This window comes from Apilactobacillus waqarii (genome assembly GCF_019061205.1).
In the GTDB taxonomy this organism is placed as follows: Bacteria; Bacillota; Bacilli; order Lactobacillales; family Lactobacillaceae; genus Apilactobacillus; species Apilactobacillus waqarii.
On record NZ_JAHQYH010000001.1, the window covers coordinates 115343 to 173013 of the forward strand.

At 35.4% G+C, this 57671-nt stretch carries 62 protein-coding genes, 1 tRNA gene and 1 other annotated feature (1 of these 64 cut by a window edge); of the genes, 55 read left to right on the forward strand and 8 right to left on the reverse strand.

Annotated elements, in window-relative coordinates:
• From KTJ72_RS00520 to KTJ72_RS00530, 3 genes are read left to right on the forward strand one after another with little or no spacing between them, the layout of a single operon-like run.
• A complete protein-coding gene (locus KTJ72_RS00520) occupies positions 1-198 on the forward strand; it encodes a YqgQ family protein (protein ID WP_034530853.1) in 198 nt (65 codons plus the stop codon).
• A 24-nt stretch (positions 199-222) separates the two neighbouring features.
• Complete coding sequence (locus KTJ72_RS00525) at positions 223-1191, forward strand: ROK family glucokinase (RefSeq protein ID WP_034530854.1); 969 nt, start codon at positions 223-225, stop codon at positions 1189-1191.
• Between the two features lie 20 nt (positions 1192-1211).
• Positions 1212-1592, forward strand: coding sequence for a rhodanese-like domain-containing protein (locus tag KTJ72_RS00530; protein ID WP_217303879.1), 381 nt, complete (start codon positions 1212-1214; stop codon positions 1590-1592).
• A 50-nt stretch (positions 1593-1642) separates the two neighbouring features.
• Here KTJ72_RS00530 and KTJ72_RS00535 read toward each other — a convergent pair whose 3' ends face one another.
• Positions 1643-1819: a DUF3042 family protein gene (locus KTJ72_RS00535; RefSeq protein WP_034531052.1), complete on the reverse strand. Its 177-nt coding sequence runs from the start codon at positions 1817-1819 to the stop codon at positions 1643-1645.
• 135 nt (positions 1820-1954) lie between these two features.
• Between KTJ72_RS00535 and miaA the strand changes: the two genes are divergently transcribed.
• The 28 genes from miaA (at position 1955) to KTJ72_RS00675 (ending at position 26007) form a co-directional block, all read left to right on the forward strand.
• Complete coding sequence (gene miaA, locus KTJ72_RS00540) at positions 1955-2884, forward strand: tRNA (adenosine(37)-N6)-dimethylallyltransferase MiaA (RefSeq protein ID WP_034535286.1); 930 nt, start codon at positions 1955-1957, stop codon at positions 2882-2884.
• 77 nt (positions 2885-2961) lie between these two features.
• A complete protein-coding gene (locus tag KTJ72_RS00545; RefSeq protein WP_034531054.1) occupies positions 2962-3330 on the forward strand; it encodes a MerR family transcriptional regulator in 369 nt (122 codons plus the stop codon).
• A gap of 36 nt (positions 3331-3366) precedes the next feature.
• Positions 3367-4710, forward strand: a complete 1344-nt coding sequence (glnA, locus tag KTJ72_RS00550; RefSeq protein ID WP_034535287.1) for a type I glutamate--ammonia ligase — start codon at positions 3367-3369, stop codon at positions 4708-4710.
• Between the two features lie 92 nt (positions 4711-4802).
• Complete coding sequence (locus tag KTJ72_RS00555) at positions 4803-5315, forward strand: hypothetical protein (protein WP_034533498.1); 513 nt, start codon at positions 4803-4805, stop codon at positions 5313-5315.
• Positions 5316-5390: 75 nt separating this feature from the next.
• Positions 5391-5464 (forward strand) — tRNA-Arg (locus KTJ72_RS00560).
• 98 nt (positions 5465-5562) lie between these two features.
• Positions 5563-5639: a sequence feature (ribosomal protein L21 leader region), on the forward strand.
• Positions 5640-5657: 18 nt separating this feature from the next.
• A complete protein-coding gene (gene rplU, locus KTJ72_RS00565; protein ID WP_034531057.1) occupies positions 5658-5966 on the forward strand; it encodes a 50S ribosomal protein L21 in 309 nt (102 codons plus the stop codon).
• A 14-nt stretch (positions 5967-5980) separates the two neighbouring features.
• Positions 5981-6325, forward strand: a complete 345-nt coding sequence (locus tag KTJ72_RS00570) for a ribosomal-processing cysteine protease Prp (RefSeq protein WP_034533500.1) — start codon at positions 5981-5983, stop codon at positions 6323-6325.
• A 21-nt stretch (positions 6326-6346) separates the two neighbouring features.
• Positions 6347-6643, forward strand: coding sequence for a 50S ribosomal protein L27 (rpmA, locus tag KTJ72_RS00575; protein ID WP_034531059.1), 297 nt, complete (start codon positions 6347-6349; stop codon positions 6641-6643).
• A 172-nt stretch (positions 6644-6815) separates the two neighbouring features.
• Positions 6816-7379 (forward strand): elongation factor P, encoded by a 564-nt coding sequence (gene efp, locus KTJ72_RS00580; RefSeq protein WP_034531060.1) that lies wholly within the window; start codon positions 6816-6818, stop codon positions 7377-7379.
• A 45-nt stretch (positions 7380-7424) separates the two neighbouring features.
• Positions 7425-7862: an Asp23/Gls24 family envelope stress response protein gene (locus KTJ72_RS00585; RefSeq protein ID WP_034533502.1), complete on the forward strand. Its 438-nt coding sequence runs from the start codon at positions 7425-7427 to the stop codon at positions 7860-7862.
• Positions 7862-8263, forward strand: a complete 402-nt coding sequence (nusB, locus tag KTJ72_RS00590; protein ID WP_034531062.1) for a transcription antitermination factor NusB — start codon at positions 7862-7864, stop codon at positions 8261-8263. Before KTJ72_RS00585 ends, nusB begins: the two co-directional genes overlap by 1 nt.
• Positions 8264-8365: 102 nt before the next feature.
• A complete protein-coding gene (locus tag KTJ72_RS00595; RefSeq protein ID WP_094751198.1) occupies positions 8366-9223 on the forward strand; it encodes a bifunctional 5,10-methylenetetrahydrofolate dehydrogenase/5,10-methenyltetrahydrofolate cyclohydrolase in 858 nt (285 codons plus the stop codon).
• Entirely contained in the window at positions 9216-10556 is a 1341-nt protein-coding gene (gene xseA, locus KTJ72_RS00600; protein ID WP_217303880.1) for an exodeoxyribonuclease VII large subunit, read from the forward strand. The genes KTJ72_RS00595 and xseA overlap by 8 nt, the downstream gene beginning before the upstream one ends.
• Entirely contained in the window at positions 10556-10786 is a 231-nt protein-coding gene (locus KTJ72_RS00605) for an exodeoxyribonuclease VII small subunit (RefSeq protein WP_034533508.1), read from the forward strand. Before xseA ends, KTJ72_RS00605 begins: the two co-directional genes overlap by 1 nt.
• The gene (locus tag KTJ72_RS00610) at positions 10786-11679 is read left to right on the forward strand and encodes a polyprenyl synthetase family protein (protein ID WP_034533510.1); all 894 of its coding nucleotides are present in this window, start codon (positions 10786-10788) and stop codon (positions 11677-11679) included. Before KTJ72_RS00605 ends, KTJ72_RS00610 begins: the two co-directional genes overlap by 1 nt.
• 11 nt (positions 11680-11690) lie before the next feature.
• Positions 11691-12497, forward strand: coding sequence for a TlyA family RNA methyltransferase (locus KTJ72_RS00615; protein WP_034531067.1), 807 nt, complete (start codon positions 11691-11693; stop codon positions 12495-12497).
• Between the two features lie 18 nt (positions 12498-12515).
• Positions 12516-14207 carry a DNA repair protein RecN gene (recN, locus tag KTJ72_RS00620; RefSeq protein ID WP_041152298.1) on the forward strand — a complete coding sequence of 564 codons (1692 nt, stop codon included), beginning with the start codon at positions 12516-12518 and terminating at the stop codon, positions 14205-14207.
• A gap of 63 nt (positions 14208-14270) precedes the next feature.
• Positions 14271-14888 (forward strand): guanylate kinase, encoded by a 618-nt coding sequence (gmk, locus tag KTJ72_RS00625; protein WP_034531069.1) that lies wholly within the window; start codon positions 14271-14273, stop codon positions 14886-14888.
• Positions 14888-15091, forward strand: coding sequence for a DNA-directed RNA polymerase subunit omega (rpoZ, locus tag KTJ72_RS00630; RefSeq protein ID WP_041152297.1), 204 nt, complete (start codon positions 14888-14890; stop codon positions 15089-15091). Before gmk ends, rpoZ begins: the two co-directional genes overlap by 1 nt.
• A gap of 97 nt (positions 15092-15188) precedes the next feature.
• Positions 15189-16379, forward strand: a complete 1191-nt coding sequence (coaBC, locus tag KTJ72_RS00635; protein ID WP_217303881.1) for a bifunctional phosphopantothenoylcysteine decarboxylase/phosphopantothenate--cysteine ligase CoaBC — start codon at positions 15189-15191, stop codon at positions 16377-16379.
• Between the two features lie 18 nt (positions 16380-16397).
• Entirely contained in the window at positions 16398-18812 is a 2415-nt protein-coding gene (gene priA, locus KTJ72_RS00640; RefSeq protein ID WP_217303882.1) for a primosomal protein N', read from the forward strand.
• Between the two features lie 13 nt (positions 18813-18825).
• The gene (fmt, locus tag KTJ72_RS00645) at positions 18826-19782 is read left to right on the forward strand and encodes a methionyl-tRNA formyltransferase (RefSeq protein ID WP_094751191.1); all 957 of its coding nucleotides are present in this window, start codon (positions 18826-18828) and stop codon (positions 19780-19782) included.
• Positions 19772-21109, forward strand: coding sequence for a 16S rRNA (cytosine(967)-C(5))-methyltransferase RsmB (gene rsmB, locus KTJ72_RS00650; RefSeq protein ID WP_054605586.1), 1338 nt, complete (start codon positions 19772-19774; stop codon positions 21107-21109). The genes fmt and rsmB overlap by 11 nt, the downstream gene beginning before the upstream one ends.
• Positions 21110-21111: 2 nt before the next feature.
• The gene (locus KTJ72_RS00655; protein WP_057197853.1) at positions 21112-21843 is read left to right on the forward strand and encodes a Stp1/IreP family PP2C-type Ser/Thr phosphatase; all 732 of its coding nucleotides are present in this window, start codon (positions 21112-21114) and stop codon (positions 21841-21843) included.
• 12 nt (positions 21844-21855) lie between these two features.
• Positions 21856-23751 (forward strand): Stk1 family PASTA domain-containing Ser/Thr kinase, encoded by a 1896-nt coding sequence (gene pknB / locus KTJ72_RS00660; protein ID WP_217303883.1) that lies wholly within the window; start codon positions 21856-21858, stop codon positions 23749-23751.
• A 45-nt stretch (positions 23752-23796) separates the two neighbouring features.
• Positions 23797-24696: a ribosome small subunit-dependent GTPase A gene (gene rsgA / locus KTJ72_RS00665; protein ID WP_217303884.1), complete on the forward strand. Its 900-nt coding sequence runs from the start codon at positions 23797-23799 to the stop codon at positions 24694-24696.
• Positions 24697-24706: 10 nt separating this feature from the next.
• Positions 24707-25357: a ribulose-phosphate 3-epimerase gene (gene rpe / locus KTJ72_RS00670; RefSeq protein ID WP_217303885.1), complete on the forward strand. Its 651-nt coding sequence runs from the start codon at positions 24707-24709 to the stop codon at positions 25355-25357.
• A gap of 2 nt (positions 25358-25359) precedes the next feature.
• Entirely contained in the window at positions 25360-26007 is a 648-nt protein-coding gene (locus KTJ72_RS00675) for a thiamine diphosphokinase (protein ID WP_217303886.1), read from the forward strand.
• Between the two features lie 87 nt (positions 26008-26094).
• Here KTJ72_RS00675 and rpmB read toward each other — a convergent pair whose 3' ends face one another.
• Entirely contained in the window at positions 26095-26280 is a 186-nt protein-coding gene (gene rpmB / locus KTJ72_RS00680; protein ID WP_034531080.1) for a 50S ribosomal protein L28, read from the reverse strand.
• Positions 26281-26507: 227 nt separating this feature from the next.
• On the opposite strand from rpmB, the gene KTJ72_RS00685 reads away from it, so the two are divergent.
• The 18 genes from KTJ72_RS00685 to rplS all read left to right on the forward strand — a co-directional run bounded on the left by KTJ72_RS00685 (position 26508) and on the right by rplS (position 44527).
• Entirely contained in the window at positions 26508-26867 is a 360-nt protein-coding gene (locus KTJ72_RS00685; protein ID WP_034531081.1) for an Asp23/Gls24 family envelope stress response protein, read from the forward strand.
• 16 nt (positions 26868-26883) lie between these two features.
• Positions 26884-28560, forward strand: coding sequence for a DAK2 domain-containing protein (locus tag KTJ72_RS00690; protein ID WP_430385407.1), 1677 nt, complete (start codon positions 26884-26886; stop codon positions 28558-28560).
• Between the two features lie 51 nt (positions 28561-28611).
• Entirely contained in the window at positions 28612-30645 is a 2034-nt protein-coding gene (gene recG, locus KTJ72_RS00695; protein WP_217303887.1) for an ATP-dependent DNA helicase RecG, read from the forward strand.
• Positions 30646-30658: 13 nt separating this feature from the next.
• Positions 30659-31699, forward strand: a complete 1041-nt coding sequence (gene plsX, locus KTJ72_RS00700; RefSeq protein WP_034533528.1) for a phosphate acyltransferase PlsX — start codon at positions 30659-30661, stop codon at positions 31697-31699.
• A 49-nt stretch (positions 31700-31748) separates the two neighbouring features.
• The gene (gene acpP / locus KTJ72_RS00705; protein ID WP_034531085.1) at positions 31749-31997 is read left to right on the forward strand and encodes an acyl carrier protein; all 249 of its coding nucleotides are present in this window, start codon (positions 31749-31751) and stop codon (positions 31995-31997) included.
• A 62-nt stretch (positions 31998-32059) separates the two neighbouring features.
• Positions 32060-32752 (forward strand): ribonuclease III, encoded by a 693-nt coding sequence (rnc, locus tag KTJ72_RS00710; RefSeq protein WP_034531086.1) that lies wholly within the window; start codon positions 32060-32062, stop codon positions 32750-32752.
• A 21-nt stretch (positions 32753-32773) separates the two neighbouring features.
• A complete protein-coding gene (gene smc, locus KTJ72_RS00715) occupies positions 32774-36325 on the forward strand; it encodes a chromosome segregation protein SMC (protein WP_217303888.1) in 3552 nt (1183 codons plus the stop codon).
• A 3-nt stretch (positions 36326-36328) separates the two neighbouring features.
• Positions 36329-37549 (forward strand): signal recognition particle-docking protein FtsY, encoded by a 1221-nt coding sequence (gene ftsY, locus KTJ72_RS00720; RefSeq protein WP_217303889.1) that lies wholly within the window; start codon positions 36329-36331, stop codon positions 37547-37549.
• 25 nt (positions 37550-37574) lie between these two features.
• Complete coding sequence (locus tag KTJ72_RS00725) at positions 37575-37916, forward strand: putative DNA-binding protein (RefSeq protein ID WP_041152283.1); 342 nt, start codon at positions 37575-37577, stop codon at positions 37914-37916.
• A 14-nt stretch (positions 37917-37930) separates the two neighbouring features.
• A complete protein-coding gene (gene ffh / locus KTJ72_RS00730; RefSeq protein WP_217303890.1) occupies positions 37931-39409 on the forward strand; it encodes a signal recognition particle protein in 1479 nt (492 codons plus the stop codon).
• A gap of 53 nt (positions 39410-39462) precedes the next feature.
• Positions 39463-40563, forward strand: coding sequence for an ATP-binding protein (locus KTJ72_RS00735; protein ID WP_217303891.1), 1101 nt, complete (start codon positions 39463-39465; stop codon positions 40561-40563).
• A gap of 5 nt (positions 40564-40568) precedes the next feature.
• A complete protein-coding gene (locus KTJ72_RS00740; protein ID WP_217303892.1) occupies positions 40569-41798 on the forward strand; it encodes a vWA domain-containing protein in 1230 nt (409 codons plus the stop codon).
• 4 nt (positions 41799-41802) lie between these two features.
• Entirely contained in the window at positions 41803-42090 is a 288-nt protein-coding gene (locus KTJ72_RS00745; protein WP_094751179.1) for a hypothetical protein, read from the forward strand.
• Positions 42091-42181: 91 nt separating this feature from the next.
• The gene (gene rpsP, locus KTJ72_RS00750; RefSeq protein WP_034531094.1) at positions 42182-42457 is read left to right on the forward strand and encodes a 30S ribosomal protein S16; all 276 of its coding nucleotides are present in this window, start codon (positions 42182-42184) and stop codon (positions 42455-42457) included.
• Positions 42458-42470: 13 nt separating this feature from the next.
• Positions 42471-42728: a KH domain-containing protein gene (locus tag KTJ72_RS00755; RefSeq protein WP_217303893.1), complete on the forward strand. Its 258-nt coding sequence runs from the start codon at positions 42471-42473 to the stop codon at positions 42726-42728.
• Positions 42729-42783: 55 nt separating this feature from the next.
• A complete protein-coding gene (gene rimM / locus KTJ72_RS00760; RefSeq protein ID WP_034533544.1) occupies positions 42784-43308 on the forward strand; it encodes a ribosome maturation factor RimM in 525 nt (174 codons plus the stop codon).
• Positions 43298-44044, forward strand: a complete 747-nt coding sequence (gene trmD / locus KTJ72_RS00765) for a tRNA (guanosine(37)-N1)-methyltransferase TrmD (protein WP_217303894.1) — start codon at positions 43298-43300, stop codon at positions 44042-44044. The genes rimM and trmD overlap by 11 nt, the downstream gene beginning before the upstream one ends.
• 126 nt (positions 44045-44170) lie before the next feature.
• Positions 44171-44527, forward strand: coding sequence for a 50S ribosomal protein L19 (gene rplS, locus KTJ72_RS00770; RefSeq protein ID WP_034531098.1), 357 nt, complete (start codon positions 44171-44173; stop codon positions 44525-44527).
• 90 nt (positions 44528-44617) lie between these two features.
• On the opposite strand, the gene KTJ72_RS00775 is transcribed toward rplS, so the two are convergent.
• Positions 44618-46048: a C69 family dipeptidase gene (locus tag KTJ72_RS00775; RefSeq protein ID WP_217303895.1), complete on the reverse strand. Its 1431-nt coding sequence runs from the start codon at positions 46046-46048 to the stop codon at positions 44618-44620.
• A 117-nt stretch (positions 46049-46165) separates the two neighbouring features.
• Between KTJ72_RS00775 and thmT the strand changes: the two genes are divergently transcribed.
• Together thmT and glpK are read left to right on the forward strand one after the other, a co-directional pair.
• Positions 46166-46354 (forward strand): 2-hydroxymuconate tautomerase, encoded by a 189-nt coding sequence (gene thmT, locus KTJ72_RS00780; protein ID WP_034531102.1) that lies wholly within the window; start codon positions 46166-46168, stop codon positions 46352-46354.
• A 16-nt stretch (positions 46355-46370) separates the two neighbouring features.
• Positions 46371-47876, forward strand: a complete 1506-nt coding sequence (glpK, locus tag KTJ72_RS00785; protein ID WP_217303896.1) for a glycerol kinase GlpK — start codon at positions 46371-46373, stop codon at positions 47874-47876.
• A 37-nt stretch (positions 47877-47913) separates the two neighbouring features.
• Here the strand turns inward: glpK and KTJ72_RS00790 are convergent, their stop codons facing one another.
• Positions 47914-48720 (reverse strand): Cof-type HAD-IIB family hydrolase, encoded by an 807-nt coding sequence (locus KTJ72_RS00790; RefSeq protein ID WP_217303897.1) that lies wholly within the window; start codon positions 48718-48720, stop codon positions 47914-47916.
• Positions 48721-48806: 86 nt separating this feature from the next.
• On the opposite strand from KTJ72_RS00790, the gene KTJ72_RS00795 reads away from it, so the two are divergent.
• The 3 genes from KTJ72_RS00795 (at position 48807) to KTJ72_RS00805 (ending at position 52642) form a co-directional block, all read left to right on the forward strand.
• Entirely contained in the window at positions 48807-50150 is a 1344-nt protein-coding gene (locus KTJ72_RS00795) for an RsmF rRNA methyltransferase first C-terminal domain-containing protein (protein ID WP_217303898.1), read from the forward strand.
• Between the two features lie 153 nt (positions 50151-50303).
• Positions 50304-51098, forward strand: coding sequence for a zinc ribbon domain-containing protein (locus KTJ72_RS00800; protein WP_217303899.1), 795 nt, complete (start codon positions 50304-50306; stop codon positions 51096-51098).
• A gap of 23 nt (positions 51099-51121) precedes the next feature.
• Positions 51122-52642: a TcaA 3rd/4th domain-containing protein gene (locus KTJ72_RS00805; protein ID WP_217303900.1), complete on the forward strand. Its 1521-nt coding sequence runs from the start codon at positions 51122-51124 to the stop codon at positions 52640-52642.
• Between the two features lie 147 nt (positions 52643-52789).
• Here the strand turns inward: KTJ72_RS00805 and fni are convergent, their stop codons facing one another.
• Genes fni through mvk form a run of 4 tightly spaced genes read right to left on the reverse strand, consistent with a single transcriptional unit; the run spans position 52790 to position 56836 of the window.
• A complete protein-coding gene (gene fni, locus KTJ72_RS00810; RefSeq protein WP_217303901.1) occupies positions 52790-53827 on the reverse strand; it encodes a type 2 isopentenyl-diphosphate Delta-isomerase in 1038 nt (345 codons plus the stop codon).
• Positions 53828-53830: 3 nt separating this feature from the next.
• Positions 53831-54895 carry a phosphomevalonate kinase gene (locus KTJ72_RS00815; protein ID WP_217303902.1) on the reverse strand — a complete coding sequence of 355 codons (1065 nt, stop codon included), beginning with the start codon at positions 54893-54895 and terminating at the stop codon, positions 53831-53833.
• A 20-nt stretch (positions 54896-54915) separates the two neighbouring features.
• Positions 54916-55884, reverse strand: coding sequence for a diphosphomevalonate decarboxylase (mvaD, locus tag KTJ72_RS00820; protein ID WP_217303903.1), 969 nt, complete (start codon positions 55882-55884; stop codon positions 54916-54918).
• A 22-nt stretch (positions 55885-55906) separates the two neighbouring features.
• Positions 55907-56836: a mevalonate kinase gene (gene mvk / locus KTJ72_RS00825; protein ID WP_041152267.1), complete on the reverse strand. Its 930-nt coding sequence runs from the start codon at positions 56834-56836 to the stop codon at positions 55907-55909.
• Positions 56837-56983: 147 nt separating this feature from the next.
• On the opposite strand from mvk, the gene KTJ72_RS00830 reads away from it, so the two are divergent.
• On the forward strand, positions 56984-57671 hold the 5' end (the start) of the coding sequence (locus KTJ72_RS00830) for an exonuclease domain-containing protein (RefSeq protein WP_346726675.1). 2033 nt of this gene lie beyond the right edge of the window; the window shows 688 of its 2721 coding nt (coding positions 1-688); its start codon is at positions 56984-56986; its stop codon lies beyond the right edge, outside the window.

The window sequence follows — 57671 nt, forward strand, 5'->3', positions numbered from 1 at the left end:
ATGAAGACGTTGTACGATGTTCAACAACTTTTAAAAAAATTTGGAATCTATGTTTACGTTGGCAAAAGATTGTGGGATATAGAGGTTATGGCTTTAGAGCTTGATCATCTACATGATGCCGGACTTGTAACTAAAGAAGAGTTCATACAGGCAAAGCTTGTATTAAAACATGAACATGGAATCGAAGAAAAGAAATAATACAATTTTTAGGAGGAAACTAAAATGGTACGTAAGTTAATTGGAATCGATTTAGGGGGTACAACAACTAAGTTGGCATTCCTAACTGATAGCGGTGAAATCTTAGATAAGTGGGCTATTACCACCGATGTAAGCGCTAACGGAGAAAATATTGTTCCAAATATCATTAACTCTATCGCAAAAAAGATGGAGGACTCTGATCATAAAATTGACGACTTTATTGGAATTGGAATGGGAACTCCAGGTTCAGTAAACCGTGAGGAAGGTACTGTAATTGGGGCATACAACCTAAACTGGAAGACTACCCAACATATTAAGGATCAAATCGAAAAAGCATTAGGCCTACCATTCGCTTTAGATAATGATGCTAACGTTGCTTCACTAGGTGAATACTGGAAGGGTGCCGGAAGTAAGGACTCAGACGTTGTATTCGTAACACTTGGAACTGGTGTTGGTGGAGGTGTTATCGTAAACGGTGAATTAGCTCACGGTGTTAACGGTGGTGCCGGCGAAATTGGTCACATTACTGTTGAACCAGGTGGATTTGAATGTACTTGTGGTAAGCGCGGTTGTCTAGAACAATACGCTTCAGCTACTGGTGTTGTTAAGGTTGCTAAGAACCTTTCAAGTGAATTCACTGGTCAATCAAGACTAAAAGAAATGATTAACTCTGGTGAAGAAGTAACTTCAAAGGTTGTCTTCTTCTTAGCTGATAACGGTGATATTTTTGCAAACCAAGTTGTAGATCATGTATGTTATTACTTAGGTCTTGCGTTAGCTAACGTTGGTAACACATTGAACCCTGATAACATTGTTATCGGTGGTGGTGTTTCAAATGCCGGAAACACTCTATTACAACCAACAACTAAGTACTTCCAAGAAAATGCATTTAGACCTGTTAGAGATTCTACCAAGATTCGTCTAGCTCAATTAGGTAACGATGCTGGGGTAATTGGTGCCGGTTCATTAGCTTTAAGAAACATTAATAAATAACATTAGGGGTGTAATAACACATGATTCCATCCATGCTTTTGATTGTTGTTATTTTGTTAGCAATCCTAATTTATAACAGCATTACAAGAATGAGAGCAAACCGTGTTGCTACTTTCGTTGATGAAGAAGAATTTAAGCGGGGTAGTCACAGAGGACAAATTGTTGACCTAAGAGAAAACAGAGATTTCGAATCTGGTCACATTTTAGGAGCCAGAAGTATTCCTTACTCAACAATCAAGATGTTTTATAAGAACATTCGAAAAGACATGCCAGTGTACTTATACGATCAAGGTAAAACTTTGAGTATTAAGACAGCTATTTTACTTGGTAATAATGGATACAAAAATATTTATATCCTAAAATCAGGTTTTAGAAACTGGGATGGAAAGACTAAGAAGTAAATAAAAAAAGCACTTTACAAATTGTAAAGTGCTTTTTTTATTGTTTCGTATTAGTTTAAGTGAGCGGAACGTTGTTTACGAACAACTCTTTTTCTGTTTTCTTCTAGTTTATCAGCTTGACCTTCAACAGGGTCTACAACTTTTTTCTTGAAAGAGAATAATGCTCCAGCAACCGCGCTTGAAGTTGCCAATGCACCAACAAAGAATCCTTTAGCGAATTTTTTCATTTTAAGTCCTCCTATATAATAATTTGCTTTACACTTACCATTATGATGTTTTTTTATTTATTTATCCAGTCTTAAGTATATTTTAATTCAATATTTTATATGCTAAACTTATATAGGCAGAAATGGTGGGATAATATGCAAAAAGTGCTAATAATTGTCGGACCAACAGCGGTCGGAAAAACAAGTTTATCAATTAAGTTGGCTAAGAAATTAAATGGTGAAGTTATTTCTGGTGATTCTATGCAGGTTTACAAACACTTAGACATTGGAACAGCCAAAGTGACAAAAGAAGAATCAGAGGGAATTGTTCATCATTTAATTGATATTATTGATGTTGACAAAAGATATTCAGCGGCTGATTTTGTTGAATCGGCTAATAAATTAATTGATGATATTCATAAGAGAGGAAAACTTCCTATTATTGTTGGAGGAACTGGATTTTATATTCAATCACTTGTCGATGGATTAAATCTTGGCGGTGATCACTATGATAATGAAGAATATAGAAATCAAATGCGTGCATTTGCCGAAGAAAACGGTAAACATGCATTGTGGCTTAAATTAAGAAGCATTGATGAAGTATCCGCCGAAAAGATTGGTGAAGAAAATGAACGCAGGGTAATTAGAGCTTTAGAGGTTTATCACAATACGGGTGTTAGATTTTCTGAACAAACCAATAATGCCGTTTCAATTGATCCATATATTATTGCACTTAATACCGATAGACAGGTGTTGTATGATCGCATCAATAAACGTGTTGATATTATGTTTAAAGAAGGATTAATCGACGAAGCGAAATGGTTAGATCAAAAAGGTGACATTTCCTTACCTGCATATAAAGGAATCGGTTACCGAGAATTCATCAACTATTTCCATGGTAATTTAGACTTAGAGGATGTTTCTGAATTAATTAAAAAGGATTCTAGACATTACGCTAAAAGACAGTTAACTTGGTTTAGAAATAAGATGAAAGTTAACTGGTATGACATAATATCTAACATGGAAGTTGTAAAAAACATCGAAAAAGATGTATTTAATTGGCTAAATGATAAAAAAGTGCCATAATATGTTAGAAGTTGTTACATTAAATGTTGACATATTAAAATATAATGTTATTATAATGTTGTTAGAAGGAGTTAGATATGAAAGAAAAGGATTTAAGACGTTCGCTTTCAGTACTTCCAATCGGAACTGTTATGAAGTTAACTAGCTTGACCGCAAGACAAATTAGATATTACGAAGAACAGGGTTTGGTTTCACCTGAAAGAAATGATGGTAACCGCCGTATGTATTCTTTGAATGATATCGATGTGATTTTAGAAATTAAGGATTATTTAGACGAAGGTTTAAATATTGCCAAGATTCAAGAAATCTACAAGAAGCGTAAAGAAGATAACAAGAGTAACGATACGAAGGAATTAACTGATCAAGAAGCACGTAAAATTTTATCTGATGAACTTTTGAACATCGGTGGATTGAATTCACATGATGCTGCAAATAATTCTTTTTAACTAATTTAATGTTGAATACGTTAGGAGTAGGTGTATATGGCTACAAAGCATGATTATTCAAAAGACGACATTCGTCGTATTGTTAAAGAAGAGGACGTAAAATTCTTACGTTTAATGTTTACTGATGTTTTAGGTACTTTAAAAAATGTTGAAGTTCCAATCAGTCAATTAGATGATTTATTAAATGACAAGATTATGTTTGATGGATCATCAATCGAAGGATTCGTAAGAATCGAAGAAAGTGACATGTATTTACATCCTGATTTATCAACTTGGATGATTTTCCCATGGAGCTCAGAACGCGGTAAGATTGCTAGAGTTATTTGTGAAGTTTACAAGACTGATGGAACACCATTTGAAGGCGATCCAAGAAATAACTTAATCCGTGTTCTAAAGGACATGAAGGATGCTGGATTTACATCATTTAACATTGGACCTGAACCTGAATTCTTCCTATTCAAGATGGATGAAGATGGCAAACCAACAGTTAAATTAAATGACGAAGGTAGCTACTTTGATATGGCACCACTTGACCTAGGTGGCAACTGTCGTCGTGAAATCGTTCTAACTTTAGAAGAAATGGGCTTTGACGTTGAAGCGGCTCACCATGAAGTTGCTCCTGGTCAACATGAAATTGATTTCGAATATGCAGATGCTCTAAACGCTGCTGACAATATTCAAACATTTAAATTAGTTGTTAAAACAATCGCAAGAAAATACGGCTTATACGCTACATTTATGCCAAAGCCACTAAGTGGTATCAATGGTTCTGGAATGCATTTAAACATGTCATTATTTGACGATAATGGTGATGTATTCTACGACGAAAATGGTGACTTGAAGTTATCAGAAACTGCTTACCACTTCTTAGGCGGTTTAATCAAACATGCTAAGAGTTACACTGCAATTTGTAACCCATTAGTAAACTCATACAAACGTCTTGTTCCTGGATACGAAGCACCAGTTTACGTTGCTTGGTCTGGTTCAAACAGATCTCCACTTATCCGAGTACCAAATGCTCGTGGACAAGCTACACGTCTTGAATTAAGAAGTGCTGATGCTTCAGCAAACCCATACCTAGCAATTGCTTCCGTTCTAGAAGCTGGTCTAGATGGTTTGAAGAACGGTATCGTACCTCCTAAGAGTGTTGACCGTAACATCTACAGAATGGATGCTCAAGAAAGAAAAGAAAACGAAATTGTTAACTTACCAGATGACTTACTAGATGCGTTAGAAGAATTATCTGCTGATGAAACAATGAAACATGCATTAGGTTCAAAGATTTTCAACAGTTACTTAGCTGCTAAGCATTTAGAATACGATGCTTACCGTGCTCAAGTTTCTGATTGGGAACGTAACCAATACATGGAAAAATACTAATAACCATTTAAAAAAGAGTCGGCTTATTGCCGGCTCTTTTTTATTTTTCAAACGTTTGTCATAATGATAAAATGAAATATGAGGTGTTTAGATTGTTAAAATTTGACGAAATGATTCAACAAGCTGTTGCCAAGTTCAATAACATGGGGCAAAAACAACAATTGCTCTTAAACGGCAATAATAAGCAACAAAAGCTATTTATCCAATTGGATTTATCTTTAGCTAAATTAGCAGAGGATTCAAAGCGTTTCTCGGTATATAAAAAAGATCAAGAAAATATTGATGTAAAAAACTATAAGGAAATGATTACTAAGGACGTTGCCAACGTGATGAAGTATTATTTGTTGTTTGCTAGCGTTCATAACTGGTTAGACATAATCGTTATCGATGAAGAAGATTACAACAAAATCACAGGCATTGCTGCTGATCGTGACTTCAATCAAGTGTATTTATCAATTAAACGAATGATGTTTAACGGTTTTTATAATCATTCAAAAAAAGATTTCCAATTTTCCTGGAAAATGTTTCTAAAATTTGGTATAGTAGACCTTGGCGTTGATGATAAATCATTGTCAGCTCAATTTAGTGAAATTAATTCATTATGAAATTTTTAATTGATTTAAAAATGATATTGACACCATGTCGATTATCCGATATAATGTTTTTTGTTGAGTTTTGATGTCGCGATAGCTCAGCTGGATAGAGCAACGGTCTTCTAAACCGTAGGTCGAGAGTTCGAATCTCTCTCGCGACATTTGAATAAATTGTTGAAGCATATCACTTATGATATGCTTTTTTTCTTGACTAAATTATTCAAAATATGTATACTTACTTTGTTGTATTTGTGGACTTTCACAGCTACAACCGCACGGACTGAGTATTAAGTCTTCTTAGTGAAGCGCTTATGTTCGGCGAGTCTAAGCATATTATTCAAGGAGGTGCACATTATGTACGCAATTATCGTAACAGGCGGAAAGCAATACAAAGTTGCTGAAGGTGAAGCAATCTACGTTGAAAAGCTAAACGCAAACGAAGGTGAAAAGGTTACTTTTGATCAAGTAGTTTTCGTTGGTGGTGACTCAGCTAAGGTTGGTACTCCACTTGTAGACGGTGCTTCAGTTGAAGGTACTGTTGAAAAGCAAGGCCGTGGTAAGAAGATTACTATTCTTCGTTACAAGCCTAAGAAGGGTTCTCGTTCTAAGAAGGGTCATAGACAACCATACACTAAGGTTATGATTGACTCAATCAAGGCTTAATTAGAGGATTAAAAATGATATTAGCAAATATTATTCATGATAAGCAAAGTGATCGAATTACTAGTTTTAGTTTATCCGGTCATGCTGATTCAGGTGAGTATGGTAAGGACATTGTATGCGCTGCAGTTTCTGTTTTATCCATTTCTACTGTAAATGGGTTGACCGAAGTTGCTAACCTAGAACCTAAAGTTGTCAGTGATGACATCGAAGGTGGTTTTATGGAAGTTACAGTCCCTGAAGCTAATTCTTCCGAAGATGATATTGCTGCTCAAGCAATTTTATCAACATTCCAAAACGGAATGCGGGATATTTCTCAAAGTTATGCTGATTATATTAAATTAGATATTACAATAGATTAAATTGTACGGAGGTGTAATCCAATGTTAGAAATGAATTTACAATTCTTCTCTCACCATAAAGGGGGAGGTTCAACAGCCAATGGTCGTGACTCTGCAGGTCGTCGTCTAGGTACAAAGGCTGCTGATGGATCAAAAGTTACTACTGGTTCAATCATTTACCGTCAACGTGGTACTCACATTTACCCAGGTAAAAACGTTAAGCGTGCCGGTGATGATACTTTATTTGCTTTAGTTGATGGTGTTGTACGTTTCGAACGTATGGGCCGCAGCAAGCGCCAAGTTTCAGTATACCCAGTATCTGAAGCAGTTGCTAAGTAATTAGTGAATAATGTAGAAAAAGCCTGATTTATTTTCAGGCTTTTTTTATTACCAAAGACTTATTTAAATAAAGCTAACATGATACAATAGTAGTAACGATTACGATTGCAATCGCTGCACTAACATTGCTATCATATAAAACATATTAGTAATACTAGGAGGAGTTTTAATCATGGCAACAATTTCAACTGCCCAATTTAAAACAGGATTAACTATTGAAGTAGATAACGCAATTTGGCGTATCATCAACTTCCAACACGTAAAGCCAGGTAAGGGTGGTGCGTTCGTACGTACTAAACTTAAGAACCTAAGAACAGGTGCTGTTCAAGACAAGACTTTCCGTGCCGGTGCTAAGATGGAACAAGCACAAATTGACACTAGAAACATGCAATACCTATACGAAGATGGTGCAGGTTACGTATTCATGGATATGGATTCATACGAACAAATTACTGTACCTGGTGACAAGATCAAAGATGCTTTAAACTACTTACAAGAAAACATGGACGTAAGTATCGTTCAATACGAAAACGAAGTTATCGGTATTGAAGTACCAAACACTGTTACTCTAGAAGTTGCAGAAACTGAACCAAGTATCAAAGGTAACACTGCTTCAGGTGGAAGCAAGCCAGCTACTATGACTACTGGTTTAATTGTACAAGTACCATTCTTTGTTAACGCTGGCGATAAGCTAGTTATTAACACCAATGATGCAACATACATCTCAAGAGCTTAATTAATAAATAATTGATGCTTTTATTTTGATTGGAGGGTAATTTTTATGGCAGAACAAACAAATATTTCTTTACCAAAGGCTAGTTCAAAGTTTGGGGATATTCAAATCTCACCAAACGTATTGGAAGTAATCGCAAGTATTGCCTCTGTCCAAGTAAAGGGCGTAAAGCGCATGCGTGGATCATTGGCAACAAGTGTTAATGAACTATTCGGTCGTAAAGAAATGGGTAAGGGCATTAGACTTAATTTTAAAGATGAAAAATTAATCGTTGATGTTTACGTATATCTAAATTACGGGGTTTCTGTTCCTAAAGTTGCTCTAGAAATTCAAGAACAAGTAAAACAACAACTTCTATTCATGACTGAACTTGATTTAGGTGAAGTTAATGTTCATGTAGAAGGTGTCGTTCATGAAAAACAAGATAAAAAAGCTAATTCAAAAAGTTTATTAAACGGCAATAGTAGCGATAAGGGTGAAAAATAGTGGAATTTACTAGACATAAAATAAGAGAGTATGCATTTCAAACATTGTTTGCTATCAATGCAAATGATACAACCGATAAAGAACTATTTTTTCATGCTATCTCAAGAACCGATGAAGAAACAGAAATTCCATCTTACTACAACACTTTAGTAGATGGAGTTATCGAAAATAAGGATAGCTTAGATGATAGTATAATCTCATATCTTGTTTCCGGTTGGTCCATTAACAGAATTGCCAAGACAGATCTTGCAATTCTAAGACTTGCGTTTTTTGAAATTAAATACGTTGACGATGTCCCTACAAAGGTGGCAATCAATGAAGCGTTAGAATTAACAAAGAAATACAGTGATGATCACTCAAGAAAATTTGTTAATGGAGTTTTATCAAACACAATTGCTTAAGAAAAAATGATTCGCTTAAAAGCGAGTCTTTTTTTTATTACATAAACATTTTTTTATATGCTAAAATAAAAGAGAATTAAATAATCCTTTGGAGGTTTTACGATGAGCAATATTATTGATGGAAGATCTTTAGCAAAGAAAGTTAATGAAGAGACTGCAGATATGGTCTCAGAATTAAACGAACAAGGTAAAAATCCTTGTCTAGCTGTGATTATCGTCGGGGATGATCAAGCTAGCCACCGCTATGTGAGAAGCAAGCATAAGAAAGCTCAACAATTAGGAATTAAGTCAATCGTTAAGGCTCTTCCTGCAGAAACCACTGAAGACGAATTATTAAACATATTGAACGACTATAATCATGACGATGACATTGATGCAATTTTGATTCAATCACCACTACCAAAACACATCAACGAAAAATACGTTATGAGTCAAATTAACCCAGATAAAGACGTGGATGGATTCCAAGTGATTAATTCTGGTAAGTTATTCTTAAACGAACAAAGTAACTATCCTGTTGCATGTACACCAAAGGGTGTTATGACTATGTTTGAAGAATATGGTATTGATTTAAAGGGTAAAAAAGCAGTCGTAATTGGTAGAAGTACCATCGTGGGTAGACCAATGGCAGCTTTATTAATCAATGCTGGTGCAGAAGTAACAGTGTTAAACCATTATGCAAATATTAAAGAATACACATTAGACGCCGATATTATCGTATCTGCTACTGGTAAGGTTAATACAGTAACAGAAAGTGATGTAAAAGATGGCGTAGTTGTAATTGACGTTGGTCAAAACGTGAATGATGAAGGTAAATTAGTTGGAGACGTTGATTATGATGGTATTGCTAAGAAAGCCTCATACATAACTCCTGTACCTGGTGGTGTTGGTCCAATGACCATCGCTACATTGATGAGACAAACCGTAGAACTATCAAAGTGGAGTGATATTAATGGGTAATGATTACCTAAGTGTTAGCGATTTAACAAGCTATATTAAGAAAAAATTTGATCGTGATCCCTATCTAGATAAGGTTTATTTAACTGGTGAAATTTCTAACTTTAGATTGAGACCAGCACATCAATACTTTAGCTTGAAGGATGATAACGCTAAGATTAGCGCTATCATGTTTAAATCTGCTTTCGATAAGGTTAAGTTTAAACCCGAAGAAGGAATGAAAGTATTAGTTACTGGTAGAATTTCAGTCTATGAAGCAACCGGTAACTATCAAATTTATATTGATCACATGGAACCAGATGGTGTTGGTGCCTTGTATCAAGCATATGAACAATTAAAGAAAAAACTATCTGATGAAGGATTATTCAATGCTCCTAAAAAGGCCTTGGAAAAGTATCCAAAGAGAATTGCGGTAGTTACTTCACCTAGTGGAGCTGTTATTAGAGATATTATTACAACCACTAGAAGAAGATATCCAATTGCTCAAATCGTTTTATATCCTGCCGTCGTGCAAGGGGATGCAGCCGCTTCTGACATTGTTCGTCAAATCAATCGTGTAAATGAACGAGGTGATTTTGACACATTAATTATTGGACGTGGTGGAGGTTCGATTGAAGACCTTTGGCCATTTAACGAAGAAATCGTTGCCAGAGCAATCTTCGATAGTAAGATTCCAGTGATTTCTTCAGTTGGACACGAAACCGACACAACAATTGCTGATTTAGTTGCGGATGTAAGAGCAGCTACACCAACCGCTGCTGCTGAATTAGCGGTACCAGTATTGACTGAAGTCATGACTGATATTAAAAATGACCAAGTACGAATTTTTAATGCTTTTAGAAACAAGTTAAATCAATTACAACAACGTTTAGCTAAAATCCAACAATCATACATTTTCAAGCAACCTGAACGTTTGTATGATTCATACGTCCAAAAGATTGATATGCTAAACGAAAGATTGATGAACGCTCTAAAGGAAAAAATCAACCAGTCCGATAGAAAGTTAAATGATTTAGTATATAATCTAAAAATTAATTCACCAAAGAACTTAATTAAAGAACAACAACAAGCTTTACAAGTACAAGAAAATCAATTAAAGAGAAACATTATGTTGTTGATTCAAAATAAGCAAAATCAACTAACACAGAGAATTGACGCTTTAGATCATTTAAGCCCGTTAAAGGTTATGTCTCGCGGATTTAGTTTTACAACTAATAGCGAAGGCAAGGTCGTAAAGAAAATTGACGACATTAAGAAAAATGATGATATTGAACTAAAATTAATTGATGGATATGCGAAAGCAACTGTTAACGAAGTGAAAAAGGAGAGTAAATAATGGCTGAAAAAGCAAGCTTTGAAGATAACATGAACAAACTAGAACAAATCGTTTCCGAATTAGAACAAGGTGACATTCCTTTGGAAAAGGCACTAAGTGAATTCCAAAAAGGTGTTAAGCTAAGTGGCGAACTACAAAGTACTTTGAAGAATGCTGAAAAGACATTGGCTAAAGAAATGACAGATGATGATTCTGAAGTTTCATTTGAAAAAGAAAGTGAAGATAAGTAATGAGTCAATCTGTAGTTTTATCTGATTTTATTGATGAATATAAACCACAAATTGAAAGCCAATTAGCTAATCAAGTAAAAAAAGATGTTAGCAATGATCAACTTGCTGAATCAATGAGTTATTCATTGATGGCTGGTGGGAAAAGATTAAGACCGCTAATGAGCATTGCAACCTTAAAGACATTAAATCATGAAATGACTGACGATGATTTAAAAGCAATTAGCGCACTTGAATTATTACACACTTATTCATTAATCCATGACGACTTGCCAGCTATGGATGATGATGATTTAAGACGTGGTAAAAAGACTAATCACGTTATTTATGGTGCTGGTCTAGCCACATTGGCTGGTGATGGATTATTAACATTGGCCTTTCAATGGCTAACAGATAACGCCTTAGACGATCACAAGAAGGCGCAATTAGTTTATTATCTATCTAGATTCGCCGGCCCATCAGGGATGGTTGCCGGTCAATCAATTGATATTTTGAATGAAAACAAGCAGCTTTCCTTGGATGAAATTAAAACATTACATGAAGGAAAAACTGGTGCATTGATTAGATATGCAATGGTTGCAGGTGGTATCTTGGCAAATGCCAGTCATGATGTGATTGATAAATTAGATCAATTTGGTGCCGACTATGGTTTGGCCTTTCAAATTTACGATGACATCTTAGATGTTGTTTCCAGTCAAGAAGAACTAGGGAAACCAGTGCACCAAGATGGCGTCAAAAACACTTATACTAATCATTTAGGATTAGATAAGGCATATTCTTACTTAGAAGACACAATTAGCCATAGCCGCCAAATTTTAGACGAATTAAAAGACGAAAATGATGTCGATACAGAATTGTTATCATCATTTTTAGATTACTTTAAAATAGAAAAATAGGAGTAGTTCGCATGAAAAAAGAAAGAGTAGACGTGCTACTTGTTCAACAGGGTATTTTTGATACAAGAGAAAAAGCCAAGAGAGCCGTAATGGCCGGCGAAGTTTTAGGTAAAAACGAAGAACGTTTGGATAAACCAGGTGTTAAGATTCCTGAAGACACAAAGTTGCATTTAAAAGGAAAACCAATGCCATACGTTAGTCGAGGTGGCCTAAAGCTTGAAAAAGCCTTGAAGGTATTTAATCTTGATGTTAAAGATAAGACTGTTTTGGATATCGGTTCATCCACTGGTGGATTTACTGATGTGATGTTACAAAATGGTGCTAAAAAAAGTTATGCTTTAGACGTTGGTAGTAACCAACTAGTATGGAAGCTTCGTGAAGATCCACGAGTTGTTGTGATGGAACACACCAACTTTAGATACTCAAAGCTAGATGATTTTACAGAAGGTCAACCAGAATTTGCTTCAATTGACGTTTCTTTCATTTCACTTCACTTGATTTTGCCACCACTAAAAGATATTCTTGTAAAAAATGGGCACGTTGCGGCGTTAATTAAGCCACAATTTGAAGCTGGAAGAGATAAAATCGGTAAGCACGGTATCGTCAGAGACCACGCCGTTCATGCCGAAGTTTTAGAAGACATTATAAAATTTGCCGTTAGCGCTGGATACTCAGTTGAAGGATTAGATTTCTCACCAATCAAAGGTGGCGAAGGGAATATTGAATTCTTAGTAGACTTAAAGTCTGTTGACAATCCCTCAATTAATCCAGATATTTCGATTGAAGATACTATCAAACGAGCTGACGAACTAAAGTAATGAAAGGGAGTCTTTTGATTGCTTGAAAACCTATCAATTAGCGATTTTGCGATTATCGACCATTTGGAAATTGATTTTTCCAATGGAATGACTGTTTTAACTGGTGAAACTGGTGCTGGTAAGTCAATTATTATCGATGCTGTTGGCCTATTAGCCGGTGGCAGAGGTTCACAAAACTTTATTAGAACTGGTAGTAACAAGTTATTAATTCAAGGTTTATTTGTATTCCCTGAAGATGGTCTAACCTATAAAGTGTTAGATGACATGGGAATTGATCATAGCGATAATAGCGTCATTTTACAAAGAGAAATCTATAGAAATGGTCGCAATATTTGTCGTGTCAATGGGATGCTTGTTAATACCACAATGCTAAAGAAAATTGGTGAGACAATCGTTGATATTCATGGTCAAAATGAACATCAAGAATTAATGCAACCAGAAAGACACGTTCATTTACTTGATGAATTTGGTCATAAACAAATTGGTGATACTTTAACTAAGTACCAAGAAACTTTTGATCACTATCAACAATTGAAAGCATCAATCAAAGAAAAACGTGGTAATGAAAAAGAATGGTCACAACGTCTTGATATGTTGGAATTTCAGGAAAATGAAATTAGCAATGCACATCTAGAAGTTGGTGAAGAAGAAGAATTAGTCAGCCAAAGAGACCACTTGCTTAACTACCAAAAAATTGTTGATGCCTTAAACATGAGTTTTAGTGCTATTAACGGTGATGAAACATTTAATCCTTTAGATGTAATTGGTGAAGCCAAGAATTCAATGGAATCAATTGAAGAAGTTGACCCTCAATTTAGAGAAATTTCTGACAACATCAAAAATGCCTTTTATTTATTACAAGATGCTTCTGACAATATTTCTGATCAAATGGACTTACAAGAATTTGACCAAGGTCGTTTAGAAGAAATCGAAGAAAGATTGAATGTCATTTACGGTTTAAAGCGTAAGTATGGTGATTCAATTGAACAAATCCTAAAGCATTACGATAATGTTGTTAAGGAACTTTCCACCATGCAAGCTGATCAAACTACTGGTGAAGATTTAAACGAACAATACGAATCAACCGTAAACAAATTGAGTGATTTAGCTGATGAATTGAACACAGAGCGTCACGCTGTTGCAACTAAGCTGGAAGAAGCAGTGCATGACCAGCTATCTGACTTATACATGGCTAAGACCGAGTTTAAAGTTAACTTTGAAAAGTTGCCAATCGGTGAATTCCACAGATACGGCACAGAACGTGTTGAATTCTATATGAGAACCAATCCAGGAGAAGCAATGTTACCACTATCAAAGATTGCTTCCGGTGGTGAACTATCTAGAATTATGTTGGCACTAAAGACACTATTCACTAATATGCAAGGTGTCACATCAATCATCTTTGATGAAGTAGATACTGGTGTTTCCGGTAGAGTTGCTCAAGCAATTGCCGAAAAAATCAGTAAAATTGCACAAAAATCTCAGGTTTTATGTATTACGCATTTACCACAGGTTGCGGCAATGTCTGATCATCATTACTTCATTGAAAAGAAAATTGATAAGAATCGTACCAAAACAAGTATCATCAAGTTATCAGTTCAAAAACGTGTTGATGAACTTGCTAGAATGTTGTCTGGTACAACGGTCACTGATTTAACGCTTCAACACGCTAACGAATTACTAAAATTAGCTGATGAAACCAAAAAATAAATTTGAAAAAATCGTTAAAATAAGCGATAATGGTAGTATTATAAAATTTTGAGGGGTTTTAAAATGGCAAAAAGAGGAATGCTAATTGTTCTTTCAGGACCTTCTGGAGTTGGTAAAGGTACTGTTAGAAAAGCATTGTTTAACGAACCAGATGTTGATTTCAAGTACTCAATTTCAATGACTACTAGAAGTCCTCGTGAAGGTGAAGTAAACGGTAAAGACTATTTCTTTGTTAGTAAAGAAGAATTCGAAGACCATATCAAAAATGGTGAAATGCTAGAATATGCAAAGTACGTTGACAATTATTATGGAACTCCATTGAACTATGTTAATAAGACTTTGGATGAAGGTCATGACGTATTCTTAGAAATCGAAGTTAATGGTGCAATGCAGGTTAGAGCTAATTGCCCAGAAGCAGTATTTGTATTTCTAACCCCACCTGATTTAGTTGTGCTAAAGAATCGTTTAATTGGTCGTGGAACTGATGACATGGACGTTATCGATAAGCGTATCAAAACAGCCGTTTCTGAAATTAAGATGATGAGAAACTATGACTATGCTGTATTAAACGACAAAGTCGAAAATGCTGTAGATAGAATTAAGACTATCGTTAACAGCGAAAGACTAAAAGTTAACCGCGTAATGCCGGATTATCTATCAATGTTAGGAGAAGAAGACTAATGCTATTATATCCATCTGTTGACAAACTACTTGAAAGAGTTGATTCAAGATACTCATTAATCATGCTAGCAAGTAAGAGAGCTCATGATATTGATGCTGGATCACCATTATTATTAGACTCATACAAATCTAGAAAATCTGTTGGTAAGGCTTTCGAAGAAATCGTTGCCGGCAAGGTTGAACTAACTAGAGATAACAAATAATAAATAAATTAACCCTTTGCAGCAATGCAAGGGTTTTTATTTTGATTTTTTGATACAATATAGGTAATAAGTTCTTAAGATATGGGAGGTTTGATTAGTGAATAATAAAAAAATAGCACTATATGTTACTGGTAGTATTGCCGCATATAAGTCATTAACCTTAGCGCGCTTATTAGTTAAAAATGGAAACGATGTCAGGGTTGTTATGAGCGGTGGTGCACAACAATTCGTTACACCATTGGCTTTTCAAACATTGACCAAAAACCTTGTTTTCACTGATACTTTTGACGAAAAGGATGCTAATGAAATCACCCATATTGATATTGCAACATGGGCTGATATGTCGATTGTTGCCCCAGCGACAGCAAACACTATTGCCAAGTTGGCTAATGGGATTGGTGACGAAGCAGTTACTACGACACTGCTTGCAACACCTTCTACAAAGGTGATTGTTCCGGCAATGAATAACAACATGTGGGATAATCCTGCAACCCAAAGAAATATTCAACAAATTGAGGCGGATGGTTGTAAAATCATTTATCCAACTTCAGGATTCTTAGCTGAAGGATACGAAGCCAAGGGTAGAATGATTGAACCTGAAGAAATTATTGAAAGACTAGAATTGATGGTTGAACAAGATAATCGATTAGCTGGTAAGAAGATGATTGTCACAGCTGGTGGAACTAGAGAAGCCATTGATCCGGTTAGATACATCAGTAATAATTCATCAGGTAAGATGGGATATGCGATTGCCAGAGCAGCCATGAATGCTGGAGCCGATGTGACTTTAATTTCATCTTCAGAAACTCAACATATCAACGGTAACGTGAACATTATCAATGTTAGCTCAGCTAGTGAAATGAAGAGTGCGATTGAAGATAACTTCAATGATGCTGATGTTTTAGTAATGGCCGCCGCTGTTTCTGATTACACACCAGCGAAATATTCAGAACAAAAAATCAAGAAAAATGGTGATGAATTAAACATCCATTTGGTAAAGACACCTGACATTTTAAGGGAATTATCAAAGATAAAAGATGATCAATTTGTCGTAGGGTTTGCTGCAGAAACGCAAAATCTATTGGATAATGCCAAGCAAAAACTAGCCAAGAAAAAATTAGATTTATTGTTAGCTAATGATGTTAGTAACAAGGCAATCGGATTTAACAGTGATAATAACCAAGTTTCATTTATTGATGAAACCGGGGTATTTAAGAAAAGCGATGTAGAAAGTAAGGATAAAATTGCTAATGAATTGATTGATATCATTAGCGAAAGAATCGATTAAATTAAAGGGGGAGTTAGATTGAATTTAGCAAAAGTAATTGTTGACGTGCCAACAATGCAAACTAACGAACCATATACTTACTTAGTGCCAGATGAGTTAAACGATAAGCTCCAAAAGGGGATGCGTGTCATTGTTCCATTTGGAAATGGTGGACGTAAAATTCAGGGAATCGTTTGGGATATTGATAATAATGGAACCTTTGACGGTGAATTAAAGGAAATTTCAGGACTATTGGATTTAGATCCAGTTTTGAACCCAGAATTACTAGATATGTCCAAATGGATGGCAGAAAAGACCTATTCTTTTCAAATTAGTTGTATCTTAACGATGCTACCCAGCGTAATGAGAGCAAAGTATCAAAAACAATTAGTATTAAATGATTCAAGTGAAATCGACGACTATATTTTATCCATTTTTGGTGATGATAATGTCGTTGATTTTGATGTGGATGAATACCCAGCCAGTGTATTAAAGAAGATTATTCAATATCGTAAAGAAAACAAGCTTTCTGTTGAATATAAGGTTTCAGATGGTGCCAAGGCTAAAAAGATTTATGCTATTAAACCGAACTTAACAACTGAGCAAGCAAATGATGAATTAACTAAGGTTCGTAAGAACTCAAAGAATTTAATTAAAATTCTCGATTTTATCATTAACCATAATGATAAAGAGATTGCGCAACGCAAGTTAGTTCATGATTTTGATATTCCCGAAGCTGCTATTAAAAGTGCGGTGGACAAGGGATGGTTTACTAGGTTCTTGCAAGAAGAATACCGTAATCCATACCAAGGAAAAGTTGGCACCAACAAACCTTTAAAGTTAAACGATGATCAACAAAGTGCCGTTGATAGAATTAGCGCTGCAACAAAGCGCGACCAGGATACTGTTTTCTTACTAGAGGGAGTTACCGGCTCTGGAAAGACTGAAGTATACCTTCAATCAATCCAAAAGGCGCTTGAATTAGGTAAGACTGCTTTAATGTTAGTTCCCGAAATTTCGTTAACTCCTCAGATGGTCAAAAGAGTTAAAGGTCGATTTGGTAATCGAGTAGCAATGTTACATAGTGGTTTATCGAATGGTGAAAAATATGATGAATGGCGCAGAGTCAACAATGGTGAAGCTGACGTGGTCGTTGGAGCACGTTCTGCCATCTTTGCCCCGATAGATAATATCGGTATCATCATCATGGATGAAGAACATGAAGCTAGTTATAAGCAAGATGATTCTCCTCGATACCATACAAGAGACGTTGCCAAGTGGCGAGCAAGTTTTCATAACTGTCCGTTAGTTTTAGGTAGTGCCACTCCTTCATTGGAATCAAGAGCAAGAGCTACCAAGGGTGTTTACCAACTAATTAAACTTCCACACAGAATCAATAACCAAGCCTTACCAGAGGTTAGGGTTATCGATATGAAGGAAGAGGTTAAAAATAGTGGTCAGGAAGATTTTTCATCTGAATTATTATCAGCAATCAATAATCGTTTACAAAAACACGAACAGATTGTGTTGATGCTAAATCGCAGAGGATACTCCTCCTTTGTCATGTGTCGTAGTTGTGGTTTCGTATTGCATTGTCCAAACTGTGATATCTCACTTACTTTGCACATGGATTCTAGAACGATGAAGTGTCACTACTGTGGTCACGAAGAACCAATTCCTAACAAGTGTAAAAACTGTGGTAGTAAAAAAATCAGATACTACGGTACTGGAACCCAAAAAGTCCAAGAAAAGCTTCAGTCATTGGTACCCAACGCTCGCATCTTAAGAATGGACGTTGATACCACGAGAAGAAAAGGTTCACACGAACGAATTTTACAAAAGTTTGGTAACGGTGAAGCCGATATTTTACTTGGAACTCAAATGATTGCGAAGGGATTGGACTTTCCTAACGTTACACTTGTTGGTGTTTTGAATGCTGATACCTCCCTTGATTTACCTGATTTCCGTTCTAGTGAAAGAACATTTAACCTATTAACTCAGGTGAGTGGACGTGCTGGTCGAGCAGAGAAAAAAGGATTGGTTTACATTCAAACCTTTAATCCTGATCACTATGCGATTAGACTAGCGCAAAGACAGGACTATGAATTGTTCTATCGTAAGGAAATGAATGTTAGACATCAAACTAACTATCCACCTTACTATTTCACTGTTAAGATATCAGCATCTGATGTCAACGAAGCTAAGGCAGCTGCTAAGATGTATGAAATTGCTAAGATTTTAAAGGCAAAGCTAAGTGACCAAGCAATTATGTTAGGACCATCACCTAGTTCAATCTTAAGATTAAAGAATAAGTACTACTATCAAATTATTATTAAATATAAAAATGAGCCAAATATGAAACCATGTTTGGAATATATATTGAATCATTATCAAAAGGATGCTCAAAAGGGACTATACGTAAACATAGACCCTGATCCTTTGAACTTTATGTAAGGATGTAGATAAAATGAAAAAAGTTGTATTTATGGGAACACCATCATTTGCAGTTCCTGTATTAAAAGGGTTAGTGGAAAGTGACGACTATGATGTACAAGCAGTTGTTACTCAACCAGATCGACCTTTTGGAAGAAAAAGAGTATTAAAACCATCACCAGTGAAGGAAGCAGCACAAGAATTATCAATTCCAGTGCTTCAGCCTGAAAAAATTAGTGGTAGTGATGAAATGGCTAAGATTATAGACATTAGTCCTGATTTCATTATCACCGCTGCTTTTGGTCAATTCTTACCTGAAAAGCTATTGAATGCTGCAAAGATTGCCGCAGTTAACGTTCACGGTTCATTGTTACCAAAATACCGCGGTGGTGCACCCGTTCAATATTCATTGATTAATGGTGATAAGCAAACAGGAATTTCAATCATGTACATGGTTAAGAAGATGGATGCTGGGGATGTCTTATCTCAACAAGCATTGGAAATTCAACCAGATGATGATACCCAATCATTATTTGATAAGTTAAGTATCATTGGTCGTGATTTACTTCTTGAAACTTTACCTAAGGTGGCTACTGGGGATGTTAACCCAATTCCACAAGATGAAGACAAGGTGGTATTTTCACCAAACATCACAAGAGAACAAGAAGAATTAGACTTCACAAAGCCAGCCTTTCTAGTCGATAGAAAGATTAGAGCACTACGTCCATCACCAAATGCATTTGCTATGATGTTAGGTAAACGTACTAAGTTCTGGAGTGCTAAACCTTTAGATGAAACCACTGACTTAAAACCTGGCCAAGTGGTTGAAAAGACAAAGAAAGCTTTGAAGATTGCCTGTGGAGACGGAACTGTCCTACAACTTTTGGAAATCCAACCTTCAGGTAAACCAAAGCAACTAATCAACGCCTTCTTAAATGGTGCTGGTCAATCAATTCAACAAGGAGATATGGTGATAGAAGATGTCAAGTAACCCTAGATTACTGGCTGTAAAGACGCTTAGTAAAATTTCAAACGGAGCATACTCCAACCTACAACTAAACCAAGTCATTGAAAATAGTGACTTAAGCAGTCGTGATATCGCATTGCTTACCAACATTGTTTACGGTGTTATTCAACATCGTTTAACATTGGAATACCAATTAAATCACTTCCTAAAGAATGCCAATAAGGTTGATGATTGGGTCAAGGAATTGTTGTATTCTGCGATTTATCAAATGGAATACTTGGATAAAATTCCTACCAGAGCCGTTTTTAATGAAACCATCAAGATTGCTAAGAAAATGGGTCATGACGGAATTAGAAGACTAGTTACTGGTGTTCTCCACCAAATTGAAAGAAAAGGATTACCTGACTTTTCTGATATCGATGATCCAATTAAAAAACTTTCAATTGAATACAGTATTTCTGAATGGATGATTGAAGAGTTGAATAAACAAGTGGGTGAAGAAAAGACACTTTCCATCCTAAAGAGTATTAATCAACCTTCAAAGCAATCAGTGCGTTTTAATTCTAAGTTAATTAGTAAGCAATCATTATCAGATAAATTAAAAGCAGATGGCTATGGTGTGCAAAACAGTAAACTGGTTGAATCAGGATTAATCTTAACCAAGAAGTCTGCTAGTTACAGTGATACTTTTAAGAATGGTCAAATGACAATTCAAGACGAAAGTGCAATGTTACCAGTTGAATCCATGGATATTAAAGAATCTGATGTAATCCTAGATGCCTGTTCAGCACCTGGTGGAAAGACCACTCAAATTGCAGAACACCTATCCAAAGAAGCTGGTGGCCATGTTGAAGCATTGGACTTGCACAATAATCGCTTGAAACAAGTGCAAAAGAATGCCAAACGACTAGGCGTTAGTGATGTTTTATCCACTCAAGCTTGTGATGCTAGAAATCTTGATGATTTATATGATGATGAAACATTCAACCAAATTTTAATTGATGCACCATGTTCAGGAATTGGTTTAATTAGAAGAAAACCAGAAATTAGATACGAAAAGAAGATGGAAGATGTTAAAAAATTAGCATCCATTCAATTGGACATCTTAACTTCTGCTGCCAAAAAACTTAAAAAAGGTGGTAAGCTAGTTTACAGTACTTGTACCATCTTAAATCAAGAAAATTCAGACGTAATTGCTGAATTCTTAAAACAAAATCCTGATTTTAAACGTGTTGATCCAGTTTCCAAAATGGGTATTCCGCTAAATGATGGTTACATTCGAATCTATCCAGATGACTACGATTCAGATGGATTCTTCGTATGTAATTTAATAAAAAACGGTGGTGAATAGAAATGGAAGTTGCTGCTAATTCTGTTATTGGTAAACAGAGAATTAGTAATGAAGATTATGTTGGCTATTTTAAAAATCAACAAGGCGCTTTAATTGCAATCCTGGCCGATGGAGTCGGTGGAAGCAATGGTGGTGAAATTGCTGCTTCAACAGCGGTTGATTTTATTGGACAAGCTTTTCAAAATCATCATATTAGTTCAATTATCGATACTAAAGCATGGCTATCTCAAACGATTAGCGATGTAAATAATAAGATTGTTGAAATGGGAATTAAGGATGAAAGTTTAAGTAAAATGGCAACTACTGTTGTTGTCGCATTGTTCTTTGGAAATCAATATCTACTAACCCATCTGGGTGATAGTCGTTGTTATCTATTAAGAAGTAGTCAACTTAAGCAACTTACCGTTGATCATTCATACATCAATTTTTTAATTGAAAAAGGCGAAGTTAAAAATGGAGAAAACATCGATTCCAATTTACAAAACGTAATTGTAAAGGGATTGGGCGTTTCTTCAGATGCAGATGTCGATATCTCAAATATTCAATTTAGACCAGGTGATCAACTATTATTATGTAGTGATGGTTTAACCAAAATGGTTAGTGATGAGACAATCTCAAAAATTTTAAACATGCGATTAAGTGGAAGACAAAAGGTTGATCGTCTAATTGATACTGCCAATGATAATGGTGGAAAAGATAATATTTCTGCTATTTTAATCGATGATTTAGGTTAGGAGTGATCGTTTATGGAAAAAGGGTACGTTTTAAATGACCGCTACAAAATCATTGATAAGATTGGTGAAGGTGGGATGGTTAATGTTTATCTTTCATATGATATGAAGGAAAACCGTCTTGTCACAATTAAGATTATTCGAATTGATTTTCAAGGTAGTCAAAAAGCTAAACGTCATTTTAAGTATGAAAAGCTAGCGATTAATAAATTAAAGAGCAAGCATATTGCCCAGGTATATGACTTAAATCAATCAGGTGATTTACAATATCTAGTAACCGAATACGTTGATGGACAGGACTTAAAGAATTATATTCAAAAGTACTATCCAATCAGTATTAATAAAGTTATTGCAATCATGACACAACTAATTGATGCTGTATATGAAGCTCATAGTCATGGAATTATTCACCGTGATTTAAAGCCACAAAACGTGTTGATTGATAAAAAAGGTGTCGTTAAAGTAACAGACTTTGGAATTGCTTTAATTGAAAATCAAAATGCTTTAACTCAAACCAATGCGGTTGTTGGTTCAATCCACTATATTTCGCCAGAACAAGCATTGGGAAAGAAGGTTACTACCCAATCAGATGTTTATTCATTGGGAATTATCCTATACGAACTGCTTACAGGTAAGGTTCCTTTTGATGGTGATTCACCAGTAAACATTGCGATGAAGCATACTAAGGAAAACTTGCCTTCGATAATTGAACAAAATAGTCTAGTTACTCAAGCATTGGAAAATGTTGTGATTAAGGCAACCGCTAAGAAATTATCTGATCGCTATAGTTCTGTTTTGGACATGAAGGCAGACCTCCTTACTTCAATGAGTAAAGAAAGAATGGATGAAGCTAAATTACACTTCATGATTCCGAAAACTGAGATCGATGATGGTGAAACCAAAGTATTGGAACTAAAGGATTTAAACAAATATCATGATCATCATTTAGGCGATGAACATGAATACAAGGATAAATACCGAATCTTTAAATTGCTAACATTAATTGTGATACTATTTGCCTTTATTTCAGGAATATTCTTATTTTTTAACTTTACTTTCTTCACACGAGTAACGGTACCAAACGTTTCCAACATGTCGATTAGTAAAGCTAAGAAGGTTTTAAAGAAGTCCCATTTAATTGTCAGCAAGGTGAAGTACACTTATAACACTGATGTTGCTGTTAATAAGGTAATTGGTACTAATCCAGCCAAGGGAACCAAGATGATCAACCATTCTGGAATTGTTTTGAAGGTTTCAGGTGGTTATAAGAAGGTCAAGATGGATAATTACTTAGGCGATTCAGTCGATTCTGCTGAGCATTCATTGACAACAATGGGATTCACTGTTAAGAAGTCATACAGTTATGACACTTCATTTAAGTCGGATACCATTCTTAGCCAAAGTATTCGTCCTGGAACCTTGGTGGAACCACATAACACTACAATTGACTTGGTAGTAGCGGTTAACACTAGAAATTTTAAGATGGTGAATTTAATTGGTAAGACCGAAGAACAGGCGAGAAACTATGCTAAGGAAAATCATTTAAACGTTAAGGTTTTCTACGAAAATTCTAAGAGTCAATCTGCTGGAAAAGTCTACCAACAAAGTCCATCAACTGGTTTATTGTTAAGTTACGGTGATGAGGTAGAACTTTGGGTATCAAAGGGAAACTCTGATAACAAAAATCTAAGAAGAAGCGTTAACGTATCGGTAAAATTAACTTATAAAAAGGTTGATAATAGTGGCCTGAATAAGATTACAATCTATTCTAATAAGGATGGCGGTAACGAAAAATTCTATCGGACCATCTATATAAATAAAGATACAACCATCAGCATTCCTTACAGTTTGAAGAAAAATCAAAAACCACAATATCGAATTTATCGAAATGGTGATTTGATAATGAAGTAATGCAAGGTATAATAAAAATAGTAAATAAATTAACGAGGTGATACATTGGCTGAAGGAAAAATTTTCCAATCCCTAAGTGGATTCTATGATATTATTAGTGACGGAAAGATATACCGAACAAGAGCTAGAGGTAACTTTAGAAAAAGAAAAATAACTCCTTTAGTTGGTGATGACGTCGAGTTTGAATCCAGTTCACAAAAGGAAGGATACTTACTAAAGATTTTTGATCGTAAAAATTCATTGGTGAGACCTCCAATTGCAAACATTGATCAAGCCGTCGTTGTTACCTCCGCTGTTCAGCCAGATTTTTCATATAACTTGTTAGACCGTCAATTGGTTGCGGTTGAAATTAACAAAATTACACCAATTATCTACTTTACTAAGACTGATTTATTAGATGATAAACAACTTGAGTACTTTAAAGGTGTTAAGAGAGTATATGAACAAGCTGGATATAAGGTTATCCTTCCTAGTAACAGCGAGGATAAAGCTGAATCAGTTAATGAAATTAAATCATTGTTTAAAAATAAAGAAACTGTCTTTATGGGTCAAACAGGGGCAGGTAAATCAACATTGTTGAATCAAATCTCTCCTGATTTAAACTTAGCAACTGGTGAAATTTCCATGGCATTAAACCGTGGTAAACATACAACTAGAAAAGTCAGCTTTATTCAAATTAATAATGGATTAGTAGCTGATACACCTGGTTTCTCATCTTACGAAGCTTTTGATATCAGACCTGAAGAACTAAGGGATTACTTCCCTGAATTCAGAGCAAATGCTGATAGATGTAAATTCAGGGGATGTGTTCACATTAACGAACCTGGTTGTGCAATCAAGGCAATGTTAGATGAAGATGAACTATCACATGAACGCTATCATGATTATGTTCAGTTATATGATCTATTAAAGAATAAAAAGCCAATTTACAATAAAAAGAAATGAGGAATTAATAATGATTAAAGTAGCACCATCAATCTTAAGTGCAGATTACTTAAACCTACAAAGAGATATTGAAAAAGTCGAAAAGGACGCAGAACTATTACATATCGATGTAATGGACGGCTCATTTGTCCCAGCAATTTCATACGGTCCAAACTGGGTTCCACAAATCAAAAAGATCTCTAACTTAGTATTAGATGTTCACTTGATGGTAGTTAACCCTGAAAGATTCGTTGACGAATTTGCAAACAAGGGTGCTGATATTATCGGTGTACACGTTGAAGCAACTCCACACATTCACCGTGCTTTACAAATGATTAAGAACAAGGGTGTTAAGGCTGAAGTAGTAATCAACCCAGGTACTCCTGTAGAAGCTATCAAACCAGTACTATACATGGTTGACCAAGTTCTAGTAATGACTGTTAACCCAGGTTTTGGTGGTCAAAAGTTCCTAGATGAAACTGTTAAGAAAATCAAGCAATTAGACGATATCAAGAAGGATGAAGGATACGACTTTGACATCGAAATTGATGGTGGAGTTAACAACGAAACTGTTCAAGCTGCTGCTAAAGCTGGTGCAACTGTTGCAGTTGCCGGTTCATACGTATTCGGTGCTGAAAATCCTGCTGAAAGAATTCAAGCAATTAAGGACGCTACTAAATAATTATGAAAACGATCAATTTATTAGTCGGTGGGCCAACTGATTTATGGCCTGATAGTTTAAGACAAGGCGAAATCGATGGCGATTGGATTGGAGTCGATCGAGGAAATGTTTGGTTAGTTCAAATGGGAATTAAGCCACTAATTTCAATTGGTGATTTTGATTCAATGGATCAATCCGAATTTGAAATTATTTCAAACAATGTTTCTGATATTCGAACTTATAATCCTGATAAAGACTATACTGATACCCAACTAGCATTTAAGATTGCATCTGACGAACTAAAGGCGGATGTTATTAATATCTTTGGTGCCACTGGTGGTAGAATTGATCACTTTATTTCTAACTACTTATTGGCGACTGAACCTAAATTTAGGGATATCGTTGAAAAAATTAGAATTATTGATAAACAAAATGTAATCCAATACTTTACTCCAGGAGAACATGAAATTACAAAGATTGATATGATGCGTTACTTAGCATTTATTCCAATGAATGCGATGCATTTATCAATTCATGATGCGGTATACAAATTGGATAACTACTATGTTGAAAGACCGTTTGCTTATTCCAGTAATCAATTCGATGGTGATAAATGTCACTTCGATTTTGATAATGGGGTATTATGTGTGATTCAAAGTAAAGATGCATAGAAAAAAGAGAACTGATTATATCAGTTCTCTTTTTTGTTATTTAGGGTATAAAAAAAGTCTGACATTAAGAGTCAGACTTAAATATTGTTAGGCACGAGTAACTTTACCTGATTTTAGAGTACGGGCACTAACCCAAACTTTCTTAGGCTTTCCATCTACAAGGATACGAACCTTTTGTAGATTTGGCTTCCAGCTACGACGTGAAGAATTCAAAGCATGGGAACGTTTGTTACCATAATGAGTTCTTTTACCATTAATAAAATCTTTAGCCATTGGTAAATTCCTCCTTTAATTGATTTCTAGTCAAAAGCGTTGCTTTTATTACATCTCACTCTAATAATTTAGCATATTGAAGCCTGTTTTGCAATGCTTTTCTTTCAAGTGAATATACTTGACAGCCTTCGCTATTCATTATATCAATACTTTAGCTTTTTTTAAACATGTGGTAATATTATATTACGAATATATTAAGAAATCTATCTTTTAAGGAGGCTATTGTGATGGCCGTAAAAATGAGAACTGATTATGGATTAATTGATATTGATAACAATGTAATTGCCACCGTAGTTGGTGGAGCTGCTACTGATAACTACGGTGTTGTTGGTATGGCAAGTAAAAATCAAATTCGAGACAATGTAAACGATATTTTGAAAAAAGATAACTATTCCCGTGGAGTTGTGGTAACACAACAAGACAATGATGTTGCAATTGAAGTAAATATCATTGTTAGCTACGGTACTAAAATTTCAGAAGTATGTAAAAATGTTCAAAGCAAGGTTAAGTACAATTTGGAATCTATGCTTGGCATTAGTGCAAGTTCTGTTAATGTCGTTGTTCAAGGTGTAAGAGTTCTAGACTAAAAGGAGGTTCATTTTTGTGTCTATTTCAAATATAGATAGATCAAAATTTGATCAAATGGTGCAAGCCGCTGCTACTACCCTTAATAATAATGCAGAATTTATAAACTCACTTAATGTTTTCCCAGTTCCAGATGGTGATACTGGTACTAATATGAGTATGTCTTTCCAAAGTGGGGCTGATTACGTTAGTCGTGATACTAGCGAATCTGTTGGAGAATTATCTCAATCATTAGCTAAAGGGCTATTGATGGGAGCAAGAGGTAACTCTGGAGTTATCTTATCACAAATTTTTAGAGGCTTCTCAAAGTCTGTTGCTGAAAAGGATAACCTTTCTGCACAAGACATCGTAGAAGCTTTCAAAAATAGTGAAAAAACAGCGTATGGTTCAGTTATGAAACCAACCGAAGGAACAATTCTAACAGTTATTAGAGGGATTTCTGAAGCAGGTCAAAGTGCAACCACTGATGACCTAGCTGAATTGTTTGATATTTTATCTGATGCTGCTGAACAAGCTCTTCAATCAACACCTGATTTGTTACCAGTATTGAAGCAAGTTGGTGTTGTTGATTCAGGTGGACAAGGTTTAGTTTTCGTTGTTAAAGCATTTAGTGATGTTTTAAATGGACGAGAAATTGAAGCAAGTCATCAACCAAATGCTGGTGAAATGGATCAAATGATTGATGCAAGTCATGAACAAAGTCATGAAAGTGCACAAGGTAAGTTAAACCCAGACGACATTAAGTTTGGATACTGTACTCAAATCATGGTTAGAATTGGTCGCGGTAAGGAAGTTGAATACGACTTTGATTACGATAAGTTCTATGATCATTTAGCCGGATTAGGTGACTCATTATTAGTTGTTAATGATGATGAAATTGTTAAGGTCCATGTTCATACTGAACAACCTGGTGAAGTTATTTCATGGGGACAAAAGTTCGGTGACTTAGCCAACGTTAAGATTGATAATATGCGTCTACAACAAGAAACAATTATTGAAAAAGACGACGAATCTAAGAAAGAAACCAAGTCAGAACCAAAAGAAACAGCAATTATTGCAGTAGCTTCTGGTGACGGAATTGGTGAACTATTTACCAGTCTAGGTGTTACAGATGTTATCAAGGGTGGTCAAACCATGAACCCAAGTACTCAAGACATTCTAGACGCTATTAACAATAGTAATGCTAAGAAAGCAATTGTTCTTCCAAATAACGGTAATATCTTTATGGCTGCTCAACAAGCTGCTGACGTTGCCGAAATTCCAGTTGAAATTGTTCACGCAAAGACAATTCAACAGGGTTTAACAACAATGCTTTCTTTCAATCCTGATGCTAGTCTAGATGATAACGTATCTGAAATGGAAGATATGTTAGACACTGTAGTTAGTGGAGATGTTACTAACGCTGTTAGAGACACCGAAATTGATGGTGTTAAAATCAAGAAAGACGATTACATGGGAATTATCGATGGTAAGATTAAGGTTGTTAAAGACGACTTAAATGAAACTACTATCGATATGATTAAGGAAATGCTTGATGAAGATAGTGAGGTTGTAACCATCATCTATGGTGAAGGCATGACACAAGATCAAGCTGATGAACTAGCTGAACAAGTTGAATCAATTGATGATGACTTAGAAGTTGAAGTTCATCCGGGAGGACAACCAGTCTACCCATACTTAATTTCTGTTGAATAAAATGTCGGAGTTTTCTCCGATTTTTTTATTACATAAGTAAAATGAGGTGATATGTTGAAAGATTTAAACGATAGTGTGTCCGTTTTAAAGGGTGTTGGTCCTAAAAAGGTCGAAGCTTTGGATGAATTGGGTATCAATACTATATATGATTTATTGACATATTACCCATTTAGATATGATGATTTTCAAGTCAGAGACTTATCGCAAATTGAAGACCAAGAAAAGGTAACGATTAAGGGTAAGATTGCAGCTGATCCAGTAGTTGCACACTTTGGTCGAAAAAGAAATCTATTGAACATAAGACTATTGGTTGATAACGATGTCGTAAAGGTTACATTTTTTAATCAACCATGGTTAAAGAAACAGCTTCCGGTTGGCAAGGAAGTTCTTATATACGGTCGTTTTGATAAGGCCAAGGCGTCATTATCTGGAATCAAGATTTTATCTTCGGTTGATGGTAATGAAATGAATCCAATTTATCCCGCTAACAAGCATATTCGTCAAAAGACAATCAGTGATTTGGTGAAGCTGGCGTTTGATGAATACAAAGATGTAATTGATGATGTCGTCCCAGAAGACATCATTGAAAAATATAAATTGGAATCACAAAAACAAGTTATTCAGGATATGCATTTCCCCAATGATACAAAGGATGCATACCTAGCTAGAAGAACTGCGAAGTTTAATGAGTTTTTCTTATTTCAAATGCGTTTGCAAGCATTAAAGAGTGAAGAACCAAAGGATGCTGGTTTAGCTATTAAGTTTAACCAGTCAGATATGGATGCGTTTATTAATCAACTTCCATTTTCACTAACAAATGCACAACAGCGTGTTGTAAATGAAATTCAAAATGATTTATCATCGACTCGTCAGATGAACCGTTTGCTTCAAGGGGATGTAGGTTCTGGTAAAACAATCGTGGCTGCTTTAGCAATCCTGGCATGTATTGATGGCGGATATCAAGCGGCCTTAATGGCACCGACTGAAATATTGGCTGAACAACATGCTAATAAACTAGCAACACTCTTTAGAGATACAAAGGTGAATGTTGCGTTGTTAACTGGAGATACGAAACCGGCTGCCAGAAAAGAACTTTTACCAAGAATTAAGTCTGGTGAAATTAACTTGGTTATTGGAACCCATGCATTGATTCAAGATAGCGTTGAATACAAGAATTTAGGTTTAGCCATTATCGATGAACAACATCGTTTTGGTGTAAACCAACGTGCCAAGTTAAGACAGAAAAACGATGGAACAAACGTTTTAGCAATGACGGCAACGCCAATTCCTAGAACTTTAGCCATTACTTCATATGGAGAAATGGATGTTTCAATTATTGACGAATTACCTAATGGTCGACAACCGGTTAAAACTGCGTGGATCAAGGAAGGTCAATTCAAGAATTCTGTTGGTTTTATCAAAGAAAGATTGAATGCCGGAGAACAGATTTACGTGGTAACACCATTGGTTGAAGAATCAGAAGCTGTCGACATGAAGAATGCCATTAACATCTATGACAATTTTAAGAATATGTTTGAACCAGAATTCAAAGTTGGTCTACTTCATGGTAGAATGAAAGATGAAGATAAAAATTTGGTGATGACAGAATTTAAAAACAATGAGTTTCAAATTTTGGTCTCTACGACAGTTATTGAAGTAGGTGTGGACGTTAGTAATGCCACTATGATGATCGTATTTAATGCTGATCATTTTGGATTGGCTCAGTTACATCAATTACGAGGTCGAGTTGGAAGAGGAAGTAGTCAGTCATACTGTTTATTAGTATCTGATCCCAAAACTGAGACAGGTGTTAAACGAATGAATGTCATGGTTGAAAGTAACGATGGTTTCGTTATATCGCAAAAGGACCTAGAACTAAGAGGGCCTGGTGATATCATGGGGAAAGCACAATCTGGTCTTCCTGATTTTAAGGTAGGAGATCCGGTTGCAGATTTAACGATGCTAAGTGTTGCTCAACAAGAGGCAATTCAGATCGTAAGTACAAATGATTGGCAAAACAATCCAATGTATAGTAAATTATATAGTTACGTTCACCAAAAAAATAATAAGAAAATGTTTGATTAAAGGAGTTTTATAAATGAAAATCGCAATTGATGCCATGGGTGGAGACAACGCCCCACTAGAAGTTGTTAAAGGGGTAGAAATGGCAAGAGACCAATATCCTGATATTGAATTCAAGTTATTCGGTCAAATCGATAAAGTTAAACCATTAATTCAAAACGAAGAAAGAATTGAACTAGTTCAATCTGACGAAATTATCGAAATGGGTGAAGAACCTGTTAAGGCTGTTATGAAGAAGAAAAACTCAAGTCTAGACATGGCTGCTCAAGCTGTTAAAGACAAAGAAGCAGACGCATTCTTCTCAGCTGGTAACACAGGTGCTATTTTAGCTGCTGGTCTATTCATTATTGGTAGAATTAAGGGAATTGATCGTCCGGGTCTTGCAACTACTTTACCAATCGTAAATGATGAAGATCATGATAACTTCGTTATGTTAGATGTTGGTGCTAACGCTGAATCAAAGCTATTCAACCTATACCAATACGCATTCATGGGTAAGTACTATGCTGAAACAGTTAGACATATTGAAAACCCACGTATCGGTCTATTAAACAACGGTACTGAAGCAGATAAAGGTGACTCATTACATAAGGCAGCTAACGAAATGCTATCTAAGGATGAAAACCTAAACTTCATTGGTAACGTTGAATCACGTGAACTATTAAATGGTGCTGCTGATGTTGTTGTTACTGATGGTTTCACTGGTAACGCTGCATTGAAGGCAATCGAAGGAACTGCACTTTCATTACTTACTCTAATCAAGGGTGAAATTATGTCTGGTGGCGTTAAGTCAAAAGTTGGTGCTTTAATGCTTAAGCCAACATTCAAGAAGATTGCTAAGGAAATGGATTACTCACAATATGGTGGTGCCGTATTAATGGGTACTAAGGCTCCTGTTGTTAAGGCTCATGGTAGTAGTGAAGCTGTTACAATCAAGAACACTATTTTCCAAATTAAGACAATGATTGATAATAAAACTATTGATGACGTTGTTGAATACTTTGACAAGCATGCCGATGATATGCAACAAATCAAACAAAACGCCAAAAATAACTAAAAATCTGTTATAATTAGAATTATCAATTACGATTTTAAGGAGATAGATTATGACAAAAGAAGAAGTATTTAACAAAATTGCTGATATGGTTGCTGATCAATTCAGTATTGATAGAGATACCATTAAAGGTGATTTAAACTTTCAAAACGATTTAGACGCTGATTCAATTGATTTTGTTGAGTTTGTATTATCTCTAGAAAGTACTTTTGGTACTGATATCTCAGATGAAGATGCAGAAAACATTAAGACTATTGATGAAGCTGTAGACTACGTTATGTCTAACGCTGATAACAAATAATTAAAAAGGCGATTACTCAATAGTAATCGTCTTTTGTTGTATTATTCACTGGAGGGAAAGACTTGGAAAAAGAATTTGATGATTTATTAGAAAAACGATTTAACATTAAGTTCAAGGATGAATCATTATTAGATGAAGCCTTTACTCAAGCTTCATACGTTAATGAACATCCAGGTAAGAATTTGAAATTTTATGAACGAATTGAATTTTTGGGTGATGCTGTCTACGAACTAGTAGTATCAGAATACATTTACAAGCGTTATCCAAATTTACCACAAGGCCGTTTAACTAGATTAAGAGCCGCAATGGTAAATGAACACAGCTTTAGTAGTTTTGCTAGAGAATGTGAATTTGATAAATACATTCGTTTAGGTAAGGGTGAAGAAAAAGCCCAAGCCAGAACTAGAGATTCATTACTATGTGATATTTTTGAATCATTCATTGGTGCAGTATACCTAGACCAAGGAATGGAACCTGTAGTTAAGTTTTGTCATCAAGTAATTTTCCCTAAATTAGATGAGGGATGGTTCGACGAATTCTTTGATCACAAAACTGAATTACAAGAATTAGCACAATCAAATGGACCAGTTGATATTGAATATCACTTATTGGACGAAAATGGTCCGGAAAACGACCGTCGTTTTAAGGTATCCGTTACCATCGATGGCGTTGAAAAAGGTGTTGGCTTAGGGCACTCCAAGAAGAATGCAGAACAAGGTGCTGCTAAGAAGGCAATTAAAAACCTTACAGAATAAAAACAGGATGGGGAAATCACTTTGAAGTTAAAATCATTAGAGATTGCTGGATTTAAATCCTTTGCAAACAAAACAACCATTAACTTTACAGATGGTTTAACTGCGATTGTTGGTCCTAATGGTAGCGGTAAAAGTAATGTTATCGAAGCTATCAGATGGGTACTCGGGGAACAATCTTCTAAGACTTTACGTGGTTCAAAAATGTCCGACGTTATTTTTTCTGGTTCTAGTACTCATAAACCGGTCAATCGTGCTGAAGTTAAGTTAACCTTGGACAACACCGACCAATACATTAATAGTTCATATTCAGAAATTATCATTACAAGACGTTTATATCGTAGCGGTGAAAGCCAATACTTAATTAATAATTCTGAATGTCGATTGAAGGATATCAATAATCTATTTATGGACACAGGGATGGGAATTGGTTCATTTTCAATCATTTCTCAAGGTAGTGTTGAAGATATCTTTAACAGTAAACCTGAAGATCGTCGTTCTATTATTGAAACAGCGGCCGGTGTTTACAAGTACAAACAACAAAAACATGATGCCAACTTAAAACTTCAACAAACTCATGAAAATCTTGATCGAGTTGAAGACATTATTTTCGAACTTAAAGATCGAAATGACCAATTAAAAGAGCAAAGTGAAACAGCAATTAAGTATTTAGATTTAAAAAAAGAATTGAAAAAATACGATGTTTCAAGAATTGCGCTTGAATTAAACCAAGTTGGTGCTGATTGGAATAATACTAAGGCGATTATTGCTGAAGAAAAGCAAAATGCGGAAGACATTAACAAACACTTAAATGAGCTTACCAGTCAAAAGAAGTCATTGAATGAACAACTTGAGGTGCTTCTAACCAAGAAGGAAGAACAACAGGATAATCTTTTGAACTACTCTAAGAAGATTGAACAGTTATCCGGTCAACAAAATCTTTCCAAGCAAGAAATTGAATTTAAAAAGACTAGTTTGAAGGAACATAAGGACAACCTAGAAAAGTTAAATTCACAAGTTGTTGATTTACAATCAAAAGAAAAAGAAATCAACTCTGAAATTGACAAGTTAAATCAAGAAATTGATAAGCATAAACAATATCTTGAAGAAATCGATGAAGATAAGATTGACCAAATGATTGCTGATAAAAAGGTAGAGTATGAAGATGCTCGTGGTGAATATCTAGCAATTATGCAAAAGATTGCTAATGTTAACAATGAGTCTACTTACTTAGAAAAGACTCAAAAACAAGCTGATGTTCAAAACGATTCTAATCGCCAAAAGATTTCTGGAGTAAACGATGAAATCAATCAATTAGAACAATCAGTTGAAGAGTTAAATCAAGCCTATAACAAGAAGAACGAAGAAGTTCAAAAGGTGCAAAGCGATTTCAACGGATATCAAGCTCAGGTAAACGGTCTAAAGAAACAAGTAGATGATCAACAAGCTATTTGGTACAAACAATTAGAAGATACACAAAATCTAAAAATTAAATACAATAGTTTGAATAATTTGCAAAACGACCACAGTAATTTTTATCGTGGTGCCCAAAGCGTCTTAAACAATAAAGATCACCTTAATGGTGTATTGGGTTCAGTATCCGACTTTATCAAAGTACCTGCTGAATATACCACAGCAATTGAAACGGCTTTAGGTAATCAATTACAACAAATTGTGGTCACTAACAATGCTTCAGCTAGACAAGCGGTTAAGTTTTTAAACGATAATCGTTTGGGAAGAGCTACTTTCTTGCCCGTTAATGAAATTTCACAACGCAGCGTTAACAATAACGTTTTAAGTACCTGTCAAAATAGCAATGGATTCATTGGTATAGCCAACGAATTGGTCCAAATTAATGACAAACTTAAATCAGTTACTAGTCATTTGCTAGGTAATGTTTTAATCGTTAAAGATTTACATACTGCTACCGATATTAGTAACAAGATTAGACATTCTAACCGAATTGTGACTCTAAGTGGTGAAATCGTTAATGCTGGTGGTTCAATCACCGGTGGTTCTAACAAACGTCAATATGATGGTGTCTTGACCCAAAAGAATAAGTTAGAAGAGTTAGAAAAGCAATTTAAGCAAAGCCAAGAAGTTGCTAAGCAGACTGAGTCTAAGTTGGTTGAATTACAAGATCAGCTAAAAGAATTAAATGCTAAATCAGACTCTTTCTATGACAACAAGCGTCAATACGATGGTCAATTAGACTCAATCAATAACAAATTGACCTTTGCCAAGGAATCCCTAGTTAGAAAACAACGTGAACTAAAGGCAATCAGAATGTCTAATGGTGGATTGTTTGATGATGATATTGATGAAAAACAACGTCAAAACAAGAAACTAAAAGAACAATTGAATGTTGATTTGGTAAATAATCAAACTAAATCAAAAGATATTCAAGAAAAGATTGAAACTTTGGAATCAATGAAGGATAATAACTCTTCAAGGGTACAGTCAACTCGTGAAAAGTTGATTGTATTGAAGGAAAAACTATCCAATTTCCGTGATCAAAAGGCAAATCTAATTGAAGACTTTGACAGATTAGATGCTGACATTGATGACGAAAAAGAAAACATTGACGAGTTAAACGAAGCAATTAGTAACAATATGCTTTCAGTAAACCAAGATGACGAAATTAAGTTAGTTAACCAACAAATTCAGGTTATCCAAAGTAATCTACAAGAATGCAAAGAATCCATTGATGAGCATCAAGCTCAAATCAAAGAGGTCGAAGACCAAATTGATAAGCAAACAATGGACTCTGTTAACCAACAAAATTATCTAAATAAACAAACTAATAAGTTTGAACAATTGGAAAAACAACTTGCTAGTCTAAAGCAACAACTAATTGGTAAGTATGAGGTTAACTTAAATGAAATTGATGACATCGTTGTCGACGATACCATCGATAACATTAAGGCTCATATCGATGACTTACGTCGTTCAATCGACCATCTAGGGGTTGTCAATGTATCCGCAATTGATGAGTACAAGGAAGTATCAAAGAGATACGAATTCCTGGTACAACAATCAGATGATTTGAAGAATTCTAGCCAACAACTAACTGATACCATGAACAAGATTGATGTTACTGTTGAAAAGAAATTCAAGGATACTTTCGATGCAATTGCTACCCAATTTTCAAAAGTTTATAACGAAATTTTTGGTGGTGGAAAAGCGAAGTTATTACTTACAGATCCAAATGATTTGTTAACTACTGGAATTGAAATTATGGCACAACCACCTGGTAAGAAGTACCGTCATATGTCGCTATTATCAGGAGGAGAAAAGGCATTAACAGCCATTGCATTACTTTTCGCCGTGTTAAAGGTTAAGCCGGTACCTTTCAGTATCTTGGATGAAGCTGAATCCGCATTGGATGCAGAAAACGTCGATAGATATGCTCGATACATGACTAAACTAGACGATGGAACACAATTCATCGTTATCACGCATAGAAAAGAAACAATGGTTTATGCCGATACATTGTATGGAGTTACCATGCAAAATTCCGGAGTTTCTAAAGTGGTTACAGCTAACCTAAACAAATTTAATGCCGCGGAGGAATAAGCTATGGGATTATTTGATATTTTTAAAAAGCGTAATAACGAAGAAGAAAACAACAATAGTAAAGTTGAAGAAATAAAAAATGATGAAACTGATGCTGTTGTTGATGACGAACAAAAATCAGATGATAAGGTAGAACAAGCTAGTGAACAAGAAACTGTAACTTGTGAAGAAGAACAACAATCAACTGATCAAGAAGATTCAAAAGAATCAGACGTTGAAGACAATTCTGACAAAGAAAAAGTTGAACAACAATCTGATGATGAACAACCTGCTGCTGAAAAGCCTGTTGAAGATGATCAAACTAAGTTTACTGAAGGACTAGAAAAATCCAGAAGTACATTTGGACAACGTCTAAACCGTTTGTTTGCTAACTTCAGAAGTGTTGATGAAGACTTTTTCGAAGACCTAGAAGATACTCTAATTGAATCAGACGTTGGTTTTGATATGGCCGTTAACTTAACTGACCAATTAAGGGATGAAGTTAAGTTACAAAATGCCAAGAGTAAAGACGATGTTCAAAACGTTATCATTCAAAAGATGATTGATATCTATGATCAAAATGGTAATGATGAGAACACCGAAATTCATTTTTCTGACCAAGGTCCAACTGTTATTTTGTTTGTTGGTGTTAATGGTGTTGGTAAGACCACTACCATCGGTAAGATGGCTAATATGTACAAACAGCAAGGCAAGAAAGTTTTATTAGCTGCCGCAGATACTTTTAGAGCCGGTGCTATTCAACAATTAGATGAATGGGCAAAACGTGATGGTGTTGATATCGTCAAAAAGCCTGAACAAAGTGACCCATCTGCAGTTGTTTATGAAGCAGTTCATAAGGCTAAAGATGAAAACTATGATATTTTATTCGTAGATACTGCTGGTAGACTTCAAAACAAGGTTAACTTGATGAACGAACTTGCTAAGATGAAGAAGGTCTTAACTAGAGAAATTCCAGACGCTCCTCATGAAGTTTTATTAGTTCTAGATTCAACCACAGGTCAAAATGCCTTAAACCAAGCTAAGCTATTCAAAGAAACAACCAATGTTTCTGGTATCGTATTAACTAAGCTAGACGGAACTGCTAAGGGTGGAATTGTTTTAGCAATTAGAAACGAACTTCACGTTCCAGTTAAATACGTTGGTTTAGGTGAAAAGGTAGAAGATTTAAGAGAATTTAATGCAAATGATTTTGTATATGGATTATTTAAGGGTCTAATTAAATAGTCTGAACCGAAAGGACTTGATTTAATTGGAAATGGAAAAAAATTATCGAATTAATTCTTTATTCGAATTTTATCGTCCATTATTAACAAATAAGCAAGATAGTTATATTCAACTTTATTACGCTGATGATTACTCATTGGGAGAAATTTCTGAAGAGTTTAATGTCAGTAGACAGGCTGTGTATGATAACATAAGAAGAACAGAAGTAATTCTGGAAAAATATGAAGAACAACTTCACTTGTATTCAGATTTTGTGAAACGAAATGATCAAACTGATGCAATTAGAAATTACGTTAAGGATAACTATCCAAATGACGATAAACTAAATCAATTAGTTGATGATTTAGAAATAACTGAAGAAAAATGAAAGTGGTGAAATAAATGGCATTTGAAGGATTAACAGAACGTCTTCAAAAAGCAATGCGTAATTTACGTGGTAAAGGTAAAGTTTCTGAAGCTGACTTAAGAGAAACAATGCGTGAAATTAGACTTGCTTTACTTGAAGCCGATGTTAACTTCACAGTTGTAAGAAATTTTGTTAAGCGTGTCCAAGAACGTTCTCGCGGAGCGGAAGTATTGGAAGGATTGAATCCAGCTCAACAAATCGTAAAGATTGTTAATGAAGAATTAACAAAGACAATGGGTGAAGAAGCAGTCCCATTGAACAAATCTGAAAAAATTCCAACTGTTATCATGATGGCTGGTTTACAAGGGGCAGGTAAAACTACCACTGTTGGTAAATTAGCTTTAAAACTTAAAAAAGAAGAAAATGCTCGTCCATTACTAATCGCAGCCGACGTTTACCGTCCAGCTGCCGTCGACCAATTGGAAACAGTTGGTAAACAAATTGATGTTCCTGTGTTCCAACAAGGAACTGATGTCGATCCAGTTGAAATTGTTAGAAATGGGATGGCTAAGGCCAAAGAAGACCATAATGACTATGTATTAATCGATACTGCTGGTCGTCTACAAATCGATGAAACCTTAATGGATGAATTAAAGAACATTAAGGAATTGACTCATCCCGACGAAATCCTATTGGTTGTTGATGCAATGACCGGTCAAAATGCAGTTAATACCGCAGAAGGTTTTAACGATGCACTAGATATTACCGGTGTTGTTTTAACTAAGTTAGATGGTGATACTCGTGGTGGGGCTGCCCTTTCAATTCGTGAAGTAACCCAAAAACCAATTAAGTTTGTGGGACAAGGTGAAAAGATGGAAGCACTTGACGTCTTCCATCCAGACCGTATGGCTTCTCGTATCCTTGGAATGGGTGATATTCTATCATTAATCGAAAAGACTCAAAACGATTATGATGAAAAGCAAGCCAAAGAATTAGCCGAAAAGATGCAAAACAATACTTTTGGATTTGAAGACTTTCTAGACCAACTAGAGCAAATTCAAAAGATGGGTCCTTTGGATGAAATCATGAAGATGATTCCGGGGATGGCTAATAATCCTGCCTTGAAGAACGTGAACATGGATCCTAAGGATTTAGAACACATCAAGGCAATTATCTATTCAATGACCTATGAAGAACGTAATAACCCTGATTTATTAAATCCGTCAAGAAGACGTCGTATCTCTCGTGGATGTGGACGTCCAATTCAAGAAGTTAACCGTATGATTAAGCAATTTAATCAAATGAAGGACATGATGAATAAGATGTCTAAGGGTAACATGTCTGGTATGGAACAAATGATGGGTAACATGGGCATGGATGGAATGCCTTCAATGCCAGGAATGGGTGGCGGCCTAGGTGGCAAGATCTCACAAATGGCAATGAAACGCATGAGCAGAAAAATTAGCAAGAAAATGAATAAAAACAAGCGCAAACGTAACAAGAAGCGTAAATAATGGAAAAGGCATAATTACCCTGGGTAGTTGTGTCTTTTTTAGGAGGGATGTTTATGGCATTAGGTTTTACTAAAACAATGCAAGCGGTAGATTTGATTGAAAAAAGTGGCGTGGTAGCTAATATCGTTGGCCTTGCCGGAATTGGGAAGTCGGCACTAGTAAATCAATTAGCTGAGCAAAATCATGCCAAGTTATTTACTACAGTCGTGAGTTTATCTGAAAAAGGTGATTTAGCCATCCCAGTACCACCACTTACCGATAAGTCATTTATTGAGACTGACAAGTATGGAACCCTGGCCGACGTTAAATTTGGTTACTCTCACACCATTATTGAAATTATCAAATATGCTGAAGCCAATCCTGATACACCAATCTATTGGTTTTTAGATGAATTTAATCGTGGGACCTCTGATGTGCAAAGTGAGTTAATGAATTTGGTTCTACAACGCCGCATTAACTCGGTGGTATTACCAAAACAAGTCCACATCATCATTGCTGAAAACCCTGATGATATGAATGATAATTATGATGTCTATGATAGTGATGATGCTATTACCGATAGAACTGTCCGCGTGAACATGCAAACAGATGCAAACGATTGGTTAAAATGGGCAAAAGATAACCAGGTCAACCAACAAGTTATTAATTTTATTAGCGACAATCCAGAGTTTTTAGACCATGGTAACGATGAGATTAAACCAACGCCTAGATCCTGGCACCGTGTTTCAAATATCATTAATCAATATAATGACGATTATGATGAAGACATTTTAAGCGAGGTCATCTCAGGAAATGTCGGTCCATCCATTGCAGAAGCTTTTATTAAATTCATGCATCAATCTATCAATGACAAGATTGATTTAAATGGTGACTTACAAGATGTCATTGATAAACTAGACTCTAGCGATGAGGTTACTAAGCAATCACTAGTCAGTGAGTACGTAAAGTTATTATCAACATTAAGTGATGACACTTGCCACCGTTTAGCAACGTTTATCGACTTATTAAGTTCAGATGGTCAATACGCGATTGTAAGAACATTGATTAACGACAGTGGGTTAATCGATGATATCTACAACATGACAGAAAAAAGTTTAGCTGCTAAACAGTTATATGATAAGTTAACCGAAATCAGTTTTAATGCATACAGGTGATTAATATGACACTCAATAGTGATATTTACGACCTAATTAATACGAATTCACAGCAAAATAGTCCAAATGAGGCAGATGGAATCATTGCTAAAGGGATTTTATCCTTAATTCGTAATCAGAGCTTCTATGGTGAAATTTTGCTCCATTTAAACAGGGATGCAGATGATACGATTGATTCATTTTTAGCATTGAAATGGAATGATAACCAATTGGAACTGGCATATAATCCTAGTCATTTAAAAGATGATGTGGCAGATGCGAATGATTTGATTGCAATCCTAGAACATCTAGCCATGCATATCGTGTGGTTGCATCCCCTCAGATACGTCAATTACAGTCTATTGAATGACGTGGCTTCCGATGTGGCCGTTAACCAATACGTCTCAGATGTTTATTCTAAGGGATGGACGCTAGATAATATTAACTACCAATACAATCTTGATATGAAACCTAATTTGGATTCGAGTCAATACGCTAAACAGCTTTATGATTTATTTAGTCAAGATAAACAAGATGGTGTTGGTAAATTAGATAATGATAACCTACGAATTGTCGATGATCACCGATACTTTGATGATGAGAGCAATATCAGTAATCAAGACTATGACCAAAGAAAAGAAACAATTGATAGGCTATTAAGGGATGCCTATAGCCAGTATCGCGGTGAACTTTCAATGGCAGTTGCTAAGCAGGTTAAGTCTATTGTGATGCCTAGAATCAATTTACAGAAAATTGTAAGAAGAATTACTGGAAATAGGAGTAATCGACCAAATAAAACCTATAATCGGTTTAATCGTAGACAGCCATATCGTATGGATATTGCTGGAAGAATCAGACATCAGAGTGAACATTTGAACGTTTTTATCGATAGTTCGGGTTCAATCAGTGATGATCAATATGCCAACATGGTTAGTGTTGTTAAGGCAATTCAATCGATGCCAAATATCGAGGTTAATTGCTATACGTTTGATGCTAAGGTTTATTCGATTAGCGATGGTCTTTTATCCGATCAGCGATTATTACAAGGTGGTACCAAGTATCAAAGTATCGTTGACTATGTTAACGAGCATAAATTGATTAAGCAGGGATGCATCGTTTTCACCGATGGTAAGGGTGAAGAATATTTGAACCAATCAAACTTGAATATCACCTGGGTACTATTGGACTATCAAGACGATTTATCAGTACGTAACCAAAAGGAAAACGTCTTATACTTAGACCAAATTAGGATGTGATAAAATGTTAAAACCGGATATATTAAAAATGGCGATTAATAATAACGTGAATATTAAAAGAGCAAAGGCATTACTATCTAATTCTTGGGATGAAATTTATGAAGACTCACCGTTTGTGGCAAAGATGTCAGTTAATGATGTTAATTTAGCCAAGGAATTAGTTAGAAATCAGATATTTGAGAATGTTAAAGTTGATTTTAACGACTATCAAAGTGTCCATAATTTTGTTATTTATAACGAAAAATACATGGATCAGCTGGCAAAAAGTGCTCTTTTAGCTGATTTTCAATAAAAAATCATGGTGTAAAGAAAAAAACCTTTACAAGCATCTAAATAACTGTTATATTTAATATCGTTAAAAGAAATACAGGAGGTGTTTATTAATGTCTGTTAAAATTCGTTTGAAGAGAATGGGTTCAAAGAAGCGTCCTTTCTACCGTGTTGTAGTTGCTGATTCACGTAGCCCTCGTGATGGTCGTTTCATCCAAACTGTTGGTACTTACAACCCATTAACTCAACCAAGTACTGTTAAACTAGAAGAAGAAGATATCTTCGAATGGTTAAACAAGGGTGCACAACCTTCAGATACTGTACGTAACTTACTATCTGATGCTGGTATCATGAAGAAATATCATGAAGCTAAATACTCTAAGAAATAAGTGATATCGAGTTATGACTAATTTTGATGAGCTGATTAAAAAAATCGTAAAACCACTGGTGGAATACCCAGAGGATGTTGCTATCGATCATAGTGAATCGGATCGTTTCTATGAATATCATCTTGTTACCAATCCTGCCGATGTTGGTATAATTATTGGTAAAAAGGGCCATGTAGCGCAAACAATTCGTACGATTGTTTACAGTGCTCGTGTTTCTGGTGATAAGCGCGTAAGACTGATTATTGATGATAGTAAGAATAAAAACTCTTAAATGAAACCTTGGTGTTTTGTTTAAGAGTTTTTTAACATAAAAGGGGAAATGAATAATGAACTTTTATAATATTGGAAAGATTGTAAATACTCAGGGACTTCGTGGTGAAGTTCGTGTAATGTCTATTACCGATTTCCCTGAAAAACGTTTTAAAGTTGGTAATGAAGTCTATGCGTTTTTAAATGATACTAAGAGCGAAAAGTTAGTGATCGATGGTGTTAGAACTCATAAGAACTTCATCTTGCTACACTTTAAAGACAAGCCAACTATCAATGATGTTGAATACTTAAAACCTTCAGAATTAAAGATTGCTGAAGATCAACTTGATAGTGATGACTTACAACCTGGCGAATACTACTATCACCAAATCATTGGTTTAGATGTTTTAGATACTGATGGACAAAAGATTGGTTCCGTTAAGGAAATTCTTTCACCAGGTGCCAATGATGTTTGGGTTGTCTCACGTGATAACAAGTCCGATTTATTATTACCTAAGATTGATTCAGTTATCTTAGATGTTAATTTAGACGATGAAGTAATTACTGTGGATGTTCCTAGGGGGCTCGACGATGAAGATTGATATCTTAAGCTTGTTTCCAGATATGTTTGATGGCCCTTTGGGTGATTCAATCCTTGGAAAAGCAAAGGATAAAGGATTATTAGATATTAATATTACTAACTTTAGAGACTACTCGACCAACAAGCACGGTAACGTTGATGACTACCCATTTGGTGGTGGTGCTGGAATGTTACTACAAGCTCAACCAATTTTTGATGCTTTGGCACATACCCAAGAAGAAGCTGATAAGGAAGGCATTTCTAAGGGTCGTGTGATTCTGCTTGATCCGGCAGGAAAGAAGTTCGATCAAAAAGAGGCCGAAAAGCTATCTAAGGAAGACCATTTAACATTCATTTGTGGTCACTATGAAGGATATGACGAAAGAATTAAGACCCTAGTTACCGATGAATACTCATTGGGTGACTTTGTCTTAACTGGTGGAGAACTACCAGCAATGGTAATGATTGATGCAACTGCTCGATTATTATCTGATGTTTTGGGTAACGATGAATCTGCACCAGGTGATTCATTCTCAAGTGGATTACTAGAATATCCTCAATACACTAGACCTGCAGATTTCAGGAGCATGACAGTACCCGATGTATTGACTAGTGGGAACCACCAAAAGATTGAAGAATGGCGAGAAAAAGAGGCGCTAAGAAAGACTTATCTTAGACGCCCAGACTTAATCGATTACAGTCAATTAACTGATTTACAAAAGAAATTGTTAGCGGAAGTAAAAATAGAAGAAGAATAAAATAATCTTTACAAGTAATTGTGGTTATGTTAGTATTCTAGTTGACTATTTTTATAGTTAAATAAAAACGGTATTCCGCTGTTGCAACAAGTAAAGACAAGAATGCTAGTTGGAGGATGTTATATTATGCGTCAAAACGAATTAATCTCAAAGATTAACGCGGAACAACTAAAGAGTGATGTTCCAGAATTTAGAGCCGGAGATACTGTTAAGGTATCTGTTAAGGTTGTTGAAGGTAGCAACGAACGTATCCAAGTATTCGAAGGTGTTGTTATCAAACGCCACGGTACAGGAATCCAAGCTACTTACACTGTTCGTAAGATCACTTCAGGTGTAGGTGTTGAACGTATCTTCCCACTACACTCACCACGTGTTGCTAAGTTAGAAGTAACTCGTCGTGGTGCCGTACGTCGTGCTAAGCTATACTACTTACGCGAACGTCATGGTAAGGCTGCTCGTATTAAAGAAGCACGTCGTCGTTAAGATAAAATTTATATCTAAAATGAAGGGTAACGCTTATGCGTTGCTCTTTTTTTTGTACAAAAAAGGATGGCTTAATTGCCATCCTTTTATTTATAGGTTTTCGTCTGTATTATAGTTTAACTTTGAAAAGTCGGTTGATTTTGAGATTAATTCGTATGATAGATGTCTGTAACTGTCCATTGCATATTCAGCACATTCATTACTGATTTTTGTGACAAAATCAGAAACTTCTTGAGGTGCTAAATCATTGGCCTTAATATCAGCTTCATTAATTTTTTGTTGGAAGTAGATATTAAGTTTTTCTTGAACATCACCGACAACATCAACGAATGTATTGTAGTGTGGGTCTAATAAGACTCCAGCCAGTTTGAAAATCCAATAAGCAGATTTTGGTTCGTAGGTTAACTTACCAATCTTGTATTCAAGTGGGGTATCTTTGATGCCGGCAAAGAATGGAACAAAGACGCTTTGTGCGGCAACACCCATTGATAACCAGTGAATACCACCAACTTCGATTGGAAGGTTAGGACGAATTTGTAAGACGTGTGATTCTTGGGCCTTTGCCAAACTAATTGGACGGTATCTTGTCTTATCTTCGTGACTACCTTTACCAACTGGATCGAATTGAGTGCCTTGGTAGTGTGATGCTAGAAAATCTTTGGCATCTTGCACAGAAATTAGGCGGCTTGGCTTTCTGACAAATGGTAGGTCATACGATTCTGGATCTTGTTTAACTTCTGGATTAAACATGCGTTGACCATACCAAACACGTGGATTGTTGTAGTATAGGTCAGATTCGTTTCTAGTTCCAAAGATTTCTCTAAAATTAAAACTACCGTTATTAGAGTTGTTTAAGTGGTTTTTTCTAACGAAATCAATGATGTCGTCAGACCACATAAAGTTGTCTGGGTCATCGAAGTCAATGTTTTGAATGGCTAGGCGATTTGATACAACAGCGTAGCAATCATCTGGTATTCTCATCGCAACCCATTGATGACCGGAACCAATTTCAAAGTACCAAACTTCGTCTTGATCTGAGAATAAGATTCCGTTACTTTCGCTGGAACCGTATTTGGAGACGATGTCACCTAGGCGTTTAACACCCTCACGAGCTGTTTTCACATATGGTAGAACAACAGTGACAACAGAAGCTTCGCTAATACCGTCTTCAACTAGTGGATCAAATCCTAATACATAACTATTTGAATAGGCACTTTCGGTAGCACTCATAGCGACACCGTATTCATTAATACCTTCTTCTTCAAATAATCCCTCTTTATTAGTCCATTCTGGAGTAGCGGTGTATTTACCCCTAACAGTAGGTAATTCCATTGTAAAGGCGTTTTCTTGCGCTTTAAACACTGGTTTTTCCTTATACTCCTTATGAGGATGAACAACAAAATGTTTTGGCCAGGTTGCTTTGCAATCTTCATTACGACCAATCATGGTAGAACCATCAACAGATGCTTTCTTACCGACTAAGATACTAGTACATGCATCGTATTCTGGAAACTTTGGCATGTTAAACACTCCCTCGTTAGTTTTATTTCTATAATTGTACATTAAACTTTTAAAAAATTGAAATATATAAGTATCTAAAGTATAATCAGAATAAAATTATAGGTTAGGAGAATGATTATGCCATTAGTACATATTGATTTAATCGAAGGAAGAAACGAAGAACAATTGAAGGGACTAGTTGCTGACGTTACCAGCGCAATCGTAAAGAACACTGGCGCACCAGCTGAACACGTTCACATCGTTTTAAACGAAATGAAGAAGAGTAACTACAGTGTTGCAGGTAAACTAAAGAGCGACGAAAAATAATAACTGAGGAAATAACATGCAAAACGAACAGTATATAATGTCAATTGATGAGGGAACTACCAGTGTTCGCGCCATGATTTTTAATCATAGTGGCGAAGTGGTAAGTAAGTCACAAAAAGAAATTACGCAGTTTTTCCCTCAATCAGGATGGGTTGAACACGATGCTAATGAAATATGGGACGCTGTGCAGACCGTTATCTCAGAAGCATTAATTCACTCCAAGATACCGCCTTATAAGGTTCGTGGAATTGGGATTACCAACCAAAGAGAAACCACAGTCATGTGGGATAGAATTACCGGTGAACCAGTTCATAATGCAATTGTATGGCAATCAAAACAAACCAGTGACATTGCTAATGATTTAAAAGCTGCTGGTTATACCGATATGATCCATGAAAAGACCGGTTTGGTTATCGACTCATACTTTTCAGCCACTAAGATTAAGTGGTTGTTAGATAACGTCGATGGTATTAGAGAAAAGGCAGAAAATGGTGACGTCTTATTTGGAACCATTGATACCTGGATTCTATGGAAACTAACAGGTGGTCATGTTCATGCGACTGATTATTCCAACGCAAGTAGAACAATGTTGTATAACATTCACACGCTAAGTTGGGATGACGAAATCCTATCAGCGTTGGATATTCCAAAACAAATATTGCCAAGTGTTAGATCATCATCTGAAATTTATGGTTACACTGCTGGTTATGCTTTTTATGGTGTGCAAATTCCCGTTTCTGGGATTGCAGGTGACCAACAAGCAGCATTATTTGGTCAATTAGGTCTAGAAGCCGGAAGTATTAAGAATACCTACGGAACTGGTTCATTCATTGTTATGAATACGGGTAATAAACCGGTATTGTCTGATCGTGGATTACTAACAACCATTGCTTATGGAATTGATGGCAAGGTTAACTATGCGCTTGAAGGAAGTGTCTTTGTCGCTGGTTCCGCTATTCAATGGTTAAGAGATGGTCTTAGAATGATTAATGATGCTAAGGAAACCCAGGAATTAGCATTTAATTCTGCCAACAATCATGATGTTTACGTTGTTCCGGCATTTACTGGTCTAGGAGCCCCATATTGGGACCAAGACAGTCGAGGTGCAATCTTTGGGTTAACTAGAGCTACTTCTAAGGAAGACTTTGTTAAGGCTACTTTGGACTCACTAGCATATCAAACCAAGGATGTGGTTAACACCATGGTGGATGATACTCAATTGGATTTGAAACATCTAAAGGTTGATGGTGGGGCTGCACAAAATGATTATTTGATGCAATTTCAATCAGACATCTTAAATACACCAATTGAAAGATCGTCCATATCAGAAACCACTGCATTAGGTGCTGCATATCTAGCAGGATTAGCAGTTGGCTTTTGGCGAGATATTGATGAGATTAAGCAAATTAAACCAAAACAAGACGAGTTTTATCCTAAGATGGATGAAGATAAACGTAATCACTACTATGAAGGTTGGCAATTAGCGGTTAAGAGTACGCAAATGTTTCATCCAAATAAATAAGCAAAAGAAAAAAGACTTGAGTTAATCTCAAGTCTTTTTATAGTTCAAAGTATTCGTCTAGGTAACGAGCTAAACCGTCATTATCGTTATCGTATTTGGTAACGTCGTCGGCTAGTTGTTTAATCTTAGGTTGACCATTCTTCATAGCAACACCTAAGCCAGCGTACTTCAACATGGTTTCATCGTTAAATTCATCACCAAACGCAATGATGTTAGATTGGTCAATATTGTAGTAGTCAGATAGTACTTCTAGACCAGTTTCCTTACTAACGTTCTTAGATGCTAATTCAACGATTGAATCAGGACCTCCCCATGGTGAAATTTGTAGGGTATCACCATAGTTACGATCTACATAGTTAATGAATTTATCCATCTTATTGTGTTGGATTTGTAGGGTTAGACAAATTGGGTTTTCGTTTAAGTTCTCTTTAGTAATGAATTCAGAAGGTTCAAGACTAGTTGGGAAGAAACCAACTTCATCGTTGGCTTCACGATTAGCCAAGAATAGTTCTTTACCTTCAACGGCCATTAAGTTAATCCCTAGGTCTTTATCTTGTTTTAAGACATCAAAGACGATATCTCGATCAATATTGTATTCGTAGGCCTTATTCCAATCTGTTAGTGGATTGTATCCTAGACTACCGTTAAAACTAATTAAAGGATTGTCTAAACCAATTTGGTTATAGATGTCTGTAATCAAACGTGGTGGACGACCTGATACAATATTGACAACGTGACCTAAATCAATTACTTTATTTAAAGTATTAATAGTTTTTTGTGAAACCTTTGACTCACTATTTAGTGTAGTTCCATCAAGGTCAATTGCGATAAGTTTCTTATCCATGTAGTTGTTTCACCTCTTTTAAAAAAATATAATAGTAATATGTTAACTAATTAAAAAATGTAAGTCAATGCAAAAGGAGTAATCTCGTGCAATTACCAAACGATTTTAAAACGAAATATCAAAAATTACTGGGGGATGATGCAGAGTCATTCTTTGCCAGTTTAGATAAGGATACCAACCCTGGATTTAGAATTAATCCATTAAAGGAACACATGCCAGCAGAACCAGATAATGAATCAATTGAATACTGTCAATATGGATACTATGGTGATGTGAACGGTAAGAGTGTTGAACATCAAAGCGGTGCGATTTACTCACAAGAACCTAGTGCGATGTATGTAGGAGAAGTAGCAGATATTAAACCAGGAGATTACGTATTAGACTTATGTGCTGCTCCCGGTGGGAAGACAACCCATGTTGCTAGTTACATGGATAACCAAGGACTACTAGTAACCAATGAAATCGATCATAAGCGTGCTAAGGTCCTAGTAGAAAACGTAGAAAGATTTGGAATCAGAAACGCACTAATTTTAAATGAAAATCCAAATAACTTAGCCAAGCACTTCCCACGTTTCTTCGATAAGATTCTAATTGATGCTCCATGCTCTGGTGAAGGGATGTTTAGAAAGAATAACGATGCTATCCAATATTGGAACGCAGACTATCCAAGTCAATGTGCTACTCGTCAAAAAGAAATCATCGAACAAGCAGTTAAGATGTTAAAACCAGGTGGTAAGATTATCTACTCAACATGTACATTTGCTCCAGAAGAGGATGAACAAATTGTTGAATGGATGAAAGACACTTATGACTTCTCCATCGATCCAATTAAGAAATACGAAGGAATGTTAAGTGGTAAACCACAATGGGCAGACGGTAATGAAGAATTATCCAATACCGTTAGACTATTCCCTAATCACTTTAAGGGTGAAGGTCACTTTGTTTCTAAACTATCTAGTAACGATGAAGGTAATACTAAGAAGATTAAGCATCGCCTTCAAAGTAACCTATCAATTGATGATAAGAAACTATGGAACGAGTTTAAGGAAGCAAACCTAAATAACTTTGATCCAAAACACTTAATTTTATTCGGAGACCAATTATACACCTTTGATAATACACTTCCTGATTTGAAGGGATTAAAGGTGATGCGTCCAGGACTACATCTAGGAACAATTAAGAAGAAACGTTTTGAACCAAGTTATGCATTGGCATTAGCTTTGCATAGTGATGAAGTCGTTAATCGTTTAGAAATATCTGAAGACGACTGGAAACAATATGTCCATGGGGATGTTATCAACTGTGAGAAGGATGTTAAGAAGGGATGGTACCAACTAATCTGTAAGAACCAGCCTGTTGGTTTTGGTAAGGCTGTAAATGGTACGATTAAAAACTTCTTCCCAAAAGGACTAAGATTTAACGTAGATTAATAAATAAAAAGAGTTGCATTATAAATAGCAACTCTTTTTTTATACGTTTGTTCAAATAAAAGTTTATTGAATGATAAGATAATTAAATAAAAATGTGTTATGATTAATATTGGTATAATATTTTTTTATTACATATTTCTGGAGGTATTTTATATGAGTGCAAAATTTTGCCCAAAATGTGGTAACGAATTAAAGGAAGGAGCAAAGTTCTGTCCTAAGTGTGGAGCCCAAATCGTACAAAATGTACAACCAAACGGTGCTAACACTAACGGTGTTCAAAACCAAAACATTATTCCTAACCAAAGTGCAGAACAAGCTAAGAACTATGCTAAGGATTTCTTCAAGTGGTTCTGGAGTAGTGTTAAACATCCTTCACTAAGTGGAAAGGCTTCAAACAAATACTTTGGATTAACTTCATTTGTTGCCAGCGCAGTATTTGCTATTTTATCTATTATGTTAATCACTTCAAAGATTAATGGCGCAATTGACCTAGCTTCAAGTGGTCTTGGTGGCGATACAGCTTCATCACTCGCTAGCATATTCCAAAACCTAGTAAGTGATGGTGCAGGTAAAGTTGAATTATTCTCAGTATTAATGATTGTTGCTTTCGTTGCATTAGCATACGGTTTTAGAGCTTTCGCAGTTGCTGGTACAGGTGAAAAAACTGATTTCTTCGAATTCATTAATAAATTAGCTGCATACACTAACATTTCAGTTATGTTATCAGCTATCATGTTTTTATTTCTACTAATTGGTGGACTTATCGCATTACCATTAAACATGTTTATCTTCCTATTTGTCGTAATTAACGACCTAATTGGCTTTACTTACGCAATTATCGATGGTCAAAACTCAAACAAGTTTGATAAGTTATATGTTCTATTATTAGCTCACTTATCATTAATTATTGTATTCTTTATTGTTTTCATTAAGTCACTAACAGCTTAATTTCGATTAGGGGGTTATAAATTATGGGGGAATCAAGATTCTGTCAAAATTGTGGTGCCAAGGTTGATGCCGACGAACAATTTTGTCACAACTGTGGTGCACAATTAGACAACGAAGTAACTGATCAAACAAATCAATCTAGTCAATCAAATGTTGATAATACAGTTAACGATTACCAACAACCTCAAAGCAATAACAATAATGCTGTCCAACAACCACAAATTAATAACGGTAATAACGTTTCTCAAGAACCATCAAACAATGGAAACGTTAGGGCAACAAGAAATGGTTTTAAGAAGAGTAAAAAACATCAAACTAGAAACCTAATTATCGGAATCGTGGTTGCCGTTGTTGTTGTATTCGGTTTTATCGGATACCTTTTCGGAAACCACTACTACTCAAAGAGTGCGGTATTAGATCGTGCAATAACTTCATTAACTAGTGACAAGAATACCGATTCATACTTTGAATCAACCGATAGTCGCGTTACTTTAAATGACAGTACAATGGCACCATTATCTAAGCACATGAACAAGAATAATGACGAATTACAATCATTAAAGGGCCAACTAAGTGATTCAGGTACTTCAAAAGATGGTAACTTTGAATATGTTCAAGACGGCCGTAAATGGTTATTATTCCCTAACTACCAAGTTAAGGTAAAACCAGTTGTTCCAACAATTACAACTAGTGAAAAGTCCGCAGATGTTACTTTAAACAATAATAAGATTGGTCAAACATCTGACTCAGATTCAGAATTTAGTTTAGGTCGCATCCTACCAGGTGACTATGACATTACTGTTTCAAAGACTTTATCAGGAAAAAAAGTTACTAACGCACAAACTACTTATCTTGATAACAATGACAACATCTACATGCCATTAAAGACTATTAAGTTCACTGTTAAAGCTGGTCCAAATGCTGATATTTACATCAACGATAAGAAAGTTGGTACAAGTAATGGCGATGGAGACTACAAGGTCTCAGATATGCCATTCTCATCTGCAATTTACATCTATGGTGTAATGCATTCAGATGGTAAGTCAGTTACCTCAGATAAGTATCATTTGAGTGAAAGTGACGATGGACAAGAAGTAAGTCTAAACTACCCAGGGGCAGTTGATAAAGACGATGCATCAAATCTAATTAGTGATTTCTCAAATGATCTTAGTTCTGCTGTTAATGACAACAATGATTTTGATCCAAGTGATTACTTCGTTGATGGTTCAAATAACAGTGATGCACAAGGTTTCATTACTTGGGCAAAACAACAAGCTGATCAAGTTAACGATAACAAATATGATAGCGTAAGCATTGATTCATCAGTGGATTCTGTTGTTCCTGCAGGGGACCACTCAGTTGTTTCTGGTACTTTGAAATATACATTCGACGTTCCAGACGATGACGGTGACGACCACGATCATATTCAAATCTTCAAGTTTACTTCTAACATGAAGAAGGTAGATGGTTCACTTAAGCTACAAACACTTAAGGCACCAGATAAACTTAAAGATTACGATAAAAACGATGACGATGATGACTAAATCATAAAAAATAAGGTTTCTACTTAAGTGTAGAGGTCTTTTTTTATTGGTAAAATTAGTTAAATTAATTTACTTTGGTTAAAAGTATAAAGTTACTTTAACTTATAAGGATAAAAGAAAAAAGCAAGCAAAAACCGCTTGCTTAAATTAGTAGGGAAGTCCTCGTTGGGAAACATAAGATAAAAGATCCGAACTTAATATTAATTTTTTACTTTGTAACTCTGATAAGTTTTTGGTACCCAGCACAGTCATTATTGATTTCATTCCATAAATGAAGTCATTAATGAATTCGATGGTTTCTTCTTCACCGTTCTTGATCAGTGAATATAGAATGGGGGCTGCAATTCCAACGGAATTAGCGCCAAGTGCGATTGCTTTAACGGCATCAAGTGGTGTTCTGATACCGCCGGAAGCAATGATATTGGTTTTATCTTTAAATGGTTGAGCTTCTAGAAGCGATTCAACAGTTGTTTGTCCCCAATCTTCTAGGTAATCCATTTCTTGTTTCTTTCGACGGTAGTTTTCAATCTTACTGAAACTAGTACCACCTTTACCGCTGATATTAATATTTTTAACACCAGCATCAACTAATTGTTGAATGGTTTCTTTAGACATACCAAAACCAACTTCTTTAACGATGACTGGGCAGGCGAGTTCTTCCTGAATGGATTTAATATTTTTAATCCAGTTAAATTCACGATCACCTTCAGGCATAATCATTTCTTGCGGAGTATTAATATGAATTTCGATTGCATCAGAATTCATCATTTTTACCGCTGCCTTAGCTCTTGAAACATCAGCTGAAGCGCTTAGATTGGAAAATACAATTCCATTTGGATTGGTTTCTCTAACAATCTCGAAAGAAGAAGCAACAGAATCGTCTTTTAAAGCGACACTTTGAGAACCAGTTGCCATAGCAATCCCAGTACTCTTTGCGATTCTAGCTAGCTTTTGATTTAACTTCTTTGTATATTCGCTTCCACCGGTCATGGCTTCGATATAGATTGGAAAGTCCATTTTGATATTTTCAATTGTTGTTGATGTATCGATATCATCCAAACTGATTTCTGGAATCCCTTGATGGACAAATCTTAGTTGATCAAAACCAGCATGACTGGTTTTGTTGTAGAACTTAATAGCTAATGAAACGTGTTCATCTTTTCGATGAGATTGGATACTGACCATTGATTATGCCTCCTGTTCTGAGTAGATATTTAGGTGAAGTGGAATAATGCCATTTTCTGTCCATTTTGATTCTATGTCTTTAATAGGGGATTGTTTTTCAACAATGGCAATTCCACAATCTCCACCTCCGGCACCAGATGATTTTCCCGAACCGTTATATTCTTCAGCGATTTCACATAGTTGTTTTAGTTTGCTTGTTTCGATGTCGATGCCAGTGAAACTGGCCAATTCGACGATGATATTTCTGTTCTCTTTAATTTGATTTTTAATAACAGCGATATCTTTATTTTTAAAACCATTGATCATCTTATTGATACAGCGCTTACTCTTAACTAAGAATTGCTTGTATCTATCAACGTTTGATGATGATTCAACGCTCTTAAGTAAATTGGAAGTTGAAGCAGGAGTTCCTGTCCAGCCAATAAGTAATTCGAGGTCAGAAGGTGGGGTAAGTGGTTCAATCATTAGATGAGGCCAACTTTGTTCCATCACGTCTTTTAGATTGATTTGATTTGCTAACCAATCTTTATCAAATGAACTATAAGCAATCCAACCACCAAAGCTACTAGCAGCAACGTCGCCCAATGAACCGTTACCTTGAATGCTTAAATGAGCAATGGCAGCTAGCTTGAATATTTGTAGTTTGCTTAAGTTTAAACCATATAGTTCGTTTAAAGCTTTGATTGTTGCGACTGTGACAGCGGCTGAGGAACCTAATCCATATTTTTTACCGTCTTCACTGTTTAAATTACTATCAATATCAATGTTATATAATTTATGTTTTATGTTTAATTCTTCGACATATTTCTCGAATGTTTTCATTGCTGAAATTACGTAGTTGAAAGAACTATTATCGTTTAGAGGTTTAATTTGATTATTATCGAAAACCCATTCAATTTTTTCATTTTCATACTGTTTTGAATGAATAACACCAACATTATTTTCGGATTCACTAATATTAGCTGTAATATATTGATCAATTGCAACAATGATAGCTGGATAGCCGTTTTCAACCACAGCATATTCACCGGCAATATATAGTTTTCCGGGTGCTTTTACAGAAATCATTTTAAATTAGTCCTTTCAATTTATAGATACTTTATTCCTTCACCTGGTCCAGATACTTTGATTTGGTCATTAGAAAATTTATCTGACAACTTATCAGTAATTGCACTGATTTTATCACTTTGACAAATGATTTTGACATTTGGACCTGCATCCATTGTGTAATAGCATTCAATGCCATTTCCTCTTAGTTCCTTAACCATGTTAATTACTTCAAGACTATCGGCATTTATGTATAAGTATGAAGGATCAGAACTTAATGTTAGTGAGTGCATTCTCATCGCATTTAATTCTGCTGTTTTACCTAAAGTGGTAAAGTCATTTTCCTTTATTGCAGCTTCAATTGTTTGAAAATCACCTGTCGTTTGTTGAATCCAGCTTTGATAGTAGGGTGAAGTTTCAATAGAAATCTTCATTCCTTTTCTACTACTAATTTTCTTAGGTTGATTATCAAGAATGATTGCAATCATATTAACGTCCATTTTTACCGGGTCTTCAATGCTGTAACCATATGAGGATTCATCATCAGTTCCTTTATTCCAAGCAGCGAAACCACCGAATATTGAACGTGTTGCGGAACCAGAACCACGTCTTGCCAAACGAGATAGGTCTTTTTTACTTAGATTAATTCCGTAAGCCTTACTACCAGCTGCAGCTAAAGCAGCATATGCAGAAGCAGAAGATGCCAGTCCGGCTGAAGTAGGGACATGATTGGTTGATTCAATGCGCGCAAATGTATGGATGTTTGCTTTTTGACGAATGATATCCATAAATTTGGTGATTTTTTTATCATCAACAACCTTATCGTTTAAGGTAACCTCATCGGAACTAAGAGACTCATCAAATTGAACACTTGTGTCAGTATAAAATTCATCAAGTGTTAGCGATAGGCTACTATTAGCAGGGATAATTAACTCTTCATTTTCTTTTCCCCAATATTTAACCAAGGCAATATTTGTGTGTGCTCTCGCGGTAATTTTTTCACCTAACATTTTGTATAATTTCCTCCGAGTTTTAGTTAAAAGGTTGAATCCAGGTATCTAAGGCACCGGCTTTTAGTAGCGCATTTTCAATGCTTTGGGCTTCATGAATGTTTCTTGCTAAAGCAATGATACATCCCCCAAGTCCGCTACCCGTTAGCTTGGTACCTAATGAACCATTTCGATTAGCGATTTCAACTAGTTCATCAATCTTATCGTTACTTACTTTTAATTTTTTTAATTCTTTTTGATTTTCAGTCATTAATTTACCAAGTTCAATTGGATTATCGTTTTCGATATCGAACTTAGCACGAGTGACCAGTTCACCAATATGTTTAATTGATTTCATGGTGTCTTCTTTATTGTTATTTAGTTGTTGTTTAACATAGTTAATTGCGATGTCGGTTCTTCCTTTGATACCAGAATCGGCAATTACTAGTACAGCATTTAAGTTGAAGTTAATTTCGTTTAACGTTTCATTTCGGATAAACCATACTGGATTATCTGATCCAGCGGTTGCTGTATCCAAACCAGAAGGGTTACCGTGTGTGATTGTTTCTTCAACATTACTTAAATCAAGCAATAAATCTTTATCAAAACTAACATTAAAGTAGTGAAATAATGCTTTGACGATGGCAACTGATGTTGCAGCTGAAGAGCCCATTCCACGTTCAGATGGAATTGAACTATCAATAATCATCTCAAAAGAGGCATCCTCTTTGTGCAGTTTAGCAAGGGTGCTATCAATTAAGTTTTTAATTCCTAATAGGTCATTTGGGACATTATTTAAGTTACCAATGAAGTACTTACTATTGATGTAAATACCATTTTGTTTTTCCATTATTCTAACGTTTAAGTCAATTTTTGGAACGGGTAGTGCAATGGCCGGTTGACCATATACAACACTGTGCTCGCCCATAAGTATTATTTTGGCATGACTATGTCCAATTGCTTGATTTGTCAATGTTATCGCTCACTTTCTCTTAATGTTAATATTATCATAAAATCATCATAATAAAAATAACTTAAATATTTATATTTGTGTCCTGAAATAATAGATAAACACCTAATAAATGTAGTATTATTAAGTTAAGTATTTTTTGAAAGATTGGTGAACGAAATCATGAGTAATACCATTTTTTCAGTGGTGGACATTGAGACTACTGGTAGTAGTCAGTCCAACTATACTAATCGAATCATCCAATTTAGTTGTACTTTTGTACAAAACAACAAGATTATTGGATCATTTAATTCATTTATTAATCCTGAAATTAGTATTCCAACTGAAATTACAAAATTAACTGGAATATCAAACCAAACAGTCGTTAATGCACCAACATTTGCCGAAGTAGCAGATAAGATTTATCAGTTACTGGATAAGACAATTTTTGTTGCGCATAACGTCAATTTTGATTTCCCATTTTTAAATTTTGAATTTAAAAGGGTGAATCATAAAGAACTAACTAACAAAGCAATTGATACTGTTACATTAAGTCAATTGCTATTACCAACTGAACCAAGTTACAAACTTACAGATTTAAGTAAAAGCCTAAATATTGTTCATGATCATCCACATTCATCAAGCAGTGACGCATTAGCAACTGCTAAAATCTTAATTATCCTGTTACATCAATTGGATAATTTACCAAAGAAGACCGTTAAACAGATTTTAGATATTAATCCATCCCTTCCGATGGATACTTTAATCATGTTTACAAGTGCTTATCATTTAAAACACAAAGATGATAACCCTAAGATTATGAATATTAAGAATCTAAAGGTTAGAAAAATTAAATATC

What these genes read in the sequence shown, in the direction of transcription:
- rplU (WP_034531057.1), top strand. Translation starts at nt 5,658, where the DNA reads ATGTACGCAATTATCGTAACAGGCGGAAAGCAATACAAAGTTGCTGAA.
- glpK (WP_217303896.1), top strand. Translation starts at nt 46,371, where the DNA reads ATGCAAAACGAACAGTATATAATGTCAATTGATGAGGGAACTACCAGT.
- acpP (WP_034531085.1), top strand. Translation starts at nt 31,749, where the DNA reads ATGACAAAAGAAGAAGTATTTAACAAAATTGCTGATATGGTTGCTGAT.
- KTJ72_RS00655 (WP_057197853.1), top strand. Translation starts at nt 21,112, where the DNA reads ATGGAAGTTGCTGCTAATTCTGTTATTGGTAAACAGAGAATTAGTAAT.
- glnA (WP_034535287.1), top strand. Translation starts at nt 3,367, where the DNA reads ATGGCTACAAAGCATGATTATTCAAAAGACGACATTCGTCGTATTGTT.
- plsX (WP_034533528.1), top strand. Translation starts at nt 30,659, where the DNA reads ATGAAAATCGCAATTGATGCCATGGGTGGAGACAACGCCCCACTAGAA.
- mvaD (WP_217303903.1), bottom strand. Translation starts at nt 55,884, where the DNA reads ATGTTAGGTGAAAAAATTACCGCGAGAGCACACACAAATATTGCCTTG.
- KTJ72_RS00790 (WP_217303897.1), bottom strand. Translation starts at nt 48,720, where the DNA reads ATGGATAAGAAACTTATCGCAATTGACCTTGATGGAACTACACTAAAT.
- KTJ72_RS00570 (WP_034533500.1), top strand. Translation starts at nt 5,981, where the DNA reads ATGATATTAGCAAATATTATTCATGATAAGCAAAGTGATCGAATTACT.
- gmk (WP_034531069.1), top strand. Translation starts at nt 14,271, where the DNA reads ATGGCAAAAAGAGGAATGCTAATTGTTCTTTCAGGACCTTCTGGAGTT.
- KTJ72_RS00685 (WP_034531081.1), top strand. Translation starts at nt 26,508, where the DNA reads ATGGCCGTAAAAATGAGAACTGATTATGGATTAATTGATATTGATAAC.
- KTJ72_RS00775 (WP_217303895.1), bottom strand. Translation starts at nt 46,048, where the DNA reads ATGCCAAAGTTTCCAGAATACGATGCATGTACTAGTATCTTAGTCGGT.
- xseA (WP_217303880.1), top strand. Translation starts at nt 9,216, where the DNA reads ATGGGTAATGATTACCTAAGTGTTAGCGATTTAACAAGCTATATTAAG.
- thmT (WP_034531102.1), top strand. Translation starts at nt 46,166, where the DNA reads ATGCCATTAGTACATATTGATTTAATCGAAGGAAGAAACGAAGAACAA.
- trmD (WP_217303894.1), top strand. Translation starts at nt 43,298, where the DNA reads ATGAAGATTGATATCTTAAGCTTGTTTCCAGATATGTTTGATGGCCCT.
- KTJ72_RS00520 (WP_034530853.1), top strand. Translation starts at nt 1, where the DNA reads ATGAAGACGTTGTACGATGTTCAACAACTTTTAAAAAAATTTGGAATC.
- KTJ72_RS00755 (WP_217303893.1), top strand. Translation starts at nt 42,471, where the DNA reads ATGACTAATTTTGATGAGCTGATTAAAAAAATCGTAAAACCACTGGTG.
- KTJ72_RS00740 (WP_217303892.1), top strand. Translation starts at nt 40,569, where the DNA reads ATGACACTCAATAGTGATATTTACGACCTAATTAATACGAATTCACAG.
- KTJ72_RS00545 (WP_034531054.1), top strand. Translation starts at nt 2,962, where the DNA reads ATGAAAGAAAAGGATTTAAGACGTTCGCTTTCAGTACTTCCAATCGGA.
- rpe (WP_217303885.1), top strand. Translation starts at nt 24,707, where the DNA reads ATGATTAAAGTAGCACCATCAATCTTAAGTGCAGATTACTTAAACCTA.
- KTJ72_RS00800 (WP_217303899.1), top strand. Translation starts at nt 50,304, where the DNA reads ATGAGTGCAAAATTTTGCCCAAAATGTGGTAACGAATTAAAGGAAGGA.
- KTJ72_RS00745 (WP_094751179.1), top strand. Translation starts at nt 41,803, where the DNA reads ATGTTAAAACCGGATATATTAAAAATGGCGATTAATAATAACGTGAAT.
- fmt (WP_094751191.1), top strand. Translation starts at nt 18,826, where the DNA reads ATGAAAAAAGTTGTATTTATGGGAACACCATCATTTGCAGTTCCTGTA.
- KTJ72_RS00735 (WP_217303891.1), top strand. Translation starts at nt 39,463, where the DNA reads ATGGCATTAGGTTTTACTAAAACAATGCAAGCGGTAGATTTGATTGAA.
- fni (WP_217303901.1), bottom strand. Translation starts at nt 53,827, where the DNA reads ATGGTCAGTATCCAATCTCATCGAAAAGATGAACACGTTTCATTAGCT.
- KTJ72_RS00675 (WP_217303886.1), top strand. Translation starts at nt 25,360, where the DNA reads ATGAAAACGATCAATTTATTAGTCGGTGGGCCAACTGATTTATGGCCT.
- rimM (WP_034533544.1), top strand. Translation starts at nt 42,784, where the DNA reads ATGAACTTTTATAATATTGGAAAGATTGTAAATACTCAGGGACTTCGT.
- ftsY (WP_217303889.1), top strand. Translation starts at nt 36,329, where the DNA reads ATGGGATTATTTGATATTTTTAAAAAGCGTAATAACGAAGAAGAAAAC.
- KTJ72_RS00525 (WP_034530854.1), top strand. Translation starts at nt 223, where the DNA reads ATGGTACGTAAGTTAATTGGAATCGATTTAGGGGGTACAACAACTAAG.
- rpmB (WP_034531080.1), bottom strand. Translation starts at nt 26,280, where the DNA reads ATGGCTAAAGATTTTATTAATGGTAAAAGAACTCATTATGGTAACAAA.
- KTJ72_RS00615 (WP_034531067.1), top strand. Translation starts at nt 11,691, where the DNA reads ATGAAAAAAGAAAGAGTAGACGTGCTACTTGTTCAACAGGGTATTTTT.
- efp (WP_034531060.1), top strand. Translation starts at nt 6,816, where the DNA reads ATGGCAACAATTTCAACTGCCCAATTTAAAACAGGATTAACTATTGAA.
- rplS (WP_034531098.1), top strand. Translation starts at nt 44,171, where the DNA reads ATGCGTCAAAACGAATTAATCTCAAAGATTAACGCGGAACAACTAAAG.
- ffh (WP_217303890.1), top strand. Translation starts at nt 37,931, where the DNA reads ATGGCATTTGAAGGATTAACAGAACGTCTTCAAAAAGCAATGCGTAAT.
- miaA (WP_034535286.1), top strand. Translation starts at nt 1,955, where the DNA reads ATGCAAAAAGTGCTAATAATTGTCGGACCAACAGCGGTCGGAAAAACA.
- rsmB (WP_054605586.1), top strand. Translation starts at nt 19,772, where the DNA reads ATGTCAAGTAACCCTAGATTACTGGCTGTAAAGACGCTTAGTAAAATT.
- KTJ72_RS00815 (WP_217303902.1), bottom strand. Translation starts at nt 54,895, where the DNA reads ATGATTTCTGTAAAAGCACCCGGAAAACTATATATTGCCGGTGAATAT.
- KTJ72_RS00535 (WP_034531052.1), bottom strand. Translation starts at nt 1,819, where the DNA reads ATGAAAAAATTCGCTAAAGGATTCTTTGTTGGTGCATTGGCAACTTCA.
- rpoZ (WP_041152297.1), top strand. Translation starts at nt 14,888, where the DNA reads ATGCTATTATATCCATCTGTTGACAAACTACTTGAAAGAGTTGATTCA.
- recG (WP_217303887.1), top strand. Translation starts at nt 28,612, where the DNA reads ATGTTGAAAGATTTAAACGATAGTGTGTCCGTTTTAAAGGGTGTTGGT.
- KTJ72_RS00595 (WP_094751198.1), top strand. Translation starts at nt 8,366, where the DNA reads ATGAGCAATATTATTGATGGAAGATCTTTAGCAAAGAAAGTTAATGAA.
- rpsP (WP_034531094.1), top strand. Translation starts at nt 42,182, where the DNA reads ATGTCTGTTAAAATTCGTTTGAAGAGAATGGGTTCAAAGAAGCGTCCT.
- rpmA (WP_034531059.1), top strand. Translation starts at nt 6,347, where the DNA reads ATGTTAGAAATGAATTTACAATTCTTCTCTCACCATAAAGGGGGAGGT.
- KTJ72_RS00530 (WP_217303879.1), top strand. Translation starts at nt 1,212, where the DNA reads ATGATTCCATCCATGCTTTTGATTGTTGTTATTTTGTTAGCAATCCTA.
- KTJ72_RS00605 (WP_034533508.1), top strand. Translation starts at nt 10,556, where the DNA reads ATGGCTGAAAAAGCAAGCTTTGAAGATAACATGAACAAACTAGAACAA.
- KTJ72_RS00585 (WP_034533502.1), top strand. Translation starts at nt 7,425, where the DNA reads ATGGCAGAACAAACAAATATTTCTTTACCAAAGGCTAGTTCAAAGTTT.
- pknB (WP_217303883.1), top strand. Translation starts at nt 21,856, where the DNA reads ATGGAAAAAGGGTACGTTTTAAATGACCGCTACAAAATCATTGATAAG.
- KTJ72_RS00610 (WP_034533510.1), top strand. Translation starts at nt 10,786, where the DNA reads ATGAGTCAATCTGTAGTTTTATCTGATTTTATTGATGAATATAAACCA.
- KTJ72_RS00805 (WP_217303900.1), top strand. Translation starts at nt 51,122, where the DNA reads ATGGGGGAATCAAGATTCTGTCAAAATTGTGGTGCCAAGGTTGATGCC.